This window comes from Arthrobacter sp. OAP107 (assembly GCF_040546765.1).
GTDB lineage: Bacteria > Actinomycetota > Actinomycetes > Actinomycetales > Micrococcaceae > Arthrobacter.
This window is the reverse complement of record NZ_JBEPOK010000001.1, coordinates 1361484-1418585: the sequence shown is the minus strand read 5'-3', so window position 1 is coordinate 1418585 and position 57102 is coordinate 1361484. Positions and strand designations below refer to the sequence as shown.

The 57102-nt window shown below is 68.0% G+C and carries 48 protein-coding genes, 2 tRNA genes and 1 riboswitch (2 of these 51 running past the window's edge); of the genes, 19 read left to right on the top strand and 31 right to left on the bottom strand.

Translation table 11 applies throughout. The features are described from left to right. The 3 genes from ABIE00_RS06640 to ABIE00_RS06630 form a co-directional block, all read right to left on the bottom strand. A protein-coding gene (locus ABIE00_RS06640) for an electron transfer flavoprotein subunit alpha/FixB family protein (protein ID WP_354258278.1) crosses the window boundary here: on the bottom strand, positions 1 to 12 show its 5' portion. The gene continues 942 nt to the left of window position 1, outside the view; only the first 12 of its 954 coding nucleotides appear in the window; it begins with the start codon at positions 10 to 12; its stop codon lies off the left edge, out of view. A gap of 14 nt (positions 13 to 26) precedes the next feature. Further along, a complete protein-coding gene (locus ABIE00_RS06635) occupies positions 27 to 827 on the bottom strand; it encodes an electron transfer flavoprotein subunit beta/FixA family protein (protein ID WP_354263287.1) in 801 nt (266 codons plus the stop codon). Between the two features lie 245 nt (positions 828 to 1072). After that, positions 1073 to 2740, bottom strand: coding sequence for a S1C family serine protease (locus tag ABIE00_RS06630; RefSeq protein ID WP_354258275.1), 1668 nt, complete (start codon positions 2738 to 2740; stop codon positions 1073 to 1075). Positions 2741 to 3042: 302 nt separating this feature from the next. Between ABIE00_RS06630 and ABIE00_RS06625 the strand changes: the two genes are divergently transcribed. From ABIE00_RS06625 to ABIE00_RS06615, 3 genes are all read left to right on the top strand, one after another. Continuing rightward, on the top strand, positions 3043 to 5124 hold the full coding sequence (locus tag ABIE00_RS06625) for a TPM domain-containing protein (protein ID WP_354258272.1): 2082 nt from the start codon (positions 3043 to 3045) through the stop codon (positions 5122 to 5124). Between the two features lie 109 nt (positions 5125 to 5233). After that, positions 5234 to 6025, top strand: coding sequence for a PspA/IM30 family protein (locus tag ABIE00_RS06620; protein ID WP_354258269.1), 792 nt, complete (start codon positions 5234 to 5236; stop codon positions 6023 to 6025). A gap of 99 nt (positions 6026 to 6124) precedes the next feature. Further along, the gene (locus ABIE00_RS06615; protein WP_354258266.1) at positions 6125 to 7549 is read left to right on the top strand and encodes a cryptochrome/photolyase family protein; all 1425 of its coding nucleotides are present in this window, start codon (positions 6125 to 6127) and stop codon (positions 7547 to 7549) included. Positions 7550 to 7553: 4 nt separating this feature from the next. On the opposite strand, the gene ABIE00_RS06610 is transcribed toward ABIE00_RS06615, so the two are convergent. From ABIE00_RS06610 to ABIE00_RS06590, 5 genes are all read right to left on the bottom strand, one after another. Continuing rightward, positions 7554 to 8489, bottom strand: a complete 936-nt coding sequence (locus ABIE00_RS06610) for a cytochrome b/b6 domain-containing protein (protein ID WP_354258263.1) — start codon at positions 8487 to 8489, stop codon at positions 7554 to 7556. A gap of 160 nt (positions 8490 to 8649) precedes the next feature. Then, a tRNA-Met gene (locus ABIE00_RS06605) sits at positions 8650 to 8726 on the bottom strand. A 169-nt stretch (positions 8727 to 8895) separates the two neighbouring features. Then, positions 8896 to 8969: transfer RNA gene (locus ABIE00_RS06600), tRNA-Met, on the bottom strand. Positions 8970 to 9119: 150 nt separating this feature from the next. After that, entirely contained in the window at positions 9120 to 12110 is a 2991-nt protein-coding gene (locus ABIE00_RS06595) for a UPF0182 family membrane protein (RefSeq protein WP_354258260.1), read from the bottom strand. A 123-nt stretch (positions 12111 to 12233) separates the two neighbouring features. Further along, entirely contained in the window at positions 12234 to 13394 is a 1161-nt protein-coding gene (locus ABIE00_RS06590; RefSeq protein WP_354258257.1) for a YlbL family protein, read from the bottom strand. 223 nt (positions 13395 to 13617) lie between these two features. Between ABIE00_RS06590 and ABIE00_RS06585 the strand changes: the two genes are divergently transcribed. Then, a complete protein-coding gene (locus ABIE00_RS06585) occupies positions 13618 to 15060 on the top strand; it encodes a zinc-dependent metalloprotease (RefSeq protein ID WP_354258254.1) in 1443 nt (480 codons plus the stop codon). A 9-nt stretch (positions 15061 to 15069) separates the two neighbouring features. Here ABIE00_RS06585 and ABIE00_RS06580 read toward each other — a convergent pair whose 3' ends face one another. The 3 genes from ABIE00_RS06580 to nudC all read right to left on the bottom strand — a co-directional run bounded on the left by ABIE00_RS06580 (position 15070) and on the right by nudC (position 18932). Next, entirely contained in the window at positions 15070 to 15663 is a 594-nt protein-coding gene (locus ABIE00_RS06580) for a M48 metallopeptidase family protein (RefSeq protein WP_354258251.1), read from the bottom strand. Next, positions 15663 to 17795, bottom strand: coding sequence for an ATP-dependent DNA helicase UvrD2 (locus ABIE00_RS06575; RefSeq protein ID WP_354258248.1), 2133 nt, complete (start codon positions 17793 to 17795; stop codon positions 15663 to 15665). Before ABIE00_RS06575 ends, ABIE00_RS06580 begins: the two co-directional genes overlap by 1 nt. Positions 17796 to 17879: 84 nt before the next feature. Continuing rightward, complete coding sequence (nudC, locus tag ABIE00_RS06570) at positions 17880 to 18932, bottom strand: NAD(+) diphosphatase (RefSeq protein ID WP_354258246.1); 1053 nt, start codon at positions 18930 to 18932, stop codon at positions 17880 to 17882. A gap of 163 nt (positions 18933 to 19095) precedes the next feature. On the opposite strand from nudC, the gene ABIE00_RS06565 reads away from it, so the two are divergent. Further along, positions 19096 to 20460: a phosphotransferase gene (locus tag ABIE00_RS06565; protein ID WP_354258244.1), complete on the top strand. Its 1365-nt coding sequence runs from the start codon at positions 19096 to 19098 to the stop codon at positions 20458 to 20460. Between the two features lie 13 nt (positions 20461 to 20473). Here ABIE00_RS06565 and ABIE00_RS06560 read toward each other — a convergent pair whose 3' ends face one another. The 3 genes from ABIE00_RS06560 to ABIE00_RS06550 all read right to left on the bottom strand — a co-directional run bounded on the left by ABIE00_RS06560 (position 20474) and on the right by ABIE00_RS06550 (position 27824). After that, complete coding sequence (locus tag ABIE00_RS06560) at positions 20474 to 23977, bottom strand: ATP-dependent helicase (RefSeq protein WP_354258241.1); 3504 nt, start codon at positions 23975 to 23977, stop codon at positions 20474 to 20476. Continuing rightward, positions 23974 to 27270, bottom strand: a complete 3297-nt coding sequence (locus tag ABIE00_RS06555; protein WP_354263286.1) for an ATP-dependent helicase — start codon at positions 27268 to 27270, stop codon at positions 23974 to 23976. Before ABIE00_RS06555 ends, ABIE00_RS06560 begins: the two co-directional genes overlap by 4 nt. A gap of 137 nt (positions 27271 to 27407) precedes the next feature. Beyond that, positions 27408 to 27824, bottom strand: a complete 417-nt coding sequence (locus ABIE00_RS06550) for an MGMT family protein (protein WP_354258238.1) — start codon at positions 27822 to 27824, stop codon at positions 27408 to 27410. 143 nt (positions 27825 to 27967) lie between these two features. Here ABIE00_RS06550 and ABIE00_RS06545 point away from each other — a divergent pair, with 143 nt between their 5' ends. The 4 genes from ABIE00_RS06545 to ABIE00_RS06530 all read left to right on the top strand — a co-directional run bounded on the left by ABIE00_RS06545 (position 27968) and on the right by ABIE00_RS06530 (position 31494). Further along, positions 27968 to 28678, top strand: coding sequence for a 3'-5' exonuclease (locus ABIE00_RS06545; protein ID WP_331575785.1), 711 nt, complete (start codon positions 27968 to 27970; stop codon positions 28676 to 28678). A gap of 348 nt (positions 28679 to 29026) precedes the next feature. Further along, positions 29027 to 29977 carry an ABC transporter substrate-binding protein gene (locus tag ABIE00_RS06540; protein WP_354258235.1) on the top strand — a complete coding sequence of 317 codons (951 nt, stop codon included), beginning with the start codon at positions 29027 to 29029 and terminating at the stop codon, positions 29975 to 29977. Between the two features lie 18 nt (positions 29978 to 29995). After that, a complete protein-coding gene (locus tag ABIE00_RS06535; RefSeq protein WP_354258232.1) occupies positions 29996 to 30760 on the top strand; it encodes an amino acid ABC transporter permease in 765 nt (254 codons plus the stop codon). Further along, on the top strand, positions 30757 to 31494 hold the full coding sequence (locus ABIE00_RS06530) for an amino acid ABC transporter ATP-binding protein (protein ID WP_331575779.1): 738 nt from the start codon (positions 30757 to 30759) through the stop codon (positions 31492 to 31494). The genes ABIE00_RS06535 and ABIE00_RS06530 overlap by 4 nt, the downstream gene beginning before the upstream one ends. A gap of 91 nt (positions 31495 to 31585) precedes the next feature. On the opposite strand, the gene hemL is transcribed toward ABIE00_RS06530, so the two are convergent. The 8 genes from hemL to ABIE00_RS06490 form a co-directional block, all read right to left on the bottom strand. Then, positions 31586 to 32917 (bottom strand): glutamate-1-semialdehyde 2,1-aminomutase, encoded by a 1332-nt coding sequence (hemL, locus tag ABIE00_RS06525; protein WP_354258228.1) that lies wholly within the window; start codon positions 32915 to 32917, stop codon positions 31586 to 31588. A gap of 29 nt (positions 32918 to 32946) precedes the next feature. After that, positions 32947 to 34044, bottom strand: a complete 1098-nt coding sequence (locus tag ABIE00_RS06520; RefSeq protein ID WP_502914274.1) for an LLM class flavin-dependent oxidoreductase — start codon at positions 34042 to 34044, stop codon at positions 32947 to 32949. Beyond that, positions 34044 to 35024 carry a porphobilinogen synthase gene (hemB, locus tag ABIE00_RS06515; RefSeq protein ID WP_354258222.1) on the bottom strand — a complete coding sequence of 327 codons (981 nt, stop codon included), beginning with the start codon at positions 35022 to 35024 and terminating at the stop codon, positions 34044 to 34046. The genes ABIE00_RS06520 and hemB overlap by 1 nt, the downstream gene beginning before the upstream one ends. A gap of 42 nt (positions 35025 to 35066) precedes the next feature. Beyond that, positions 35067 to 35924, bottom strand: coding sequence for a uroporphyrinogen-III synthase (locus tag ABIE00_RS06510; RefSeq protein WP_354258219.1), 858 nt, complete (start codon positions 35922 to 35924; stop codon positions 35067 to 35069). A 14-nt stretch (positions 35925 to 35938) separates the two neighbouring features. Further along, positions 35939 to 36937: a hydroxymethylbilane synthase gene (hemC, locus tag ABIE00_RS06505; RefSeq protein ID WP_331575771.1), complete on the bottom strand. Its 999-nt coding sequence runs from the start codon at positions 36935 to 36937 to the stop codon at positions 35939 to 35941. Next, entirely contained in the window at positions 36934 to 38169 is a 1236-nt protein-coding gene (locus ABIE00_RS06500) for a ferrochelatase (RefSeq protein ID WP_354258214.1), read from the bottom strand. The genes hemC and ABIE00_RS06500 overlap by 4 nt, the downstream gene beginning before the upstream one ends. Continuing rightward, complete coding sequence (gene hemQ, locus ABIE00_RS06495) at positions 38166 to 38867, bottom strand: hydrogen peroxide-dependent heme synthase (protein WP_331575767.1); 702 nt, start codon at positions 38865 to 38867, stop codon at positions 38166 to 38168. The genes ABIE00_RS06500 and hemQ overlap by 4 nt, the downstream gene beginning before the upstream one ends. A 74-nt stretch (positions 38868 to 38941) precedes the next feature. Then, positions 38942 to 39106, bottom strand: a complete 165-nt coding sequence (locus tag ABIE00_RS06490; protein WP_354258211.1) for a hypothetical protein — start codon at positions 39104 to 39106, stop codon at positions 38942 to 38944. A gap of 97 nt (positions 39107 to 39203) precedes the next feature. On the opposite strand from ABIE00_RS06490, the gene ABIE00_RS06485 reads away from it, so the two are divergent. Then, positions 39204 to 39785, top strand: coding sequence for a hypothetical protein (locus tag ABIE00_RS06485; protein ID WP_354258209.1), 582 nt, complete (start codon positions 39204 to 39206; stop codon positions 39783 to 39785). A 410-nt stretch (positions 39786 to 40195) separates the two neighbouring features. Here ABIE00_RS06485 and hemG read toward each other — a convergent pair whose 3' ends face one another. Next, on the bottom strand, positions 40196 to 41710 hold the full coding sequence (gene hemG, locus ABIE00_RS06480; protein ID WP_354258206.1) for a protoporphyrinogen oxidase: 1515 nt from the start codon (positions 41708 to 41710) through the stop codon (positions 40196 to 40198). A 6-nt stretch (positions 41711 to 41716) separates the two neighbouring features. Then, positions 41717 to 42811, bottom strand: a complete 1095-nt coding sequence (gene hemE, locus ABIE00_RS06475) for a uroporphyrinogen decarboxylase (RefSeq protein WP_354258203.1) — start codon at positions 42809 to 42811, stop codon at positions 41717 to 41719. Positions 42812 to 42969: 158 nt separating this feature from the next. Between hemE and ABIE00_RS06470 the strand changes: the two genes are divergently transcribed. Both ABIE00_RS06470 and ABIE00_RS06465 read left to right on the top strand, forming a co-directional pair. Further along, positions 42970 to 44322, top strand: coding sequence for a glutamyl-tRNA reductase (locus tag ABIE00_RS06470; RefSeq protein ID WP_354258200.1), 1353 nt, complete (start codon positions 42970 to 42972; stop codon positions 44320 to 44322). Between the two features lie 95 nt (positions 44323 to 44417). Beyond that, positions 44418 to 45104 (top strand): hypothetical protein, encoded by a 687-nt coding sequence (locus ABIE00_RS06465; protein ID WP_354258197.1) that lies wholly within the window; start codon positions 44418 to 44420, stop codon positions 45102 to 45104. A 54-nt stretch (positions 45105 to 45158) separates the two neighbouring features. Here the strand turns inward: ABIE00_RS06465 and moeB are convergent, their stop codons facing one another. Continuing rightward, complete coding sequence (moeB, locus tag ABIE00_RS06460; RefSeq protein WP_354258194.1) at positions 45159 to 46358, bottom strand: molybdopterin-synthase adenylyltransferase MoeB; 1200 nt, start codon at positions 46356 to 46358, stop codon at positions 45159 to 45161. Between the two features lie 84 nt (positions 46359 to 46442). On the opposite strand from moeB, the gene ABIE00_RS06455 reads away from it, so the two are divergent. Genes ABIE00_RS06455 through ABIE00_RS06445 form a run of 3 tightly spaced genes read left to right on the top strand, consistent with a single transcriptional unit; the run spans position 46443 to position 47703 of the window. After that, on the top strand, positions 46443 to 47111 hold the full coding sequence (locus tag ABIE00_RS06455; RefSeq protein WP_354258191.1) for a TetR/AcrR family transcriptional regulator: 669 nt from the start codon (positions 46443 to 46445) through the stop codon (positions 47109 to 47111). 56 nt (positions 47112 to 47167) lie between these two features. Then, positions 47168 to 47392 carry a DUF3107 domain-containing protein gene (locus tag ABIE00_RS06450; protein ID WP_003805104.1) on the top strand — a complete coding sequence of 75 codons (225 nt, stop codon included), beginning with the start codon at positions 47168 to 47170 and terminating at the stop codon, positions 47390 to 47392. An 8-nt stretch (positions 47393 to 47400) separates the two neighbouring features. Next, positions 47401 to 47703, top strand: coding sequence for a hypothetical protein (locus ABIE00_RS06445; RefSeq protein WP_354258188.1), 303 nt, complete (start codon positions 47401 to 47403; stop codon positions 47701 to 47703). Here ABIE00_RS06445 and ABIE00_RS06440 read toward each other — a convergent pair. From ABIE00_RS06440 to thiO, 4 genes are all read right to left on the bottom strand, one after another. Then, positions 47700 to 48371 (bottom strand): 4a-hydroxytetrahydrobiopterin dehydratase, encoded by a 672-nt coding sequence (locus ABIE00_RS06440; protein WP_354258185.1) that lies wholly within the window; start codon positions 48369 to 48371, stop codon positions 47700 to 47702. The two genes, ABIE00_RS06445 and ABIE00_RS06440, sit on opposite strands and share 4 nt — an antisense overlap. Positions 48372 to 48435: 64 nt before the next feature. Beyond that, positions 48436 to 49230 (bottom strand): thiazole synthase, encoded by a 795-nt coding sequence (locus tag ABIE00_RS06435; protein ID WP_354258182.1) that lies wholly within the window; start codon positions 49228 to 49230, stop codon positions 48436 to 48438. Positions 49231 to 49235: 5 nt separating this feature from the next. Next, complete coding sequence (thiS, locus tag ABIE00_RS06430) at positions 49236 to 49472, bottom strand: sulfur carrier protein ThiS (protein WP_003805112.1); 237 nt, start codon at positions 49470 to 49472, stop codon at positions 49236 to 49238. 61 nt (positions 49473 to 49533) lie between these two features. After that, positions 49534 to 50859, bottom strand: coding sequence for a glycine oxidase ThiO (gene thiO / locus ABIE00_RS06425; protein WP_354258179.1), 1326 nt, complete (start codon positions 50857 to 50859; stop codon positions 49534 to 49536). Beyond that, positions 50851 to 50972: riboswitch (TPP riboswitch) on the bottom strand. Its footprint overlaps the gene before it by 9 nt. Before the next feature lie 27 nt (positions 50973 to 50999). Between thiO and thiE the strand changes: the two genes are divergently transcribed. Continuing rightward, positions 51000 to 51701, top strand: coding sequence for a thiamine phosphate synthase (thiE, locus tag ABIE00_RS06420; protein WP_354258176.1), 702 nt, complete (start codon positions 51000 to 51002; stop codon positions 51699 to 51701). A gap of 25 nt (positions 51702 to 51726) precedes the next feature. Here the strand turns inward: thiE and ABIE00_RS06415 are convergent, their stop codons facing one another. Further along, entirely contained in the window at positions 51727 to 52413 is a 687-nt protein-coding gene (locus ABIE00_RS06415; protein ID WP_354258173.1) for a ferritin-like fold-containing protein, read from the bottom strand. A gap of 41 nt (positions 52414 to 52454) precedes the next feature. On the opposite strand from ABIE00_RS06415, the gene ABIE00_RS06410 reads away from it, so the two are divergent. The 3 genes from ABIE00_RS06410 (at position 52455) to ABIE00_RS06400 (ending at position 56829) form a co-directional block, all read left to right on the top strand. Beyond that, positions 52455 to 53972, top strand: coding sequence for an RNB domain-containing ribonuclease (locus ABIE00_RS06410; RefSeq protein WP_354258170.1), 1518 nt, complete (start codon positions 52455 to 52457; stop codon positions 53970 to 53972). Positions 53973 to 54271: 299 nt separating this feature from the next. After that, a complete protein-coding gene (locus ABIE00_RS06405; RefSeq protein ID WP_354258167.1) occupies positions 54272 to 55951 on the top strand; it encodes a DEAD/DEAH box helicase in 1680 nt (559 codons plus the stop codon). 5 nt (positions 55952 to 55956) lie between these two features. Next, positions 55957 to 56829: a DNA-methyltransferase gene (locus ABIE00_RS06400; RefSeq protein WP_354258165.1), complete on the top strand. Its 873-nt coding sequence runs from the start codon at positions 55957 to 55959 to the stop codon at positions 56827 to 56829. A gap of 58 nt (positions 56830 to 56887) precedes the next feature. Here ABIE00_RS06400 and ABIE00_RS06395 read toward each other — a convergent pair whose 3' ends face one another. Next, positions 56888 to 57102, bottom strand: partial view of a PHP domain-containing protein gene (locus ABIE00_RS06395; protein ID WP_354258162.1) — the 3' end only. It continues 631 nt past the right edge of the window; only the last 215 of its 846 coding nucleotides appear in the window; its start codon lies off the right edge, out of view; its stop codon occupies positions 56888 to 56890.

Genomic DNA, 57102 nt, shown 5'->3' with positions numbered 1-57102 from the left:
TACGTTTGCCATGTTGTGGAGTCCTCTTAGAGCAGCTTCTGGGCGGCCAGGAAGTCAACCAGCTTGATGCCGGCGTCGCCTTCGTCCGTGATGATGGTGCCGGCGGTGCGCGGCGGGCGTTCCTCGGCCGCCGTCACGCGGGTCCAGGATCCGGCGTGGCCCACCTGGGAGGAATCGACTCCGATGTCAGCCAGGGAAAGCGTGGTGATGCTCTTGCGCTTGGCCGCGATGATGCCCTTGAAGTTGGGGTAGCGCGGTTCGTTGATCTGGTCGGTCACGGAGACCACTGCGGGCAGCGACGCCTCAACCGTCTCCGAGTGGGTGTCCGCATCGCGGCGCGCCGTGACCCGTCCGCCGTCGACGTCGAGGGAGGAGGCAAAGGTGACCTGCGGAAGCCCCAGGCGCTCGGCGAGCTGTGCGGGCACCAGGGAGGTCTCGCCGTCGGTGGAGGCCATGCCTGTCAGCACCAGGTCCACCGGGGCGTCCGCGCCGAGGTGGCGGACGGCAGCGGCGAGCGCCAGCGAGGTAGCGGCCGCGTCCGAGCCGGCGAGCGCACCATCGGTGAGGTGCACACCCTCGGTGGCGCCGATCTGCAGGGACTTCTTGATGGCGTTCACGGCGCCGGCCGGTCCCATGCTCAAAGCGATTACCTTGTTGCCGGCCTTGGCACCGCCGCGGGCTTCGGCAAGCTGCAGCGCGGCTTCCAGGGCGTACTCATCCAGTTCGGACAGGATGCTCTCGTCGCGGTCCGTGGTGTGGCCCTCGCCGCTGAGGTGCCGGTCGAACTGGGCGTCCGGCACATGCTTGACCAGGACGACGATCTTCAATGTCTCTTCCACTGTATTTACAGCAGCCTTCCGTGCTTGTGGATAGCCAGCCGGGTGAGGTCATGGCCGTGGAACGCCCGGGATACGGGTAGCTCCTAGCTAACCATATTGGGCCCGTCATATGACGTCCCGTTAACGCCTGTGTCAAAGGCCCGGGCTGATGGCAGGGACAACGACGGCGGGCCGCCCCTCTCTGGAACTCAAGAGGTGCGGCCCGCCGTCGTGCTTGGCGCAGTTACTGCGCCCTACTGTTCCGCCGCTGCGCCGAGCGTGACGTCCAGCTGCTGTTCGCGGCCGTTGCGCAGGACCGTGATCTTCACCGAGGAACCGGACGGCTGCTCGCGGACGGCTGCCGTCAGCTGGTTCGGGTCACTGATGGCCAGGTCGTTGAAACGCGTCACCACGTCGCCCACCTTGATCCCCGCCTTGGCCGCCGCCGAGCCCTGCTCCACCGAGGCCACATCGGCTCCCGTGGAGAACCCGGAGGCTGATGCCGCCTTCTCCTTGACGCTTACGCCCAGCTGGCCGTGGGTGGCCTTGCCTTTGTCGATGATCTCCTGGGCCACGCGCCTTGCGTTGTTGATCGGGATGCTGAAGCCCACACCGATGTTGCCCGTTCCGCTGGATGCGGAGCTGCCGCCGGCCGAGGCGATCGCGACGTTGACACCGATCACCTCACCCTTGCTGTTCACCAGGGCACCACCGGAGTTGCCCGGGTTGATCGCCGCGTCCGTCTGGATGACGTTGATGGAGATCGATCCCTGGTTGGCCGAGCTCTGGCCCTGACCCTGGCCCGGAGGAGCGAACTGGAAGCCCTGGTCGCCGCCCTGGGAGCTGTCCGTTCCCTCTTTCGGGGCCGCCGAGGACGCCACGCTGATGGTCCTGTTGAGCGTGGAGACGATGCCGTCCGTCACCGTGCCGGTGAGGCCAAGCGGGGAACCGATGGCCACCGCCGTGTCCCCGACGTTCAGCTTGCTGGAATCACCCAGCGCTGCCGGCGTCAGGCCAGACGGGTTGTCCACCTTGATAACCGCGAGGTCTGACAGCGGGTCGGTGCCAACCACCTTGGCAGTGAGGACGCGGCCGTCGTTCGTGCGGATTTCAATGTCCGCGTTCGCGGTGGCGCCGTCCAGCGTCACTACGTGGGTGTTGGTGAGGATGTGGCCCTGGTCGTCGAGGATGATCCCGGAGCCGGTGCCGCCGTCGCTCCCGCTGGTGGCCTTAATGGTCACTACGCTCGGCGATGCCTTGACGGCCGCGGCCGTGATCTCGTTGACCGAATCCTGGTTGTTGACGATCACCGTCCCGGGCTGGCTGCCGGAACTGACGGCTGGCGCGGTTCCGCCGGCATCGAACAGGTTGCCGGAGCCAACGGTGGCAACGCCGCCGCCCACCAGGCCTGCGGCCAGGATGCTGGCCACCAGCGTGCCGACGCCGAACGTTGCCTTGCGTTTGGGCTGGTTGGTGCGGTTGTCCTGGAAAGCGGAATGGCTGTTGTTTTGCGAGTACTGGGGACCGCTCGGCTGCGCCGCCGGTGCCGACTGCTGCCCGTAGAAGGGTGCGTGCTGGGGGTAAACGGGATGCGGACCGCCGGGACGCTGCTGCTGCGCATGCTCGCGGCCGGCCGCAGGGCTGCCATACGGCTGGCCTTCATCGGCCCGGGCTGCACGGGCCTGCCCTTCATTTGGCTGGCTTGCGTCCTGGGCGGGCCGGTACAGCGGCCGGGTGGGGTTGCTGTCGGAGTCGAGGCGTACCGTCGGGTTCTCGGAACCGCCGGCGGTGCGGTATGCGCTGTCCTGCGGTGCAGGAGGCTGGAGACCCTCGGCGGGCTCAGGCCGAGGGGTCGGATCAACAGGGCGCCCTGAAGGATCTCGGTTCTCAGGTGCTGCGCCCGGTACTGGGTGCTCAGTCATTGGACTTCCTTTCATCCGCGTCTGTATTAACTATGGACGATCGGACTGAAACTAATTCGGACGTTTGCTGGGAGGTTCCTGAATGCCCTCCGAGGGGGCAGTACTGCCACTGTTCAGGACCGCGGTCTTCCGGCGCTTTTCGCTGGCGGCATATTCCCCGCCGTGGACGGTCCCGCTGGTGCACCATAGAATCAAGAAGAATTGCCACAGCGACCTGCGGCTTTACACCCGGCGTGGGGGCGCTGCTGCATTCTGTGACGGCTGTTCGTCCCGAACCAGCCGCGGCGTGCTGAAGGGTTGCCATGCGGTCAATGTTGAAACGTGTTCTCGCCGTGATCGGCCTGACGGCAGTGCTGGCGGCTCCGGCCGCGGCGGCCTGGGCCGAGGATCCGGTAGCCATCCCCTCCGGCCAAAACATCGTCGATGACGCGAATGTCCTCGGCAGCCGCAAGGGCGAAGTTGAGAACTCCATCCAGAAGCTCCTCAAGGACCACAAGTACAACCTGTACGTGGTCACGGTGAAGTCATTCGAAAATCCGGCTGATCCCAAGGCGTGGGGCCAGGCTGTGGCCACCAACAAGGGCATGGGCAGGGCTGACGTAATCCTGGCGATCGCCACCGACCAGGGCAGGTACTACTTCGCCCCCAACACGGCAAGTGCCATTGCGTCGAAGACCGGGAACATTACACAGAACGCGATTGCGGCCAACCTCGGTGGCGGCAAAAGGGACTTTGCGCAGGCCGCCATCGACACCGCGGCTGCCATCGGCGACGCTGCCGGTGGCGGCAGCGGCAATGTCCCCTCCGGCGCCGGTGCGGGCACCGCCGTGCTCGTTGGTGCGGGCGTCGTGGCCGCCGGCGGCGCGGGCACATATCTTTACCTGCGCAACAGGCGCAAGAAGGCCGGCCAGGCGTCCAGCGCAAGCTACGGTCCGCAGGGTGCCGAACTTGATCCCCTGGCCGGGATGAGCATCGAGGACCTGCGCCGGAAGAGCGGCTCCCTGCTGATTGAGGCAGACGACGCGATCAAGTCCAGCGAGCAGGAACTGGGCTTCGCCGAGGCGCAATACGGGGAAGCGGCCGTGGGCAACTTCACCAAGGCGCTCCAGGAGGCGAAGGCCCACATGTCCGAGTCGTTCAAGCTGCAGCAGCAGCTGGACGACCACATCCCGGACACCGAAGAACAGCAGCGCAGCTGGCTCGGCGAAATCATCCGCAGGTCGGAGGCTGCCCTGGCATCGCTGCAGGAACAAAAGGCGGACTTCGACTCGCTGCGCGAACTCGAGAAGAATGCGCCCCAGGCCCTGGCGGCAGTGGACGCCAGCGCCGCGGAAGCGGACGCAAAGATCGCCCGCGCCGACCAGACCCTGGCGGAACTTCGCGGAAAGTACGCGGACAGCGCCCTCGCCCAAATAACGGACAACATCACGCAGGCCAAGGAGCGGCTGGCCTTCGTGCAGAACGCCAGCGCCACAGCCCGTGAAAAGCTCGCTGCCGGAGAGGGCAGCCTCGCCGCCGTGGCCGTCCGGGCATCGGAGGAGAGCCTGCACCAGACGAACGTGCTGCTGGATGCAATCTCCAAGGTGGCCGGCAGCCTGGACTCGGCCCGCCAGGGACTGGAGTCCGCTGTTGTGGACACGTCCCAGGACCTTGCCCAGGCACGCGCCATGATCCAGTCCGGCGCCCACCCGGAGCTTGATGGGCCCGTGGCCGGAGTCGAAGCGGCCCTCGCCCGTGTCAAGAGCGAAATGCAGAGCGGCAAGATCGACCCCATCGCGACCCTGGAGCGCGTCGAGTCGGCGCACCAGGCCCTCGATCAGGCCCTCGGCGGCATCCGGGACCAGCAGGAGCAGGCGCGCCGGGCGCAGGCTTCGCTGCAGCAGACCATCATGTCCGCCCAGGCGCAGATCAGTGCCACGTCGGATTACATCACCGCCCGCCGCGGCGGCGTGGGCACCGAGGCCCGGACGCGCCTGGCGGAGGCCCAGCGCAACCTCGATTACGCCCTGTCCATCTCGCGCAACGACCCCGTAACCGCCCTGACCTACGCACAGCAGGCGCATGCCCTGGCAGCGCAGGCCGCCCAGCTGGCCCAGTCCGACGTCGACAGCTTCGGCTACGCCAACCAGGGATATGGCCAGGGCTACGGCCGCGGCGGCATGTTTGGTGGCGGCGGAGGGGGCGGCCTGGGCGGTGCCATCCTCGGCGGCATCCTCATCAACTCCATCCTCAACGGCGGCAGCGGCGGCGGTTGGGGAGGTGGCCACAGCGACGGCGGAGGCTGGGGTGACGGCGGCGGCTGGGGCGGCGATTCCGGCGGCGGCTTCGGCGGAGGGGACTTCGGTGGGGGTGACTTCGGCGGCGGAGACTCTGGCAGTTTCTGACCGGCACAGACTAAGCCCCGGCCCGTGCAACCGGGCCGGCCGGTAAAAACGGTACACAACTGTTCACTGAACTCAGTGGCACATTCGGAGCAGGACGAAAGGTAACACCATGAAGCAGTCCATTTTCGGCCGCATGGCGCAGCTGGCGAAGGCAAACATCAATTCGCTCCTGGACCAGGCCGAGGATCCGCAGAAAATGCTGGATCAGATGGTCCGGGACTACACCAACAACATTGCCGAGGCCGAGTCCGCGGTGGCCCAGACCATCGGAAACCTGCGCATGCTCCAGGACGACTACAACGAGGACATCAAGAACGCGCAGGACTGGGGCAACAAGGCCCTGGCCGCGTCCCGCAAGGCTGATGAGTTCCGCAGCGCCGGCAACGCGGCCGACGCCCAGAAGTTCGACAATCTTGCCAAGGTGGCCCTGCAACGCCAGATGTCGTCGGAGAACGAGGCAAAGGCCGCTGAGCCGAATATCGCCTCCCAGACCGAGGTGGTGGACCGGCTCAAGACCGGGCTGGACCAGATGAAGGGCAAGCTGAACCAGCTGACCAGCAAGCGCAACGAACTCGTGGCCCGTTCGAAGACGGCCGCCGCCCAGTCGCAGGTCCATGATGCGCTCAAGAGCATCGATTTCATGGACCCCACCAGCGAGGTGGGCCGCTTCGAAGAAAAGATCCGGCGCGAAGAGGCCAAGGTCCGCGGCCAGCAGGAACTTGCCGCTTCGAGCCTCGACGCCCAGTTCAACCAGCTCGAGGACCTCGGCGAGCAGACCGAGATCGAGGCCCGGCTTGCCGCGCTGAAGTCAGGCAACGCCAAGCCCGCCATCGGGGCCGGTGACACGGCTTCGTCGGCGTCGCATTCCACGGTGGATGAGGCGGATTTCGACAAGCTGTAGGCACGTACTGAACCTGAGTCGCCGTCAGCTTCACCGGCAGAGGCCGGGATCCACCGGGATCCCGACCTCCGCCGTCCCCGGTCCGTGTAGCGTGAAACCATGGCTTCCACCATTGTCTGGCTCCGGGACGACCTCCGGCTCGACGACAACCCCGCCCTCGCCGCAGCAGCTGCGTTGCCGGATCCGCTAACCGTCGTCTACATCCTCGACGAGGACTCCCCCGGCATCCGCCCGCTGGGCGCCGCAGCCAGGTGGTGGCTCCACCGATCATTGTCCGCCCTCGCCTCGAGCCTCGAAGCACACGGGTCGCGGCTGCTGTTGCGCCGCGGAGCCGCCGCTCCGCTCATCGAGGAGCTGGCCGCTGAGACCGGTGCGGAGAGGTTGTTCTGGAACCGGCGGTACGGCCAGCCGGAGCGGACCATCGACGCCGGCATCAAGGAGTGGGCGGCCGGACAGGGCATCGAGGCCACCAGCTTCCAGGCGAACCTGCTGTTCGAGCCCTGGACTGTGCGAACAGGCTCGGGCGGACCGTACAAGGTCTTCACGCCGTTCTGGCGCTCCTGCCTAGCCGGTGCAGAACCGCGGCTTCCCGCCGATCCCCCGGACCGGTTCCCAGAGCCCGCAGCAGCAACCGCGGGGCGGCCACCGGCCGGTGACCGGCTGGACAGCTGGCGGCTCCTTCCCCGGCGGCCGGACTGGAGCGGCGGCCTCGCAGCGACCTGGACTCCGGGCGAGGACGGCGCCCACGATCGGCTGGACGATTTCCTGGACGGTCCCGTGGAAGATTACGGCAGGGGCCGTGACTTGCCCGGTGTCGAGGGCACCAGCCGCCTCTCGCCGCACCTGCGCTTCGGCGAGATCAGTCCTTTCCGCGTATGGCATTCCCTCCGGGAACGCTTCCCGCGACACGCACCGGCCGGCGTCGGGATTTTCCGGAGCGAACTGGGCTGGCGCGAATTCTGCTGGCAGCTGCTTTTCGAAAATCCGGATCTGCCCACCCAAAACTACCGCCGGGAGTTTGACCACTTTGCCTGGCAAACGCCGTCGGACGCCGAACTGGAGGCCTGGCAACAGGGGCGTACCGGCTACCCGCTCGTGGACGCCGGCATGCGGCAACTGTGGCAGACCGGCTGGATGCACAACAGGGTCCGCATGGCTGCGGCGTCATTCCTGGTGAAAAACATGCTTGCCGACTGGCGGGTGGGCGAGGCCTGGTTCTGGGACACCCTCGTCGACGCCGACGCGGCCAACAACCCGGCCAACTGGCAGTGGGTGGCGGGCTCAGGCGCGGACGCCTCCCCTTACTTCCGGATCTTCAATCCGGTGACGCAGAGCAGGAAGTTCGACGCCGGGGGCAGTTACCTTCGCGGCTACGTCCCGGAACTGGCGGACCTGGATGACCGCGCCGTGCATGAGCCGTGGAAGAATCCGTCAGCGGCTCCCGGTTACCCGGAGCCTCTGGTGGGCCTGCAGGAGTCCAGGGAACGGGCGCTGGACACCTACCAGCGGCTCAAGGAGGAGTGAGAAGCTACCGGTTGGTGACCTTGCCCATGAGCGATGCGATGGGCCGCAGGAACAGCGGCCGGGCCAGGAACCAGGCTCCCACCATGACCGCGACCGATGCGACGCAGAACCAGAAGCCGACCCAGCTCACGTCATCGCTCCCGCCGTACATGTGGTTGAGGTTCCGGAGCGCGCCCGTGGCCAGAACCAGGAACACGTGCACCACGATGAAGGCCACGAAGTAGATCATCACCGGGAAATGCACTGCGCGGGCGGCCTCGATGGGGAAGGCCTTGTTCAGCCCGGCCGCCTTTTTGGGCCACGCGGCGGACATCCGCAGGCCGGTGATGAAGGCCAGCGGAGCAGCGATGAACACCGTGGCGAAGTAGGCCAGCAGCTGCAGGGCGTTGTAGTTCACCCAGCCGTCCTCCGTGGGCCAGTTCAGCGACGCGTACTGCAGGGCGGCCGAGACGGCGTTGGGGAAAACATCCCACGACGTAGGGACGATCCGGGTCCACTGACCGGTTGCGAAGAGCAGGATCACAAAGACCAGCCCGTTCAGGATCCACAGCGCATCGAGGGTGAGGTGGAACCAGAGATCGAGGCTGATCTTGGTGGGCGCCGTCCTGGTTTTGATGAACCCCTTGTTGTTCCGGGTCCAGTAGCCTGCGGGGCGGGTGGTGGTGCGGACCTGCCACCCCGAACGGATGATAAGCAGCAGGAAGAACGCGTTCAGGAAGTGCTGCCACGCCAGCCAGGCCGGGAAGCCGACGGGGGCGCCGGCAGGAAGCTCCGAGTGCCCCGGGTAAGAAGCCAGGAAGGACTGTACGCCGGAGAGGCCCGTGGCCCACTTTGCGAGCAGAACCACCAGCACTGCAGCCACGAGGACCGCCGGCACCGTCCAGTAGAGCCTGGACCGCTTGCCTTTCGCAGTGCCGGTTTTGTTCTTCGTTGTGGACATCGAAACTACATTCCTCTCGAGGATGGCTTGGTCGGGCATCTGCCCCGCAGAAACGCTCGGGCCCTGCGAAAGAGAATACTAGGAACAGCCAATACGTGAACAAAAGCTACCGGGAAAGCAAGAGGCCCCGACCGGTATGTCACCGGTCGGGGCCTCTTCATGGTTGCGGGGACAGGATTTGAACCTGTGACCTCTGGGTTATGAGCCCAGCGAGCTACCGAACTGCTCCACCCCGCGTCGCTTGATCAACTGTACCCTACTTTTGCGGCGGCTTTGACCACGGCCTTTTGCGGCGGCTTGGACCACGGCCGCTTGGTCCGTGCCGCTAAGCCCATCGCGCAGTCGGCCGTCAGCCGGACAGCAAAAAACCCGGACCACCATGCGGTGATCCGGGTTTTTTCTTCAGTTGCGGGGACAGGATTTGAACCTGTGACCTCTGGGTTATGAGCCCAGCGAGCTACCGAACTGCTCCACCCCGCGTCGCAAGAACTACTCTACCGGCCGGTGAACAGGAGGCCAAATCCAAACGACGTGATCTGCGTCTCCAGCAGGCCAAGGCTCTCTCCTACGGAAAAGGCCGGCCCTCCCCTTCGCCGGGAGGGCCGGCCTTTCAGTCGATCAGGCTGCCGATCAGCCGCTGGGTGTCGGCGTCGGTGTCGCGGATGGCGACGTCGGGGTGCTGGCAGTTCCGGTGCTGCCCAGCTTCGCCTCCGCGTCGAGAGCCTTCTGCAGCGCGGCGGACAGCTTCTTCTGCTGCTCGCCGTACGCCGCGAAGTCACCCTTGGCCAGCGCAGCCTGGCCTGCCTTGATGGCCGCGTTCGCCTCATCCAGGGCAGCCTTCAGTGCTGCCTTGGCATCCTCCGAACCCGTGGACGGCGGTGTCGTCCCGCCGCCCGGTGTCGTCGGTGTCTTGCCGTTGTTCGGCGAGTCCCCGGCCTGGGCCCCGGACCGGCCGCCAAACAGCTGGTTGAGGGCCTCGTCCAGGGTGGGCGCGAAGCCGATCTTGTCACCGAAGGCCACGAGCACCCGCTGCAGGGTCGGGTAGGAGGTCTCACCTGTGGACTTGAGGTAGACGGGCTGTATGTAGAGCATGCCGCGGGCCGCGGGAAGTGTCAGCAGGTTGCCGTTGAGCACATCCGACGCGCCCTGCCGCAGCAGGTTCAGGGCCTGCGAGACCGCGGGATCCGAGTTGAACTTGTTCTGTGCCTGGCCGGGGCCGGGCACCTGGGCTTCGGGCGGGACCTGCAGGAGCCGCAGCTGCCCGTAGCTCTCGGACTTCACGCCCTTCTTCGAGCCCGCGTCGGAATCAGCTGCGAGGAAGCCGTACAGGACGTTGCGCGCGTTGTTGTTGACCACCTGCGGAATATAGGACGAGGTCAGCTGGAACGCCGGTGTCTTCTGGTCCGGCATCTGCAGCGACATGTAGAACGGCGGCTGCTTGACCTCCTGCGACACGGTGGGATCGTTCGGAACGCTCCACGCGTCGTCGTTCTTGTAGAAGCTCACCGGATCCGTCACGTGGTAGCGGCCCAGCAGCTCACGCTGGACCTTGAACAGGTCCTCCGGGTAGCGGACGTGGCTCATAACAGCGGCGGACATCTCCGAGTAGGGCTTCAGGGTGGAAGGGAACACCTTCTGCCAGGCCTTCAGGAGGGGATCCTGGTCATCCCACGCGTACAGTGTCACGGAACCGTCGTAGGCGTCCACGGTGGCCTTGACCGAGTTGCGGATGTAGTTGACTGAGCTGTTGGGCAGCGCCACGTTGCGGCCGGCCGTGGTCTGTGAATCCGTGGTGGCGTCGGAGAGCTGTTCCTGCTGCGAGTACGGGTAGTACTGGCTGGTGGTGTAGCCGTCCACGATCCACTTGACCCGGCCGTCAACCACGGCGGGGTAGGCGTTGCCGTCCACCGTCAGGTAAGGAGCAACCTTCTGCACGCGTTCCCGCGGGTTGCGTTCGTACAGGATCTGGGAGGCCTCGTTCACGCCGTCGGACAGCAGCAGGTCCGAGGACTGGAACTTGATCGAGTAGAGAACCTTGTTGAAGAAGCTGCCGACGTTCGGGCCGCCGTTTCCGGTGAACGTGTACTGCGTTTCGCCGCCCTCCTTGGAGGCCGGGCGGTCCTGTTCGCGGTGCGGCGCGCCTTCCGGAGCACCCACAATCGAGTATTCCGGGGAATCCTCGCCGAAGTAGATGCGCGGTTCGTAGGTCTGGTCATTGCCGAGAACGCCGGTGGACGGGATGCCGGACTGCAGGAACTCCGGCTTTCCGTCAACCGTGAACTTGTTGCCCTTCGCGGCAACAACACCGTAGCCGTGGGTGTAGACGACGTGGCGGTTCAGCCAGGACTGCTGGTCGGCGGCGAGGCCGTCCGGGTTCAGCTCGCGCACCGCGATGACGGTGTCCTGCATCTTGCCATCCACCATGTACCGGTCCACGTTGAGTGCCTTGGGGAACTGGTAGTAAGGGCGGAACTGCTCAAGCTGCGAGAAGGCGTCCGAGATCAGGTTCGGGTCCAGGAGCCGGATGTTGGCCGTGGTCTGCGCGTCCGGGGCCAGGGCGCCGGCTGTCGTGGTGGTGGTGGCGTTGTACCGCTCCACCTTCACCTGGTCCAGGCCGTAGGCCGCCCGGGTCATGCCGATGTTGCGCTCGATGTACTTCCGTTCCAGGGTCTGCTCGGACGGGCGGACCTGGAACTGCTGGATGACCCACGGGTAGACGCCGCCGGCCAGGATGGAGGTGATGATCAGCATGGCCGTGCCGATTACCGGGAGCCGCCACTTGCCGATGACGGCAGCGACGATGAAGAGGATGGCGACGAGGGCCGCCGCGACGGCCAGGATCGCCTTGGTCGGGATGACGGCGTTGACATCGGTGTACAGCGCGCCGGCCCAGCGTCCGCCGCTGTTCTGCAGTGCGGAGTAGCGGTCTAGCCAGAAGTTGATGCCCAGCAGGATCAGGAAGGAGGCACCGGTAACGGCGAGGTGGATCTGCGCCGCGCGGCTGGTGAAGATGCCGCGTTCCATGATCCTGATGCTGCCGTACAGGTAGTGCGTGAGGATGCCCGCGATGCCGGCCACGATCGCCACGCTGATCAGGAAACCGGTGACGAAGCCCAGGAACGGCAGCGTCATCAGGTAGAAGCCGATGTCGAGTCCGAACTCCGGATCGTTCTGGCCGAAGGACTCCTGGTTGAAGAACAGCATGACCTTCTGCCACTGGCTGGAGGCCGCGCTGCCGGCGAAGAGCCCGAACAGCACGGGCAGCCCGATCATGACCACGCGCCGCACGGGTTCCAGCTGCGCCTGGTAGCGGTTGAGGTTGTCCCGGATTTCCGAGTCCGGCGCATAGACGGGCCGGGCGTGGTAAGCGATCCGGATCGCGTAAAACACGGCCGCGAACATGAGGAGGAAGCCGGCGGCGAAAATGCCGATCCTCGCCAGGTTCTCAGTCAGGAACACCTCGAAGTAGCCAAGCTGCTGGTACCACAGGACGTCCGTCCACACGTTGGCGAAGAAGATGAACCCGACAACAACCAGCGCAACGACGATGAGCGTGGGCGTCAATGCACCGCGCCTTGTCTGGAGTTTTCCGGGCGGGGTGGGGCTGGCAGGACGGGACAAACTCGTACCTCATAGCTGTGTCAGTTGCTGGTCTTGATCTTAAGTTTTCAGTGGCGGGCCTGCAGGGCACCGGCTCTCAATTAGTGCCACGAGCGGACCGGAGCCTTAGTTCCTCGATTTAGTCTAGTTGTTGGTGCAGCCCGGAAGTCCCGAGGTGTCGGCGCCCGTGGCGGCCAGCTCCACGGCGGACTTTGCCTCGTCCAGGTTTTCCACCTTGACCACCTGCAGCCCGTCCGGAATATGCCCAACGACCTCTGTGCAGTTCGCCGCCGGGGCCAGGAACATGGTGGCGCCGTCGGCCCGGGCACCGTGCATCTTCACCGCGATGCCCCCGATCGGGCCCACCACACCGTCGGGGCTGATGGTGCCCGTCCCGGCGATGTGTTTTCCGCCGGTGAGGTCCCCGGGCGTCAGGGTGTCCATGATTCCCAGGGCGAACATCATTCCGGCGCTCGGGCCGCCCACCTTGTCCAGGGAGATCTTCACGTCGAACGGGAAAGTGAAGCGGTACTGCAGCAGGACGCCCAGGATGTACCGTCCGGACGGGTTCTTCGCCGGTGTCACCGTTTCGGTCACCTGCTTGCCGTCCCGGTTTACGACGACGACGGCGGGCTTTCCCTTTCCGGCGGCCAGTTCGTCCTGGATCACCTCAAGTGACGTGACGGGTTTGGCGTTGATGGAGGTGAAGACGTCACCCTTCTGCAATTTGCCCTGCGCGGCCGAGCCCTCGGACAGGTCCGCCACTTCGAGCTTCTGGGTGTAGGCGATGTCGAGCCCCTTCAGGGCCGCCGCCACGGCGTTCTCCTGTGACGTGGCCATGGCCACGGCGCTCTCCTGCTGCGATTCCTCCTTGGTGACGCCTGTCGGGAAGATCAGTTCCTCGGGGTACACCGCCTTGGAGCCGTCAAGCCAGGCCGAGAACGCCTCAAAGACGCTCACGGGACCGTTGGGGCCGCCGTCGACGTAGACGGTGGTGAGGTCGAGGTTTCCCTTGGCCGGGAACGTCTCGCGGCCGGAAACGCTGATCACGGGCTTCGTATTCTCCGTGCCGAGTGTGTTGAACGTGGGCCCGGGTGATTCCACCACATACGGGACGGGCAGGACGGCGGCCGTCACGCCGAGCCCGAGCGCCAGAAGCCCGGACAGTGTCATCGCGGAGATGCGGGGATCCCGGCCCCGGCCATGCCGCCACCGGCGGGCGTCCCCGGTTCCGTCGGGATCTCCGCCACCGGCGGCGGGCGCCGGGGACTCCTCTGCGGGCTGGCCGCCCTTGGTTATCGTCACTGAAGGACCTCTCCGCACCGCGTCGTTCAGCGCTGCACCGCGGCCGCAGCCCGGCGGAGGGCCGGGGCGCAGCCTACATACGTTCCGGCTTCTAACACTACGCGTCCCGGCCTGCCCTTAGGTCTTTGCCTACAGCGAACGTCCCGGCTTTCGGCAGACAGCCACTCCCGCACAGGGGTAGCGTGAAAGTTGATTAATAGTCACACCGACGATCGGCGGGATCATGACCTCCAATCCACTCAATCCGTCCAACGGCGACGAAAATCCCAAGGATCCGCTGGCGGAGATGCTGCAGAACCTCATGGGCGGCAAGGGCCTGGGTGACATTGACCCCGCAGAACTGGCCAAAGCCGCCGGGCTGCCGAACGATCCCAACCTGCTGGCCCAGATGTTCTCCCAGGTGCAGGCCATGATGAGCGCGCCCTCGGAGGGCCCCGTCAACTGGAAGCTCGCCCATGACAACGCCCGCCGCGTGGCCGCCGGCAGCGCCGACCCCTCGGTCACGTCCACGCAGTCACGCGAAGTGGATGAGGCGTTGCGGCTCGCCGAACTGTGGCTGGACCAGGTCACGGACCTGCCTGCCACCGGCCTCATCGGCAAGGCGTGGTCCCGCGCCGAATGGGTGGAGGAGACACTCGGCACCTGGAAGCGGCTCACGGAACCGGTGGCCAACAGCGTGGCCAACGCCCTCTCCGCCGCCATGACGGAGCAGATGCCGGAGGAGATGAAGTCCATGATGGGCGGCGCCTCCTCCATGCTGCAGAACGTGGGCGGCGCCATCTTCGGGATGCAGCTGGGCCAGGCCATTGGAGCACTCTCCACCGACGTGGTCAGCTCCACTGACATCGGCGTTCCGCTGGCCGATCTGGAGATGGCGCTTCTGCCCGGCAACGTGGCCAAGTTCGGCGAGGGTCTCAGCCTTCCCGAAAACGACATCCGGCTCTTCCTCGCAGTCCGCGAGGCCGCCCACGCCCGCCTCTTCGTCCAGGTTCCGTGGCTGCGCGGGCACCTGCTCGGCGCCATCGAGGCCTACGCCCGCGGCATCCACATCGACACCTCGCGGATCGAGGAGCTGGCCCGGGACCTGGACCCCAGCAACCCGGAGGGAATCCAGGAGGCCCTGTCGCAGGGCGTCTTCATGCCGCAGCGCACGCCCGAACAGGACCAGGCACTGCAGAAGCTGGAGACCGCGCTGGCCCTCGTCGAGGGGTGGGTGGACGAACTCACCGCGGCCGCCACGGAGAAGGTGCTCCCCTCCGCTGCAGCGCTCCGCGAAACGGTCCGCCGCCGCCGCGCCACTGGAGGCCCGGCGGAACACGCGTTCGCTTCCCTCGTGGGGCTGGAGCTGCGGCCCCGCCGCCTCCGGGAAGCCGCCACGCTCTGGGCATCGCTGAAGGCCGAGCGCGGCATCGACGGCCGCGACGCCATCTGGAAGCATCCCGACCTACTCCCGACCGCCGAAGATCTTGACGACCCCAAGGGATTCAGCGAACGCCGCAAGCTCGCCGAGGCCAGTGACAGCGAAGTGGACGACGCCCTCCAGAAGCTGCTGAACGGCGGCTTCGACAGCCCGGCTGCAAGCGACGGCGACGCCGAAGCAAAGGACGGCGGCGACGCTGGCCAAAAGGCCGACGGCGACGACGAGGGCGGGGCCCCGAAGGGCTGAGCCGGGGCTTTAGAGGCCCGGTTCTGCGGCGCCGGCGGGGAGGCCGCGCGAGGCGGCAAACGACACGCCCTCCAGGAAGGCCTTGGCGCGTTCCGTCTCGGGGTATGCCTCCAGCAGTTTCCAGAACGCCGCGTTGTGTCCGGCCACCAGCAGGTGCGCCAGTTCATGCAGCAGCACGTAGTCGATGACCCACTGCGGCATGGGCCGGAGCTTGTCCGAAAGCCGGATGGACCCGTCGGCGGGGGTGGCTGAACCCCAGCGGGAGTTTTGGTTGCTGACCCACCGGACCGACGTCGGGGCTGACCTGCCGCCGAGGTACCTGGCCGAGAGCTGCGCAGCGTGCGCGGCCAGGGCCGCGTCCGAGGAAGGCCGCCGTCCCGTGCCGCTGGAACGCTTCTCCCCCTGGGTCCGCAGCTTCTCCAGCATCCGGTGAACCCAGTCCGCTTCCTGTGCCCTGCTGAAGTGGGCGGGGATGGCGACGACGGCGGTGCCGTTCTCCCAGAATGCCGCCACTGTACGGCGCCGGCGGGCGGAGCGGCGGACCTCCACGGGCGCGCCGTCGTGCGTGGTCAGGGGCGTCGTGGTATCCAGTCTTCCGGGCATTACAGCGAGCTGCTTTCCGTCAGGACTGCGAGGACCGCCTCGCCGTACCGCTCCAGTTTGGACGGGCCAACGCCGGCGAGCCCGGCCAGTTCCTCGAGTGAGGACGGCCGGGCTTCGGCGATGGCGGTGAGGGTTGCATCCGTGAAAACCACGAATGCGGGGACGTCGGCGGAATGCGCGACCTCCTTGCGCCATTCGCGGAGGGCGTTGAATGTCTGCTCTTCGTAGCTGGGCGGGCACTGGCTGCACCGGCCGACCTTGCGCTCGGCTCCGCTGGCCAGCATGCTCCCGCAGACCCGGCAGGATGCGGGGGCGGCCGCCTTCCGGCGCGGCGCGGTTCCCCTCCCCCGGGCAGCCGAGCTGGCCACCGAGTCCGGGCGCAGTCCGTCGAGGAAGCGGGACGGCTTCCGGTTGGCGCGCCCGCCCGGGGTCCTGGCAGTGGACCAGGAGAGGGAAAGGTGCTCGCGGGCACGCGTGATGCCGACGTACAGCAGCCGGCGCTCCTCGTCCACCGCGGCAGGATCATCTGCAAAGGAGATGGGCATGAGGCCTTCGCTCAGCCCCACTAGGAAGACCGCGTCCCATTCAAGGCCCTTCGCAGCGTGCAGGGACGCCAGCGTAACCCCCTGGACGGTGGGTGCATGCTGGGCAACGGAGCGCTCCTGAAGCTCGTTAACAAAGTCAGCCAGGCCGAACTGGGGTCCGCGGTTCTGCGCAAGCTCGTCCGCCAGGGCCACCAGCGCAGCCAGCGATTCCCAGCGTTCCCGCAGGGCGCCGCCGCTGTGCGGGGCGGTGTCGGTGTAGCCAAGCGACGCGACGATGTCGCGCACCAGCTGCCCCAGTGGCTGGGGATCGGACTCGGCCACGGCACGCGTGGCTGCCCGGAGCTGAAGGATCGCGTCGCGGACCTCTTTCCGTGCAAAGAACCGCTCGCCGCCGCGCAGCTGGTAGCCGATCCCGGCCGAGGCCAGAGCCTGCTCGTACGCCTCCGACTGGCCGTTGGTGCGGAACAGGACAGCGATTTCACTCGCCTGCACGCCGTCGTCGAGGAGTGTGCGGATCTTGGCGGCGACCGTTGCAGCCTCGGCTTCGTCGTCCGTGCATTCTGTGAATTGCGGCTCGGGTCCCGGGTTCCGCTGGGCGACGAGCTTCAGCGGCGCAGCCCATGCCGCGTCGGCCGCCGGACCGCCGCTTCGGCGTGAAGCAAGCAGATCGTTGGCCAGTTTGACCACCTGCGGCGTGGAACGGTAGTCCCGGACCAGCTTGACCACGTTCGCGTCGGGATACTGGGCCTTGAAGCCAAGAAGGTGCTTCGGGGACGCACCCGTGAACGAGTAAATAGTCTGGCTGGCGTCACCCACGACGCACAGTTCATTGCGCCCGCCAAGCCAGAGCTCTAGGAGGCGCTGCTGCAGCGGGGAAACGTCCTGGTATTCGTCCACCACGAAGTGCCGGTACTGTTCCCGGACCGTCGCCGCCACCTTCGGGTCTTCCTGCAGAATGCCCACGGTAATCAGCAGGACATCCTCGAAGTCGATGACGTTGCGGTCCGTCTTGACGTCTTCGTAGGCTTGGAAAACCCGGGCCACAGCCGTGAGGTCAAAGCCTCCCGGAGCGCCCCTGTCCTGTGCGTTTTCAAGGTAGTTGGCGGGCGTGAGCATGGACACCTTCGCCCACTCGATTTCCGACGCCAGGTCCCTGATGGAGGCGCGGTCGGTGCTCAGCCGGAGCCGGCGGGCGGCCTCTGCGATCATCTGCGCCTTGTGGTCCAGCAGGTTGGGCAGCGCACCGCCCACCGCCTGGGGCCAGAAGAACTGCAGCTGCCGCAGCGCGGCCGCGTGGAAGGTCCTGGCCTGGACGTTTCCGACACCCAGGTCCCGGAGCCGGCTGCGCATTTCCGCTGCCGCACGTGCCGTGAACGTTACTGCCAGCAGCCGCTGCGGGCTGTACACCCCTGAGTGCACGCCGTAGGCGATCCTGTGCGTGATGGCTCGGGTCTTGCCGGTGCCGGCACCGGCAAGCACGCAGAGCGGGCCGGTCAGGGTGGTGGCCACTTCCCGCTGCTCCGCGTCGAGGCCGCCAAGGATCCGGTCCTCCAGGGAGGCATTGCCATCAGGATTTTCTGTCGTCACTTCTTGCTGCTTGCTTTAGGGATGGATGGGCTGCTCCGCCATGGAGGCTTTGAGGAAAGTGTGTTTTGCCGGGCTCCGCGTCGGTCAGTCGTCGGCCGGACGGTCCTGGATCACGCCGCCGTACCAGTGCTCAATGAGGGACCTGGCGATGGAGAGCCTGGTGGAGATGACGATTTCACCGCTGAGCACGGCTTCCTGGACTTCCTCCCGGCTGAACCAGCGCGCCCTGGTGACCTCGACGCCGTCGGGCTTTGCTTCGGTGTCGTCGGTGACGGCGGTAAAGCCGAGCATGAGGGACGCCGGAAACGGCCACGACTGGGAGCCAAGGTACTGGCACGCCTTGACCCGCACGCCCACTTCTTCCTGGATTTCCCGGACCACGGCCTGTTCCAGGGATTCCCCGGGCTCAACGAATCCGGCCAGTGTGGAGTAGTTCTTTGCGTCCAGCGGACCGCCGCCGCCCAGCAGGACACGGCCGTCCGGCCCAACCACCGTGACGATGATGGCTGGGTCCGTGCGCGGGTAGTGTTCGGAGTTGTCGGCCGGGCACCGCCGGACCCATCCCCCGGCTTCGACGTTGGTGACGGTGCCGCACCGGGGACAGTGGGTGTGGGTGGCGTGCCAGTTGGCAATGGCACTGGCCTCAACGAACAGCGCAGTATGCGTCGGATCCAGTTGCGCGGCGACGTCCCGGAAGCCCTCCCAGGTGGCTCCCGCGGGCAGGCCGGCCGGACCGGGCTCCACCGGCTCCGGCAGGATGAAGAGCAGGACGCCGGTGCCTGCCGGAAGGTCCTCGGAGCCGAGGGCGGCGCCGAGATAGATGATGTGCGCCGGGCCCGACGCGGAACTCTCGAGCCGGTCGAGCAGCGGCCCGGCCTCTGCCAGGACGAGCGCGTCCCGGTGGACCAGCGCGTGCCGTCCGGACAGGAGCATGGCCTTGGCGGTTCCCGCCGCCAGCAGCTCCGGAATGAGGCCGGGCCTCATCCGTTCAACCGACCCCCTGTTGACCATGGCGGGCCGAACCGGCAGCACGGTGTCGAAGAGATGGTTGGCCGGCAGTTCGCCGGCCGGGAGCTGATTTTCCGGGATGGCGCCCGCCGCTTGACCGACCGGCACTGCGGCCTCCGCATGACTCATGTATCCACCGTACTGACTCGCAGTGACAATTTACATTTCGGGAGGGTGCCGGCAGGCCCGGAATGAGAGTCGTCACTTGCCTCCCGGCAGCATATTTAGGCCGATCTCGAGACTCGCCGCGACACATCATTGTCTTGGACGCCGCTCAATCTACCGTGGAACCGTGAGAAGAGAACCAATCGAACTGGCAGCTGTGGCCACCGCGGCAGTCCCCGGACTGAGCCCGACTGCCGTGAGCTCTGCCCCGGATGACCCGGCGGACTTTGACTCGGCTCTCCTTCTGGATGCCGAGGGCAAACGCTGGCGCGTCCGCTCACCCCGGCACGCGGAAGCCAGCACCCGGCTGGAGACCGAATTCCTGGTACTGCGCGCCTTCGCACCCGGTATCCGGGCCGAACTGCCGTTTCTCATGCCCACCGTGGCCGGCACTGTCCGGCAGCAGAACCTGACCACCTTCGTGTACTCGCACCTGCATGGCGCCACGCGCACCGTTGAGGAGCTGACGGCCGGCCCGCAGGAGCTGGCGAAGGAGATCGGCACGGCGCTGGCGGCCATTCACGACCTGCCCCGCGCGCTGGTCAGCAACGCCGACCTGCCCAGCTACACCCCCAACGAATTTCGCCAGCGCCGGCTCAACGAACTCGACATGGCCGCGACCACAGGCAAGATCCCGGCCCTCCTGCTCCGCCGCTGGGAACATGCCATGGAAGACGTCTCACTGTGGCGTTTCAACCCCTGCGTGGTCCACGGTGACCTGCACGAAGACAATCTGCTGGTTGAGGACAACCGTGTTACGGCCGTCACCGGCTGGACGGATCTGCGCATCGGCGACCCCGCCGACGACCTCGCGTGGCTCGTGGCATCCAACGAGCACGACTTCGTCGACGCTGTGGTCAAGCACTACACCGCGAAGCGCCGCGACGTTCCGGACACCCACCTGCTGCGCCGCGCCGCGCTCTCGGCGGAATTTGCCCTGGCCCAGTACCTCGTCAAGGGCATCGCGGCAGCCGACGACGACATGATCGCAGAGGCCGAAGGCATGCTGTCCACGCTCGCCGACGACATTGCCGAATACGGCGGCCAGCCCATCAGCGTCGAACCGCTGCCCCCGGCCAAGCCCGATACCCCGCCAACCGGCCAGGCACCGGCCGCACCCGGCCTGGTCGACGCCCCGGCGGCCACCGACATGTCCGAGGCCATGCCGGCCGTCCACGTCACGCCCATACCGGTTGACGCCAGGCCGCTCCCGGTGGAAGTGACGCCTATCCCGGTCGAGGTGACACCCGTCCCGGCCGACACGGAGGACACCGGCGAGAACGCGGACCGGCCGTCAGACCAGGACACGCCGCAGACCGCGTTGAAGGAGAACGCACGGGAGGATGAGGCGGCACCGGGTGCCGGCGAATCTGACACTGCTGAAGCGGCCGGGACCAACGACGCGGCACAGGGAGATGCGCCGGCCCCGAAGTCCCCGGATGCCGACACCTCCACTGTCGCCCTCACGGTGGTTGAGGCCAAGACGACCTAACTGGCGAGGTTCCCTACCCCGCAAGCGCGGCGGCCACGATCCCTTCGAGCTCGGCGCCTGACGCGAGGTCGTGCGGGCGCACCACATGGTTGTCCGCGACGTAGAAGAAGGCAGCCCGGACCTCCTCCAGCGGCACGCCCTTGAGCCGGGCCCAGGCCAGCCGGTAGACGGCCAGCTGGACGCTCTTGGTCTTCAGCTGCCCCGCCGACGGACGGCGGCCGGTCTTCCAGTCCACGAGGTCCCAGCCGCCGTCGGCGTCCCGGAACACTGCGTCGATGCGGCCACGCACAACGACGTCGCCGATCCGGGTCTCCACGGGGACCTCCACGTAGGCCGGCGATCTGTGTGCCCAGCGGGAGTCCTTGAAGGTAGCGACCATGTCGTCAAGGCCGTAGGCCTCATCGATGTGGTTGTCGGAGCCGGGCGCTTCGCCGAGATCCAGCATTCCCGCCGTTCCGAAATATTCTTCGACCCAGGCATGGAAGGCCGTGCCCTTGCGCGCGGACATGCCGGGCTCCCTCGGCACGGGCCTCCTGAGCCGCTGCACCACGGCTTCGGCGTCCTCCCCCAGGTCCACCAGGGTGGATGCCGAGATATGCCCGGGCAGATGCACGTCGCGGCTCCGGGCCCGCCTGGCACGGCGTTCCAGAAGGAGGGCAGCCTCGCGTTCCCAGCCTGCCGCCTGGGGGCGGAGACCCTGGCCCGCCGGGAGTCCCTGCCCGCCCGCCTCAAGGGCGGCGATCTCGGTGAGCAGCCGCTCCGCGGCACGGTCCATGGCCGCCCGCCGTCCCGGCACCAGCCGGAGCCGGTTGCCGCTGCGGGGGTCCACCGGACCTTCCAGCGGGTCATACGGCCAGGCCGCCACCTCCAGCTCCCGGGTCAGCGGACTTTCCTGCGGCAACGATTCCTCATCGACGGAACCAGGGTGGATCTCAGCAGTTTCCCCTTCGGCCAGGGGCGCCAGCTCGGCAAGGAACGGCGACATCTCCGCCATCCCGCCGCGCCCGCCCACCCACGCTCCGCTGGAAACCCAGAGCACGTGCTTGGCGCGGGTGTAGGCAACGTAGGCCAGTCGCCGTTCCTCAGCCTCGCCGTGGGCCTGGACGTCCCCCTTGAAGACCTTCTCGGCGTCGAGCCACCCCTTTTGGTCCGGCTGGTCCAGGTCCCACTGCGGAAGATCGGCACGGTCGCCGCGGAGGGGCCAGGGCAGGGCAGCGGCACCGCTGCTCCATCTGGAGTCGCGGCTGCTGGGAAACGCGCCCGCGTTCAGGCCCGGCACGAACACGACGTCCCATTCCAGACCCTTCGAGGCGTGTACCGTCAGCAGCTGCACGGCCTCGTGGTTGACGTCCGGGGGCGGCACGTCCAGGCCGCCCTCCTCCGATGCTGCCGCTTCCAGCCAAGAAAGAAAGGCCAGGACGTCTACCCGGTGCGAGGTCTGCAGGAACCCGGCGGCCGCATCCTGGAAAGCATCCAGGTTCCGCCGTGCCTGGTGGATGCTGAATCCGGGCCTCGCGGCAACCTCGATGTCCAGCAGCATGGTCCGTTCCACCTCGCCCAGCAGGGTGGTCAGGTCTTCGCCCATCAGCGTCCGGAGCTGCCGCAGCTCCGTGCCCAGTCGCTGCAGCCGCTCCCGGGCAGGAGCCGTCAGGCTGCGGCCATGGGCGGACGTCCACCCCTCGCTGGGGAGCCAGTCCAGGGCCTCGACGAGGCTGGCGGCGTCGGTGATGTCCCCCTCGATGACGACGTCGGCGCCTTCCGGATCCCCGTCGACCGACGGATCGTTCGCACCCGGATCGTCGTTCACGCCCATGCCGCGCCCGTCACTGACCATGCCGCGGCGACGGGCCAGAAACGCGGACCAGTCCCGGAACGCCATGAGGTCGGCAGGGCCGATTCTCCACCGTGCGCCGGCCAGGAGCCGCATCAGCGAGTCGGACCGGCCTGGATCCGCCAGAACCTGCAGAGTGGCGACCAAGTCCACAATTTCGGGCGTGTCCAGCAGCCCTCCGAGGCCCACAATTTCGTAGGGGATGCCTGTGGCCTCGAACTCCTTGCGGAGGCATTCCATCTGCGCCCGCCTGCGGCACAGCACGGCCATGGCAGGCTGGACGCGCACTTCCGCGGAGGAACCGTCAAAGTCAGTGGCCCGGAACCTTAGGAGATCCTTGGCGATCGCCGCCGCTTCGTCTTCATCGGTGGCAAAACGGCCAATCACCACCCGGCCCTGCACGGCGGCCGGACTCGGCTGCAGCGCGGGCACCTCCACGGCCGCGCTGGAGGAACGCTGCCCCGCGGGTCCGGCCTGCGCCGCGGCGGCGCTCAGCGGAGCGGAGATGAGGTTGGCGGCGGCCAGGATGTTGCGGCCGTTCCGCCAGGCAGTGGTCAGGTATGAAACGGGGGCGGGACGCCGGGACGCCGGTCCTGACTGGCTGTCCGCCACGCAGACCGGAAACTCATTGACAAAGTGGAACAGCTGTCCGGCCGACGCGCCGCGGAAGCCGTAGATGGACTGGTTCGGATCACCGACGGCCGTGACGGCGTGGCCATCCCCGAAAAGTCTGGAGAACAGCACCAGCTGGGCGTGTGAGGTGTCCTGGAATTCGTCCAGCAGCACCACCTTGTAGCGCTGGCGCTCCATCTCTGCGGCCAGCGGCACCTCCTGTGCTACGCGTGCCGCGAGCGCCACGAGGTCACCGAAGTCCAGGGCTCCGCGTGCCCGTTTGGCTTCCGCGTACCGCCCCACGAGCTCTGCCACGCTGGCCCGTGTGCGGAGCATGGCGCCAAGTTCGCCGGCGGCTTGCGTGGGGTTCTTCTTGGCCCCGGCCACGTACGGCAGGGCTTCGAATTCGGCGAGCCGCTGCATTAGCCAGCCCTGTACGCCGTCGGGGTCCTGCAGGTGTTCCGCGCACTCCCCCGCGAGCTGGATGACGGCTTTGACGAGTGTGGACTTGGCCACCCTGAAATGCGAGTACTCGCCGTCGAAAGCCTCGACCACCTCACTGGCCAGCTGCCATGCCTGTGCCCCGCCCAGCAGCACGACGTCCCGCTCGATCCCGAGCCGCAGGCCGTAGTCGGAAACGATGCCGCTGGCAAACGAGTGGTACGTGGAGACCTTGGGCTCCAGGGCGTCGGCGCTGAGCAGCGCACCTGCCCCAGCACCACCGGGGCTAGCAGCACCGGAGTTGCCAGTACCGCCGGCGCCGCCAGTGGCCGTCCGCTGCAGCGCAGTGAGCTTGGCACGGATGCGGCTGGCCAATTCACCGGCGGCCTTTCTGGTGAACGTGACACCCAGGACTTCCTCCGGCTTGACCCAGCCGTTCGCGACGAGCCAGACGACACGGTCGGCCATGGTGGCCGTCTTCCCTGAGCCCGCGCCGGCGATGACCAGCCGGGGCGCAAGCGGCGAAGAGATGATGGCCGACTGTTCCGCCGTCGGCAGGTTTTTCTCGCCCAGCAGGACGGACAACTCTTCGGGACTGAATCTGGGCTCGGGCAGCCCTGCCGTCCGGCTCATTCGGTAACCTGCTTTCCCCGCGAACACAGCGGACATACCTCCGGCAGCCGGCAGCCGAGGCCGCCGTAACCGGCCTTGGCGGGATCGTGCCTTGCCTCGAATTCGTGGCCGGACATCACAGCGGCTGCGTCGTTCACCATTTCGATCGCCCAGTTGTCCCCCGGGTCCAGCGGCTCCTGGTGCTGGATCCCCGGAGTCTTGGTGGTTGTGCCCAGCTGGGCAAGCACCGCCCCGCCGGGCTGCGCCCCGGCGCCGGGAGTTTCGGCGTCGGAAGCTTCGGCGGGGCCAAAGCCCCCGGCGAGCACGGCCGCCTGGTAGGCGCCTAGCTGCGGGTGCCTGCCCAGTTCGGCCTTGCCCGGCTGCCGTTTGCCCGTCTTGAGGTCTACGATGACCAGCCGGCCCTCGGCGTCGATCTCCAGCCGGTCCACCTGTCCGCGCAGGACGGCTGACCGGGGACCCTCATCGGTGGGAACGTCGCTGCGGGAAACGGCGGCGGGCTCGGGCAGGATCACTTCGAAGTCCTGTTCGACGCCCGCCAGGCGCCGGCCTTCACTGCGCATGACCAGGACGTACTGCGCCAGTTTCCGGACCATCGCTTCGGCCCTGCGGAAGTCCAGTTTCCCTTCCCAGTTGTCCTTCATGCCCAGGGCCGGCCAGCGCCGGACCAGTTCGGCGAGGTATTCCGCGCCGCTGGCATCGGGAAGGTCCTGGGCGATGGCGTGCACCAGGGTGCCGAGGCTGCGCGCGAAATCCGTTGCCGCTTCGCCGCCGGCGGCCTGGATGAACCAGTCCAGAGGAGATTTCTGCACCGACTCCACCTTCGACGGCGAAACGTAGACGGTGCCGCCCGGAGGCACAACGCGGTCCACGGACGTCAGCGGGGCCAGCCCCCACCAGGTGTCCGGATGGGCTCCCGGAACAGGAGGCTCTGCCGTGGCAAGGCGGGCCAGGACACGCACGGCCTCATCCGCCTCGGCGGCCAGCCTGCCGTCGAGCTGGGCGTACTGGCGGAGTTCCGCCACGAGCGCACGCAGCGTCAGCGGCCGTTCCACCGGCGTGTAGCCTCGGCCGTCCTGGCCAGGCAGCAACGGCGCGACGTAATCCAGGAACGAGGACGGCTGTTCATCCTCGGAAGACACGGCGGTGCACAGCAGCACCTCCTTGGCCCGGGACACCGCTGTGGAAAAACTGCGGAGTTCGTCGTAGCGGATCTCCCGCAGCCGGCTCAACGGGCCAAGCTGGAGGGCATACTCCACGCCGTGTTCGACGGCGTCCGCGAACAGTGTGCTGCCCAGCAGCTCGCCGCGGAGCCGGGTGTTGGGCCAGACGCCTTCCTGCAGGCCGGCGACAATGACGAACGGCCATTCCCGGCCTGCGGCGCTGGCAGGCGTCATGAGCTCCACGGCGTCGTCAACCTGGGCCCGCGCCGCCAGGGTGTCCATGGGCAGTTCCTGGTTCAGCAGGTACTCCAGGAACTGTTCGGGGCCGGATCCGGGCATCTGGTCCACGTAGCGTTCGGCCGTGTGGAACAGCGCCATCATGGCGTCCAGGTCCCGGTCCGCCCGTGCCCCGACGAGTCCGCCGGCAAGGGCAGCGGCCGTCCACGCCGCCGCGAGCCCGGTGGAGTGCCAGAGGGCCCACAGCACTGTCTCGGCGTTGGACCCGGGTTCGCCGACGGCTTTCCGCCCGGCCTGGATCATCCGGGCCACCCTGCGGGCCGACCGGGCTTCGATGCCCAGGGTGCCCAGCCCGCCGGGCCCCAAAAGCGCCTCCACGAGCAGGGAATCGCTGGAGCGTCCGCCGCCGCCCAGCAGTTCCTCCCGCCGCAGCGACTGGCGGAGCCGGCGCAGTTCGAGGGACGTCGCCCCGCCGATCCGGGACGTCAGCAGCGACACGGCCGATTCGGGCGTGAGGACCGCAGGGTCCAGGGCCACCGCATAGGCGTCGAGCAGCGGACGGACGGCAACCTCGTCGCGCACGGCGGACTCAGCCACCGGAATCCGCACCGGAATCCCCTGGCCGGAGAGGTAGCGCTGCAGCTGGCTCAGCTGGCCGCCGTTCCGGACAATGACGGCGATGTCCTCGAGCGGGCGCCCGTCCCTGAGATGCGCCTCGAGGATTCTTTGGGCGACGTACCGCAACTCATGGACGGCCGAGGGCAGAAGGTGGGCCTCCACCGCGCCGCCTGCCGGCCGGGCGGTGTCACCCGAAGCGGCATCAGCCGACGCAGCGTCGCCGGGGTTCCCGGCATTGTCAGCAGCGACGGCGGAGCCAACCGGGTCCAGACGGCGGGCGAGCTGCCCACCGGACCGGAGGGAGATCCGGTCGGCAACCCCCAGCCAGGCCTGGGCCACGGCCGGCTGATGCCGGTGGGCATGGGACAGCGGCTTCTCGACGACCGTCCGCTCCTCGCCGCCCAGCAGGCCCGGGAGCTCTGCCACGAGATCCGGCCGCGCTCCACGGAATCCCTGCACCACCGTGTCCGGCGCGGACGTCACGTAGACATCTTTGCCGGCGGCCACATCGGCCAGGAGTTCGAAGACGGCCGGGTTGGCCTCCTGAATGTCGTCCACAAGAACCAGCTGGAGCCGGTCCCGTTCCGCCGCCAGGAAGTCCGGGAAATCCTGGAAGAGCTGGCGGGCTGCGGTGATGATGCCCGCGGGATCGAAGGCCTCGGGCATGCGCAAATCCAGGACGTCGCGGTACTCGGCATACAGCGCAGCGGCCGCAGTCCAGTCCGGCCGTCCGCAGGCACGGCCCAGGCCGGCGAGGTCCTCGGCGGTGCGGCCCGTCTCCGTAATCCGGTCGAAGAGCTGGCGGACCTCGTGCCGGAACCCGCGCGTGGGCAGCGCCGCCGTGAGGTCATCGGGCCAGGGCAGCCCGAGGCCGGGCAGGGCGTGGCCCTCCAGCAGTTCCTTGATGATGAGGTCCTGCTCCGGGCCGGAGAGGAGCCTCGGAGCCTTCGACAGCGGCAGGAGCCCCTCTGCCTTGGCACGGCGGATGAGGTCAAACGCATAGGCTGCCCAGGTGCGCGCCGGCGTGGTGCTCAGGCTCCGGTTCAGCCTGGCCGTGAACCGGTCACGCAGAGTGTCGGCCGCAAGCCGTCCGGGGGCGAGAATGAGGATCCGTTCGGGGTCCACCCCGTCCGCCTCAACCCGGCGGATGGCCGCCTCGATGAGCACGGTGGATTTTCCGGTGCCGGGCGCTCCGGGAACCAGCACGGGGCCGGATCCCCGGGGCACTTCGACGGCGGCCAACTGGTCCGCCGTGAGGACCGGAACACGGGAGTGCACCTGGCGCGGGGGCAGCAAACGAAGACCGGTGGACGGGAACGGGGCGGCGGAGGAAGAGTCCGAGTGGTCCCGTTCCGAAGGGAGTGCGGATGCCGGATGGACTGGCGCCGGGTCGGCGGTCTGATCGAGTGTTGCGGTCACACGGACATTCCATCATCCGGCACTGACAATTTTCGCAGCGACGCTTCCAGCCGCTCGGCGATCACGTCCAGGGCGTCGAAATCGGCGTCGGAGGGGGCCCACCGCGCAGCGGTCAGATCCACCCGCCACCGCCCCTCGCCTATCCGGGCATACCTGCGATAGTCGCCGCGCAGGGGCGTGCCCTCCTGCAGGTAGTAGTTGAGGGCCTCGGACTCGTGGCCGTCGGGGGCCAGTCCGCTGGCCCGCAGCACACGCCACCACGGAACGCCGCTGCCGTAATGGCTGAGCACGGACCCGACCTGCCGCGGACCCCCGGCCCCAAGAAGTTCAGCGACGTCCCCGTAGGCCACCGCCGAGCCGGCCGGGATAAGGTCGACCACCGCCAAAACCGCCTCCACGTACTCCGCCCGCATGTCCCCAGACTATCGGCGGCACGCCGCGTCGGCCGTCAGGACGGGCGCCGTGTGCGTCTTCCCACACCATGTCTTCCCACACCATGCCGGACACGCGCCGGGCAAGCACCGTTACTGTCGGTGCCTCCGGGTAATTTGGAGCCATGAGCACTTGGAACACTCTCCCCCGGGCCGCGTTCGATCTCGAAACCACGGGACGCAACTCCCGCGCCGCACGGATCGTCACGGCTTCCATCACCCTGGTGGACAGCTCCGGGAACGTGGTTCGGGAGCATGAATGGCTGGCTGATCCGGGGGTTGAGATTCCGGCGGAGGCAAGCGATGTGCACGGGATCACCACCGAACACGCCCGCAGCCATGGCCGGCCTGCGGCCGAGGTCACCAGGGAAGTCGCTGCCGTGCTCCAGGGGCTCTTCGACGACGGCGTTCCCGTGATCGCGTTCAACGCCAGCTACGACTTCACCGTCCTGGCCGCCGAATCGGCCCGCTACGGCGTGCCGCAGCTGAGCCGGTTCCCCGTCCTGGACCCCTACATCATGAACAAGCAGGTGGACCGGTACCGCAAGGGCAAGAGGACGCTGACCGCCCTGTGTGAGGAATACGGCGTGGAACTGGAAAACGCCCACACGTCGGCCGCGGACGCACTGGCAACACTCCGCATGCTTGACGCCATGGCCGGCAAGTTCCCTAAACTGAGCATGCCGGCCGGCCAGCTGCACCAGCTTCAGGTGGACTGGGCCGTCAGCCAGGCCGCCGACTTCCAGCAGTACCTCCGCAAGACCAAGCCCGCCGCCGTCATCGAAGGTGACTGGCCGGTGCTGCCTCCTGAGGATGCCAGCCGCGGGGGCTTCTGAGAACGCGGCTTCTGAGAACGCGGCTTCTGACCTGAGCCGCTCCTGGCTGGTCCGCCCCCAAACTGGTGCGACGCATTTCACAAAACCGGCCCGCCCATCCAACGGCCCGGTTGCGCCTTGCTGATTCTGTAACAGCAACTTCTCTCATTCCCATTGGCCCACCAGGGTCAGGAATGCCGCATTATATTCGGTAAAAGCCGCTGGATCCCGCTCGTTACGCCACCTAACGGCCAGGTTAAGGGCAAGTGAGACAATTAAGTTTTGCGGGCGCGCCCTCTGCACCGCCGGATCCCGGCCAAAGACGGCTTGACTGCCCGCCCCCGTTTCTTCCAATGAAAGTGATGCGCGATGAAAATCAAAGCCTTGAAGTGGCTGACCACGGTTCCCGTGGCCGTAGTCATGGCCGTATCCCTGGCTGCCTGCGGTGGAGGCACCGCTGCTCCCAGTGGCTCGTCGACTGATGCCCTCGCCGGCAGCGACCAGCAGACGCTGGACAAGTACACCACCAAGGACGTCACCCCCCTGGACAAGATCGACAAGTCCAAGCTCGGCCTGATCACTCCGGGCGTCCTCAAGGTCGGCACCCTGTCCGACGCCCCGCCCAACATCTTCATCGACAAGGATGGAAACTTCACGGGCTACGACAACGAACTCCTGAAGGCCATGGCGGCCAAGCTCGGCCTCAAGGTGGAGTTCGCATCGACCAAGTTCCAGAGCCTCCTGGCCCAGGTGAAGAACAGGCAGTTCGACGTCGGGTCCTCCTCCATCTCCACCACGGACGCCCGCCGCGAGACCGTGGCCTTCACCAACGGTTACGACTTCGGCTACATGGCCATCGTGACCAAGGATGATGCGAAGGTGAAGACCTTCGACGACCTGAAGCAGGGTGTACGCATCGGCGTCGTCCAGGGCACCGTCCAGGACGACTTCGTCACCAACACACTGAAGCTCGAGCCGGTCCGCTTCCCGGACTACAACACCGTCTACGCAAACGTGAAGAGCGGCCAGATCGACGCCTGGGTTGCTCCCTCGCAGCAGGCCGAGGGCCAGGTCAAGTCGGGCGACGGCACGAAGATCGCCGAGAAGAAGGTCAACACCCAGAACTTCACGGCATACGCAGTGGCCAAGGACAACCAGCCCCTCAATGACGCGCTCAACGCGGCGCTCGACGCCGTGATCGCCGACGGAACCTGGACCAAGCTCACCAGCCACTGGTACACGGACCGTCCGACCATCAAAGAGCAGACTCCTGAGGGCTGGAAGCCGGGCAGCAAGGCCGTCCAGGTCCCCACGAAGTAACCAACTGACAGGCGCCACATGGATTATCTGAACAGGCTCGCCGAGACCTTCCTCGACTGGAAGGCCATCGCCGAGGTACTCCCGGCCATGTTCTCGGTCGGACTGCCCAACACCCTCGTCCTCGCAATCGTCTCGGGCATCATTGGCTGCGTGGCCGGCATGGTGCTGGCCCTGATGGGCATCTCGCGTAATCCTGTGGCGCGGTGGGCCGCCCGGGTGTACACGGACGTGTTCCGTGGACTCCCGGCGGTTCTCACCATCCTCGTCATCGGCCTCGGCTTCGGCCCGATCTTCCGCGAGCTGACCGGGGTCACCAGCCCGTACCCCATGGGCATCGCCGCACTCTCGCTCATGTCCAGCGCCTACATCGGGGAGATTTTCCGCTCCGGCATCCAGAGCGTGGACAAGGGCCAGCTTGAGGCCGCCCGGGCCTTGGGCTTCGGCTATGGCCCCTCGCTGCGGATGGTCGTGGTGCCGCAGGGCATCCGCCGGGTGCTCCCGGCACTGGTGAACCAGTTCATCGCGCTGATCAAGGAGTCCTCGCTGGTCTTCACCCTGGGACTGCTGGCCTCCGAGCGGGAGCTGTTCCAGATCGGCCAGGACGCCGCCGCCCGCAGCGGCAACCTGTCCGGCTACGTCGCGGCCGCCGTGTTCTACCTCGCGATGACAGTCCCGCTGACGCACCTGGTCAACTGGATCGACGCGCGCCTGCGCACCGGCCGGCCACAGAAGATGGAACCGGACGAGGCTGCGGCCGTCGTCGGGAAGGGAGCCCACTCATGAGCAAGTTCACGTCAGGCTCTCTCGAGGCGAAAAACGTCCACCTCGCCTTCGGGCACAACAAGGTCCTCCGCGGCATCGACCTCAGCGTCCCGGCCGGCACAACCGCGTCGGTGATTGGCCCGTCCGGTTCCGGCAAGTCGACCCTGCTGCGGGTGATGAACCGTCTGATCGAACCGGACGCAGGGGACATCCTCCTGGACGGCAAGTCGGTCCTGAAGGAAAACCCCGATGAGCTGCGGCGCAGGATCGGCATGGTGTTCCAGCAGTTCAACCTCTTCCCGCACAAGAGCGTCGGCGAAAACGTGGCGTTCGCCCTGCGCAAGCTGCGGAAGCTGCCCAAGGAGCAGGCGCGTGAAGAGGCCCTGAACCAGCTCGACCTCGTCGGGCTCAAGCACAAGGCCGACGTCCGCCCAGCCACCCTTTCCGGCGGCCAGCAGCAGCGGGTGGCGATCGCCCGTGCGCTCGCCATGAAGCCGGAAGTCATGTTCTTCGACGAGGCCACCTCCGCCCTCGACCCCGAGCTCGTCAAGGGTGTCCTGGCGTTAATGGCGGACCTCGCGAAGGGCGGCATGACCATGGTGGTGGTGACACACGAAATGGGCTTCTCACGCAACGTCTCGGACACCGTGACGTTTATGGACGGCGGCGTGGTGGTGGAGTCGGGCCCGCCCGGGCAGGTCTTTGAAAACCCCCGGACCGAACGGCTGCAGGGCTTCCTCTCGGACGTCCTCTAGAGGCCGCCCGGAACACCGGAACAGCAAAAAACTCTGGCACCCGCCGCGGCGGGTGCCAGAGTTTTTTTGTCAGGGAAAGCCCGACGGCGGTTTAGGCCTTTGCTGCGGCGGCCGCTTCCGCGGCGGCTGGCAGTGCGTCGAAGATACGGTTCATCGCGGCGTCGTCGTGCGCCGCGGACAGGAACCAGGCCTCGAAGACGGACGGCGGGAGGTAGACGCCCGAGTCCAGCATGGAGTGGAAGAAGGGCGCGTAGCGGAACGACTCCTGCTTGAGTGCGTCGCTGTAGTTGTGGACGCCGTGCTCGGACGTGCCGAAGGCCACCGAGAACAGGTTGCCGGCGCGCTGGATGGAGTGGTCCACGCCGGCCGCATCCAGGGCGGAGGACAGGGCGCCGGACAGTTCCAGCGACCGCGCGTCCACGAACGAGTACACGTCCCGGGTGGCGTGTGTCAGGGTGGCGACGCCGGCTGCCATGGCCACCGGGTTACCGGACAGGGTGCCGGCCTGGTAGACGGGACCAAGCGGCGCGAGGTGGTCCATGACGTCGGCGCGGCCGCCGAGTGCCGCCGTCGGCATGCCGCCGCCGATTACCTTGCCGAACGTCAGCAGGTCCGGGGTCCACTGCTCCACGGCGTCCGCGGCGCCGCCGGTGAGCCCCCAGTAACCCGAGTAGCCGGTGCGGAAGCCGGTCAGGACCTCGTCGACGATCAGCAGGGCGCCGTGGGCTGCAGTGATCCGCGAAAGGCCGGCATTGAAGCCTTCGCCGGGCGTGACCACTCCCATGTTGGCGGGCGCCGCCTCGGTGATGACAGCGGCGATGTTGGGCCCGTGCTCGGCGAAAGCGGCCTCAACGGCGCCGAGGTCGTTGTAGGGCAGCACCAGGGTCTCGGCAGCGGTGGCCGCCGTGACGCCGGCCGAACCAGGCAGGGCCAGGGTGGCAACGCCGGAGCCCGCCGAGGCGAGCAGCCCGTCAAGGTGCCCGTGGTAGCAGCCGGCGAACTTGATGACCAGGTTGCGGCCGGTGAAGCCCCGTGCCAGCCGGATCGCCGTCATGGTGGCTTCGGTTCCGGTGGACACCATGCGGAGCCGTTCGACGGCGGAAACGCGTTCCTTGACGATGGCCGCGAGGTTGGCCTCGTCGGGGGTGGAGGCTCCGAAGGAGAGGCCGCGGTCCACGGCAGCGTGCACGGCCTCGAGGACCGCCGGGTGGGCGTGCCCCAGCAGGGCCGGTCCCCAGGAGCAGACCAAGTCAACGTAGTCGTTGCCGTCGGCGTCGGTCAGGTACGGGCCCTTGGCCGCCACCATGAAGCGGGGCGTGCCGCCGACGGAACCGAAGGCCCGGACCGGGGAATTCACGCCGCCGGGCATCAGCTGGCGGGCGCGGTCAAAAAGTTCCTCGTTGCGAGGGGTACTGGAAGTCATGGTTCCCATTCTTTCAGTCTGCGGGAGTGTCACCGGACAGTGTCGCCGGTCAGGAGCCCGGCCACCCGCGGTGCCACCACGGTGCCGAAGAGTTCAATGCAGCGCATCATGGAGTCGTGCGGCAGCGTGCCGTTGCTGTATTTCAGGTCGAAGCGGTCCACCCCGAGATTCCGCTTGAGCAGCGCAATCTTCTGCGCAACCGTTTCAGGTGAGCCGACGTACAGGGCGCCCTCGGGCCCGCACATGGCGTCGAATTCCCGGCGGTTTCCCGGGCCCCATCCCCGCTCGGCGCCGATCCTGTTCCGCTGGGCAAGCCAGTGCGGAAACAGCTCCTCGCGGGCAGCCTCGTCGGTCTCGGCGATGTGGCCGGGCGAATGGGTGGCGATCTGCTGCATGGGCTGGCCGTACTTGGCCATCGCCTCGCGGTACAGGCCCACCAGCGGGGCGAACGAACGGGGCTGGCCCCCGATGATGGCAAAGATGATCGGGTAGCCGTACTGCGCGCACCGCAGGACGGACTCCGGGGTGCCGCCCACGCCGATCCAGGCCGGCAGCAGGTGATGCTCCAGCGGCGGGTAGACGCTCAGCCCGGCCAGCGAAGGCCGCGTGCGTCCCTCCCAGTGCACGGGCTTTTGCGCCCGCACCCTGTCGAAGAGCTCGAGCTTCTCCTCGAACAGCACCTCGTAGTCCGCCAGGTCCAGGCCGAACAGCGGAAACGACTCGATGAATGAACCGCGCCCCAGCATCACCTCGGCGCGGCCGCCCGACAGCGCGTCCACAGTGGAGAAGCGCTGGAACACGCGGATGGGATCGTCGGAACTGAGCACGGTGACCGCCGAGCCGAGCCGGATGCTGGTGGTCCTGGCCGCGGCGGCCGCCAGGAACACCTCGGGCGCGGACACCGCGAAGTCGCGGCGGTGGTGCTCCCCCACCCCGAAGGCATGAAGGCCGACGGCGTCGGCCAGGACCGCCTGGTCCAGCAGCTCCCGCAGCACCCGGGCATGCGGTTTTGGCTCACCGGTCCCGTCCACGCCGACGTCGCCGAACGTGTTCAGGCCCAGCAGGATCTGCGCCGGACCCACCGGAGCGGTGGGTCCGGCGGGCGGGCCCTCGGCCGACGTGGACATCATGATTCCTTGAGCCAGCCGGCGATTTCGCTGGCCCAGTACGTGAGGACCAGGTTGGCCCCCGCGCGGCGGATACCGAGGACCGACTCCGTGATGGCAGCCCGCCGGTCGATCCAGCCGTTGGCGGCGGCGGCCTCGATCATGGCGTACTCGCCGGAGATCTGGTAGGCGGCAACCGGAACGGGGCTCATGTCGGCCACGTCGGCCAGGATGTCGAGGTAGCTCATGGCCGGTTTGACCATCACCATGTCCGCTCCCTCGGCAAGGTCCAGTTCCACCTCCTGGATGGCCTCGCGGCGGTTGGCCGCGTCCATCTGGTAGGTCCTGCGGTCGCCCTTCAGCTGCGAGTCCACTGCTTCCCGGAATGGGCCGTAGAACGCCGAGGCGTACTTCGCGGCGTAGGCCACCACGGCGGTGTTCACGTGGCCGGCCTCTTCCAGGGCCTGGCGGATCACGCCGATCTGGCCGTCCATCATTCCGGACGGGCCCAGCACGTGGGCGCCGGCGTCGGCCTGGGCCACCGCCATCTTCGCGTAGATCTCCAGCGTGGCGTCGTTGTCCACATAGCCGTCGCTGTCGAGGACCCCGCAGTGGCCGTGGTCGGTGAATTCGTCGAGGCAGACGTCACTCATCACCACGAGGCTGTCCCCCACCTCCGCGCGGACGTCCCGGATGGCCTTGTTCAGCACCCCGTCCGGGTCCAGGGATGCCGTTCCCTCGGCGTCGCGGGTCTCCGGGATACCGAACAGCATGATGCCGCCGACGCCCAGTTCCACGGCTTCGGCCGCCGCCCGCTTGAGGGTGTCCGTGGTGTGCTGCACGACGCCCGGCATGGAGACGATCGGGTTGGGTTCCGAGAGCCCCTCGCGGATGAACGCCGGAAGGATCAGGTCTGCCGGGGCGAGCCGGTACTCAGCCGTGAGCCTGCGCATGGCAGGGGTGGTGCGGAGCCGCCGGGGGCGGTGGTGCGGAAAGCTCATGTCCTGTCCTTAACTGTGGGCCTGATGTTGATGGGTGGATGTTTAGGGGGCAAGCGCCAGGATGACGGCGGCGGCGAGCCCTTCCGGCGTGGCCTCCCGGGCAGTGGCCGCCACCGCGAGCCCCAGGGCGTCCGCCTCGGCCGCCGTGGCCGGACCGATGGCCACGAGACGGCAGGAGCGGAGGGGCGACAGCGTTGCGCTAATGCGCCGCACGGCGCTGGGTGAGGCGGCGACGACGGCGGCCAGCGTGCCGGCGTCGACCTCGGCTTTCGCTTCGGCAGGCGTCAGCAACGGCAGCGCAGCGCTGCCAGCGCCAACGCTGCGACGGAGGCGCCGCGCCGGCTCGGCCGGGAAGTCCACCGTGCAGTAGGCCACCACGGTGCGGACCCGGGCGCCCTTCGCCTCCAGTCCGCGGGAGAGCGCAGGGGCGGCGATGTCGGCCTGCGGGATCAGCACCTCGGCGGGACCGCCCGGCCATCCGCTGACGATCCCGGCCGCCGAGTGGTCATGCTGCGGTTCGAAATGCACGTCGATCCCGGCTGCCTGGAGCGCCCTGCGGCTGGCGGGGCCAACCGCAGCTACCCGGATGCCGGGCGGAAGCCAGTCGCACAGTTTCACGCCGCGCTCTGCCGCTTTTTCCTGCAACACGAGGACGGTGGTGGCGCTGCTGACCACCAGCCACTCAAAGCGGCCCGCACCGAGCGCGTCAAAGGCGTCGTCCAGCGCAGCCTGGTCCGGGGCGCGTTCGGTGGCCGTCAGGGGCAGCAGCAGGGGAACGGCGCCGGCCTGCCGCAGCGCCTCCGCCAGGGGCCCGGACCGGTCGGGGCTTCGCGTCACCAGGACGCGGCACCCTTCCAGCGGGCGTCCGCCCGCCGGGTACTCCCCGCTCGTGGTTCCCATACGGCCGGCTGCGGTCAGGACGCCGTCAGGTCCGCGATGTCCGCAGCCCCCGCTGCCAGCAGGACCTCTGCCAGTTCGATTCCGAGCAGAGTGGCGCCCACTTCGGTGAGTCCGTCCGTGGCACGTTTGTCCCGCACCGAGGCGGTGCCGTCGACGGCACACACCACGGCTTCCAGGTGGAGCATGCTGCCCTTGCGGTACGCGTAGGCGCCCACGGGGGCGGCGCAGCCTGCCTCGAGCCGGGCCAGCAGCGCACGTTCAGCCGTGACCGCAAGCCGGGTATCGGCGTCGTCAAGGGCGGCCAGCGCCTGTGCGAGCACGCCCTGGGACCCCTCGGTGGAGCCGGCACGGCGGGGCGCCTCGGCGGTACGGCATTCGATGGCCAGCGATCCCTGCCCGGCCGCCGGGAGCATGATGTCCGTCTCCAGGTATTCGGTGACGGTGTCGAGGCGGCCGATGCGCTCCAGTCCGGCGGCGGCGAGGATGACGGCGTCGAGGTCGCACGACTTCCCGTCAACCACCGCGTCTGTGGCGTTTCCCGGCAGGCCGGGGACCCGGCCCAGACGGGTGTCCACGTTGCCGCGGATGTCCACGATGTCCAGGTCGGGGCGGACGGCGCGCAGCTGCGCTGCCCGGCGGGGAGAGCCGGTGCCCACGCGGGCGCCCTTGGGCAGGTCTGCCAGTTTGAGGCCGTCCCGGGCGCAGAGGACGTCGCGGACGTCCACCCGGGGCGGGGTCGCGGCCAGCGCCAGGCCCGGGGCGGAACCCGTGGGCAGGTCCTTCAAAGAGTGGACGGCGACGTCGCACTCGTTGCGCAGGAGCGCGTCGCGCAGCGCGGCGACGAAGACACCGGTGCCGCCCATCTGGGACAGCGAGCCGGTGAGGACGTCGCCGTCGGTCCTGACATGGACGAGTTCGACGTCGAAACCCCCGACGGCGGCCAGCCGGTCGGCGGTCTGCTGCGTCTGGGTCAGTGCGAGCTTGCTCGCCCTGGTGCCGATCCGTACCGTCACTTCGCGTCCTGCCCGGCGGCCGGGTAGGGGTCATGCCCCTGGCCGACGGTGGTGTCCGCGCCGGCAATGGTCGGCTTCTCGCCGCGGAAGTTTTCGCAGCAGCCCGGCCGGCAAACGTCGTACCAGGGGCCGAGGCCGGTGACGGCCTGGCGGTCGGCGACGTTGTTGGCCACGGTGCGTTCGCAGATCAGCTCCACGAGCCCCTCGACGAAACGGCGGTGCGTCCCCGGCGTGGGCACGCGTGTGGCGGCAAGGCCCAGCTCCTGGCAGGTCTGCAGCGCTTCGGTGTCGAGATCCCAGACGACCTCCATATGGTCGCTGACGAAGCCCAGGGGCACGATCACGATGCCGGCGACGCCCTGCTTGGCGAGGTCCCCGATGGCGTCGTTGATGTCCGGCTCGAGCCACGGGATGTGCGGGGCGCCGGAGCGGGACTGGTAGACGAGGGACCACGGGGCGGACAGGCCGGAATCGGCTTCCACCCGGCGCATGATCTCCGCGCCGTTGGCGAGGTGCTGTGCAACATAGGCGGAATCCTCCGCGAACTCGCGGGGCTCATCCGCGGATCGTCCGGCGGCCACGGCATCCCGGGTGGGGATGGAGTGGGTGGCGAAGAGGACGTGGATGGGGGCGTCAGGCTTGCCGGCGGCGGCCAGCTGCGCGCGCACCTCGGCGACTCCCTCGGCGGTCCCGGCAATGAAGGGTTCCACGAAGCCGGGGTGGTCGAAGTACTGGCGGACCTTGTCCACTTCCAGCCTGCCGTCGAGCCCGGTCTCGGTCAGGGCCATGCCAATGTCCTCACGGTACTGGCGGCAGCTGGAGTAACAGGAGTACGCGCTGGTGGTGAGCATCAGCAGCCGGCGGTGGCCGGCGTCGTACGCGTCCTGGAGCGTCTGCGGGATATACGGGTCCCAGTTCCGGTTACCCCACAGCACGGGCAACCCGATGCCCCGGGCCGCCAGTTCAGCTTCGAGGGCTGCCTTCAGCTCGCGGTTCTGCTGGTTGATGGGGCTGATGCCGCCGTTGGCGCGGTAGTGGTGGGAAACCTCTTCGAGGCGCTCATCGGGGATGCCCCGGCCGCGGGTGACGTTGCGGAGGAACGGGATGACGTCGTCCTGGCCTTCGGGGCCGCCGAACGAGGCGAGGAGGATGCCGTCGTATTCCTTGGGGGCCATCCGGCCGGCCTCGGTGACGGGGTTCACGGCGCCTTCCTGGGGATCCAGCGGGCTCATGCCAGGACCTCGGCGATCTCGCCGGATGTGATGCGCCGGCCGGTGTAGAACGGGATTTCCTCGCGGACGTGGTTGCGCGCTTCGGTGGAGCGCAGGTGGCGCATCAGGTCCACGAGGTCCACGAGCTCGGGTGCCTCCAGGCCGAGGATCCATTCCCAGTCACCGAGGGCAAACGAGGACACGGTGTTGGAAATGACCTGCGGGAAGTCGCGGCCCAGCAGGCCGTGGTCGCGCAGCATCTTGCCGCGCTCGTTGTCCGGCAGCAGGTACCACTCGTAGGAGCGGACGAACGGGTAGACGCACAGCCATTCGGCCGGCTCGACACCGCGGGAGAACGCGGGGGTGTGGTTCTTGGCGAACTCAGCTTCGCGGTGGACGCCCATGGCCGACCATACGAGTTCGGTCCCCGCGAACAGCTTGCTGCGGCGGATGTCACGGATGGCCTGCTGCAGGGCCTCGGGCTTGGGTCCGTGGAGCCAGACCATGACGTCGGCGTCGGCGCGCATGGCGGAAACGTCGTAGCTTCCGCGGTGGGTCACCCCTCCCTCGGCCAGGCGCGCCACCAGGGCGTCGAAGTCCTCGGCAGCATCGGCGCTGCGGAGGACCTCGGCGGAGCGCTTGAAAACGGTCCAGAGGGTGAAGAACTGCTCGGCTGATTCTTCGGTTTTAGTGACAGATTCGGCAGGAGTGTGGCTCATGGTTACTATCCTGCCCCTTCCATGCGGCCTAAGTCGAAAAACTCAACTTCTACATCGCGTAGAAGTGGTTTATTTCACAGCGACCGCCGAATCCGGACTGCCGCTACGCCTGCCGCGCCGGCAAGCGCCAGCAGCCCTGCTCCCCACCACACCTGTGGCTCAATGGTGCCGCTCCGCGAAACGCCCATGACGGCGCTTTCGGCCGGTCCGCGCGTGAAAGGCGAGCTGATGGTGGCCATGTTGTTAGGTCCAGAGAGCTGCGCCGAACCCCAAACCCCGCCGGCAACGCCCGCGGCCGACCGGCCGCGCAGGCCGGCTCCGCCTGACAGGCCTGCAATGTCCGCGAACTGGGTGGCGTCCGCGGAGGGGGTTTCCGTGGTCGCTGCGCTGTCTGCCGGGCCGCCGGCGGCCGGCGCCCCGGACGCAGCAGTTCCGGTCGCGGCGCTTCCCGGGGCCGTGCCGGCAGGCGAGCTTCCCGTGCCGGCAGGCGTGCTGCCGGTGCCGGCTGAGGGCCCGGACCAGCCGCCGGTTCCTGCCGCCGTTCCCGGCGAGGCCGTTCCCGGCGAGGACGGGGCTGCCGGGTTCGCCGACCGGGTCGGGGCAGGCGCCGAACTTCCGGACGAGCTTGGCGCCGGTGCGGGCGATGGCGGGGCGGGCGATGACGGGGCGGGAGTGGTCGGTAGCGGCACCGGAACGGAGGGGACCGGCGAGGTCGGAACGGGAACCGACGGGACCGGAACAGAAGGCGAAGGCACGGGAACAGCAGGCGTCGGGCCGGCTGAGATGGTCACTGAGGGATCCGGCGTCGGAATCGGGACCACGGGTGCCAGCGACGGCGGCACCGAGGGTGAGGGCTGGTCAGAGGGCCGGGGTTCCCTGGACCTGCGATCGCCCGTGCTGCGATCCCCCGGGCTGTGATCGTTCGAGCTGTGGTCGTTGGACCTGTGGTCGTTGGACAGGGCGGCCGCCGCCCAGGCCTCAAGGCCGGCGGCGTCGACGGTGGCGCTGAGCCCCGTCCCGGCAGTGCCGGACTGCCCCGAATCCCCCAGCAGGTCGGATGCAGGAAGTTCGGACACAGCAGCGTTGGATGCAGGCACACCTGCGGACAAGACCAGTACCGCTCCGAACGCAGCTGCTGCGGTGCCGCGCCGAAGACCCCCATGGAAACCAGTCAGCGAACGAAAACCATCGGACTTCTGATTGACCATAGTCATCGACCCTAAACACATTTTCGCGCAGGGGAAAACTTGCGGGCAGGCCAGCCAGCGGGTATCGCGGGCGGCAAGGGAACCTGTCTGCGGGACGACCTGCAGCCAGGCGCGGCCGCGCTACGCCAGGAAGGCGGCGAGCTGCTTTTTCGTGTCGGCCACCACAGCCGCCAGCCCATTGCCGGCCAGCCAGCCGCCCACCATCAGCAGCCCGTCAATGCCCGCGCAGACCTGCCGCACTTCGGCAACCCGCTGGCGGTGCCCCACCGCGGCAAACGGCAGGGCTCCGGCCCAGCTGACAACGTCCCAGTCCACCAGCGCCTCCCGTGTGACGGGAACGGTCAGCAGCGCTGACGCATCCTGCAAAGCCATGTCAAGCAATTCCTCGTCCGACGCCGATTCCGGCCCCGGCCCGGCCCCGGCCGCAGCGGGGGATCCACCCTCGCTGCGCCCATAGGAGAGCCGCAGCACGTGCCTGCCGCGTCCGGCCGCGTCCGCCACCCAGTCCCATTTGCCGGTGGCGTGGGTGAGGGCCTTCGCCCGGATTCCCTCCGTTTGCGGTGCCACCAGGATGCCGGTGCCGCGCGGCCGCCGGTCCAGCGCCGGAAGATCAACAACGAGTGTCACAAGCTTGACCAGGGGCCCGGGTCCGGGCTGATGCCCGGCCAGGGCGGGGACCGCTTCCTCCAGGAGCCGTACCGCGGCCGGCCCGTCCAGGGCGACCACCAGGACGTCAGCCGGAAAGCTTCCCTCCCCCGCCGACACCTCCCAGCCGTGCGGTGTGCGCGCAACGGCGGTGGCCGCCGTACCCGCCAGCAGCTGCACGCCGCGTGCCCGGAGGTCCGCCACCAGCTCCGTAACGAGGGTGTGCATGCCGCCCCTCAGGCCGGCGACCGCGGAGCCCGCCTTGGCGGGTTTGCCTTGGGCCTGCGCGCCCTGCGTTGGCGGGGACTGTGTCTGGGACCTCTGCGCTTGCGCGGCCTGGGTTCCTGCCCCCGTGCGCTGGGCTGCCACAGCGGCCGCCAGCGAGCCGTGCCGGGCGATGCTTGCACGCAGCCCCGGGGCGACCATATCGACGTCGAGCAGTCCGGGATCGGCCGAATGCACGCCGCCCACCACGGGTTCCACCAGCCGTTCCAGGACGCGGCGCCCCATCCGGACCCGCACCAGCGCGGAGACGCTGGAAACCTCGGCGGTGGTCCCTACTGAGGGGGGCAGCAGTTTATCCAGCGACGCGCGCAGCGAGCCGGCCAGGCCCAGCGAGCGCCGGACCTCCGGATCCCAGGGATTGGCCGGGATCCCCAGCACGCCGGTCTTGGGAAGTTCGCGCGGTCCGCCCGGCAGCTGCACCCAGGCGCCGCCGGGCCGCGGGGCAACGATATGTCCGCCCAGCCCCAGTTCGGCCGCCAGGTCGGCCACCGCCGTGGAACGGGTGGCGAACGACTCGGCGCCGCTATCCAGGGTCAGCCCGGCGACGTCGTGCCGGCCAACGCAGCCGCCCCATGCGTCGGCAGCTTCCAGCACAGTGGTGTTGAGCCGCGCCCGCGCCAGTTCCCGGGCGGCCAGGAGCCCGGAGATGCCGCCGCCAACCACCAGCGCCGTGCGTCCGGGAGCAGGCTGACTGCCCGCAGCCACGGCCCTTTACTCCGAAGAGATGGAGTGGATGAGTTCGACGACGCGCGTCAGGACGTCCGGGTCCGTTTCCGGCGGCACGCCGTGGCCAAGGTTCAGGACGTGGCCAGGAGCTGCCGCGCCCGATGCGATGACCTCGCGGACGTGCGCCTCAAGGACCTCCCACGGGGCGGACAGCAGCGCCGGATCAATGTTGCCCTGCAGCGCGACGGTGCCGCCCAGCCGGCGGTTGGCCTCCTCCAGGGGCAGCCGGTAGTCCACGCCGACGACGTCCACGCCGACGTCGCGCATGGCGACAAGAAGTTCGGAGGTGCCGGTACCGAAGTGGACCAGCGGCGCGCCAAGGTCGCGGACGTGGTCCAGGGCGCGGGATGAGGCTGCGGCGACGAAGCGGGTGTAGTCCGCCAGGCCGAGTGAACCGGCCCACGAGTCAAACAGCTGGCCGGCCGAGGCACCGGCCTCCAGCTGGGCGCGCAGGAACAGGCCTGAGGCGTCGGCGGCCCAGTTGGCCAGCGCCGTCCAGGTCTCCGGGTCGGCGTGCATCATGGTGCGCGGACCAAGGTGGTCGCGGGAGGGCCGGCCCTCCACCATGTAGGCGGCCAGTGTGAAGGGTGCACCGGCGAAGCCGATCAGCGGGGTCTTGCCGAGCTGGTCCACTGTCAACCGGACCGCTTCCCGGATGGGTTCCAGGGACTCCTCGGTGAGGCGGGGCAGGGCCGCGACGTCAGCGGCGGTCCGCACGGGCTTGTCCAGGACCGGACCTACACCGGGCACGATGTCGACGCCGACGCCGGCCAGTTTCAGCGGAATGACAATGTCGGAGAAGAAGATGCCAGCATCAACATCGTGCCGGCGTACCGGCTGCAGGGTGATTTCCGAGGCAAGTTCGGGCCGCAGGCAGGAGTCCAGCATGGCAACGCCCTCGCGCACCTTCAGGTACTCAGGCAGGGAGCGCCCCGCCTGGCGCATGAACCACACCGGGCGGCGGCTGGGCTTGCCGCCGCGGTACGCCGTGATGAGCGGAGAGTCTGCAGTGCGTCCGTCGCGAAGCGGGTGGCCTGCGTCGAGTCCGGTGCCGGCGGGGGTTAAGGCGCTAGAAGTCATGCCTTTGATTGTGCCCAAGTTCGCCCCTAAAAGATAACGACAGCTTGTCATCCCGCGGCAGCCGCTCCGGCGGGTGGCAAGAATCACAGGCACCGAAAGCCCCTATCCGTTTGAAGGGTTGTTCTACGCCGGTGCGAAAAAGCTATGATTGTCCTGCTGTGGTTCTTTTCTCATTGGTGGCTACACACGCCGACATCGACCTCGAAACCGTTGCTCAGCTGAGCAACGGTTCTTCTGGCATTGCCACGTCCGCCCTCGCCGGTTCGCCGGCGGTCAAGGGCGCCGTTGTCCTTGCCACCTGCAACCGCTACGAAATCTACGGCGAGGCGCCGCACGCCGACGACGTGGAGGCCGCACGCGCTGCACTTGTGGGCCAGATCAGCGAATCGAGCGGGCTCAGCGAGCAGCTGGTGTCCCGGTCCTTCAGCACGAACACCGGCCCCGAGGTCACCAAGCACCTTTTCGCCGTAAGCGCCGGGCTGGACTCGGCGGTGGTTGGCGAACGTGAAATCGCCGGGCAGGTGCGCCGGGCCCTGATCACCGCCCAGCATGAAGGCACGGCCAGCGCCGGGCTGGTCCGCCTGTTCCAGGCAGCCTCCAAGACGGCCAAGGACGTCGGCGCGCAGACAGCGCTCGGCTCCCGCGGCCTGTCCATCGTCTCGGTGGCACTCGACCTCGCCACCGACCTTTCGGAAGAGACCGACTGGTCGAAGAAGAAGGTGGTGGTGTTCGGCACCGGCGCCTACGCCGGCGCCACCATGGCCCTCCTTCGCGAACGCGGCTGCCGCGACATCTCGGTGTTCTCCTCGTCGGGACGCGCGGCCACCTTCGTGGCAACGCGGGGCGGGACCGCCCTCGACGGCGACTCCCTGCACGCCGCCGTCGCCGGCGCCGATGTCATGATCGGCTGCAGCGGCTCGGACACGAGGGTCGAAGCCGACGAGCTCGCCCAGGTCCGCGCCGGGTCCACACAGCCGCTGATCGCCATCGACCTGGCGCTCACCCACGATTTTGATCCCGCCGTCGGAGAGCTCGACGGCGTGGAGCTGCTGACGCTGGAGTCCGTGCGGCTCGCAGCGCCCCAGGAACAGGCGGAGTCCCTCGCCCAGGCCAGCACCATGGTCTCCGGCGCCGCCCAGGCGTTTGAACAGGAACGCGAGGCGCGGTCCGTGGACTCGGCCATTGTGGCCCTCCGCCGCCACACCATGAACGTGCTCGACGCGGAGATGGAAAAGGTGCGGGCCCGCCACGGCTGCACCGCCGCTGCCGAAGAGGTGGAGTTTGCGCTGCGCCGCATGGTGAAGCAGCTGCTCCATGTGCCCACGGTGCGTGCCCGCGAGCTGGCATCCAACGGCCAGCAGGACGACTACGTAGCTGCCCTGGAAACCCTGTACGGCATCACGGTGGAGCAGCCGGCTGCCGCTTCCAAGTCCGAATGCCCCGTGGACTACAGCGGCCTCGCCGCAGAGAACCTGCCGCAGGAAGACGAGGCACGCAGGAACTCCGCGTAGCCTGCTATGTTCTGACAAACAGGACCCCATAGGCTTTCCATAGGCTCCCCGAGCAGCATTGACGTTGCCCGTGAAATCCATATTGGGGAGCAGTCATGAATTTTCCTTCACCGGCGCCTGCCATCGCGCCTCTGAGCCGGCGGCAATTCGCACTTCTGTTGGGAGGCGGAGCACTTCTGCTGGTGGGCGGCGGGACCTACGGCATTGTGTCCCGCAGCAGACCCGGCGGCGGAGCCGGGCTTTCCACGGCCTTCGGCACACTGTCACTCGTCGACGCCGGACGCCTGGCCAGGCTTGATGCACAGGGCCAGCCTGCTGCCACGCCGCTCGCCTCGGCGATATCTCAGCTCACGGACGGAACGCGGCGGGCCGACGCAGCCGGCCAGCCCGGAATCCAGCGCATATCCAGCCGGCGGGGCAGCACAGTGGATGACCACCACAGCGACCCCCTCCTGGACTCCGACTGGCCGCAGCCTGGCAATTTCACCTGGGGTGACGTCGTCGTGCTCGAAGTGGCGCTCACCAATGTCCGGCCCGAGCCGGTCCTGTTCAGCCCGGGGCAGCTGCGCCTCAAGCTGCTTCCTTCCGGCATCACAGTGGCCCCGCAGGACGCCGACCGTGGCCCCGGCACGATTGCCGCCGGAGCCACCGAACGGGTCTGGATCAGCTACCTCGCACCGCACGATTCCGTCGCGATGGAGATCGAGTACACAGGACTCGAGGATGACGCCGCCCGGGCCCTCGCCCTGCCGCTGTTGACGGTTACCCAGTCGCGGTCATGAGCTCCCGCGATGAGGCCGGGGATCCCAGCACCGGGCCGGGAGCCGCTGCCGGGATCAGTAGACGGGTTTCTGCGGCTCCACGTCCCTGACCCACGCGAGGATGCCGCCGTCGAGATGGCTCACGCGCTGGTAGCCGGCCTTCCGGGCGGCGGCCAGCACGGCTGCGGACCGTGTCCCGGCCTTGCAGTGGAACACGATGTCCTTGTCCTGGGGCAGCTCGCCCCACGCCTCGCCGGACAGGATGCGGCCCTGCGGGATCAGCACGGAGCCGTCGATCCGGACGATGTCGTACTCCCCCGATTCACGCACGTCCACGAGGTCGAAGTCCTTCAGCCCCGCCTGCCGCGAGGCCAGCATCGTTGCCAGCTGCGTGGCCGTCACGGTGTGCTCGGTGTCGGTTGTCTCGGCCGGGGCGATGCCGCAGAAGGCCTCGTAGTCGGTGAGCTCGGTGATCCGCGGGGCGTCGGGGTCCTTGGACACCCGGATCTCGCGCCAGCTGCCGCCCAGGGCGTCGTACAGGGCCACCCGGCCCAGCAGGGAACGTCCGACGCCGGTAATCAGTTTGACGGCCTCCGTCACCATGAGCGATCCGACCGCAGCGCACAGCATGCCGAACACGCCGCCCTCCCCGCACGACGGCACGGAACCTGCCGGCGGCGCTTCCGGATACAAGTCCCGGTAGGTGGGCCCGTGCTGCTCCCAGAAGACGCTGACCTGGCCGTCGAAACGGAAGATCGATCCCCACACGTACGGCTTGCCGAGGATGGCGGCGGCGTCGTTGACCAGGTAGCGCGTGGCGAAGTTGTCCGCACCGTCCAGGATGAGGTCGTAGCCGGCGAAGAGCTCCAACGCGTTGGAGGCGTCAAGCCTGACGTTGTGCAGCCGGACGTCCACCAGCGGGTTCAGCTCCGCTATGGTGTCCCGGGCGGATTCGATCTTGGGACGGCCGACGTCGTGGACTCCGTGGATGACCTGCCGCTGCAGGTTGCTCAGGTCCACGGCGTCGTCGTCGATGATCCCGATGGTTCCCACGCCTGCGGCGGCGAGGTAAAGCAGCGCCGGAGCGCCCAGGCCCCCCGCGCCGATGACCAGCACACGGGCGTTCTTCAGCCGCCTTTGGCCGAGGGCCCCGATTTCGGGAATGATGAGGTGCCGGGAATACCGCTCCACCTCTTCGGTGGAAAGGCCGGGCGCGGGATCTACCAGGGGGCCCGGGTGCGTGCGGACTGTATTTGCGGTGGACGGAGAAGCCATACTTCAATGTATGCCTGAAGATACCGCGCGGTCATATTACCCCCGGGTAAAGTGAAGTTAACTGCAAAGGAAAGAAGGCCAACAGTGGTTCATCATGCACCGGTTGATCGAACTCAGGCCGCGCAATCCAATGCCGGCCAGGCCCGCTCCGCCGGCCAGCGCTCCGCCAGGCTGCCGCGCGACGAGCGCCGGGCCCAGCTGCTGGCCGCAGCCCAGGAGGTTTTTGTCGCCAACGGCTACCACGGCGCCGCCATGGACGAGATCGCCGAGACGGCCCATGTCAGCAAGCCCGTGCTGTACCAGCACTTCCCGTCGAAGCGTGAACTGTACCTAGCGCTGCTGGACAGCCACCTCGAGGCACTGACCGAGCTCATGCTCGGAGCCATGAACTCCACCACGGACAACAAGGAACGCGTGCAGGCCGTGATGCGCGCCTACTTCCGCTTCATTGACAGCGACGACCAGGCGCACCGGCTCGTGTTCGAGTCCGACCTGATCAACGACGCCGATGTCAGCTCGCGTCTGGAGACATTCAACAAGACGTTCGCCGAGGCCATTGCGCGGATCATCGCCGAGGACACCAAGCTGCCCCTGCTGGAAGCCCAGCTCCTGGGACGCGGGCTGGCGGGCATGGCCCAGGTCAGTGCCCGCTACTGGCTCGAGACAGACGGCAACCTCGACCTCGATGTGGCCAGCGACCTGATTTACCGTTTAGCTTGGCGCGGAATCTCTCGCTTCCCCAAAGAGACCTAGACTACAACTGAAACTACCTTTGAAATTTCAACCTTGACTGGCTGGGAGGCCTTGCTGTGGAAGTAAAGATCGGCATTCAGAACGTCGGCCGTGAAATTGTGCTGGAATCGGCTCAGGATGCTGACGCCGTGGCCAAAGTAGTGGCCGAGGCCATCGCCAAGGGCAGCGAGCTCCGCCTGAACGACGAGAAGGGCCGCCAGATCATCATCCCGGCCAACGTCCTGGGTTACGTCGAAATCGGCGCAGAGGAAGTGCGCCGGGTCGGCTTCGGCGCACTGTAGGCCGGGCCGTGCTGTCCCTCGTCATCGTGCTCCTGGTGACTGCCGCTGCCGGCTTCATCATCTGGGCCAATGACCGCCGCCACACCAGGTACGGCGTCCTCCTGCCGGCGGGCACCGCCGCTGCGGTGGGTATGCTGGCATGGATCATCTGCATCTGGGCGGGGCTGGGCTACCAGCCGGGCCTGACGTGGCTGCCGTGGGTCCTTCCCATGGCAGCGGGGACGGCTGCCGCCCTGGCGGTGGCGGTCTCCCTTGGCCGTGCGCGGGCCAAACAGGACACGCAGCGGCTGACGGCAGCGCTTAAGATCTAGGACCCGCCGACGTCGGGCTCATGGCCTTCCTCGGTGCACAGGCACAGCCGGTTCCCCTGGGCATCAGTGACCACCACCCAATTGGGTGCGTGGTCACTGTTCATTAAGGCCCCGGTTGCGGCCGTCTTCTCCAGGGCGGGCGCCGATTCGGCCTTCGAGCGGTGGACGTCCAAATGCAGGCGGTTGTCATTGGGGGTTGCGGTCTCCTGGAACCACACCCCGGGACCCCGGCCGTACGGGTCCACCAGGTCCCCGAACCTGCCCTTCCGGTAACCGAGCGCCACGCGCCAGACCTCGGAAATCTCCGCGGCATCGGCGGTGTCGACGCCGATGTCCACCGTCCGGTACAGGCCGGGCTGGGCCTCGGCCCCGGCCGACGCGGCCGCGCTGACCGAGGCGGCGGCCCCGGTATCCCGTGTGGTCACCTCGCCCCCGACGTCGTGGGAACTGAACCGGATGAACACCCGGTTGTAGCGCCAGTCCAGGTCCGGGTGGTGGTCCATGTCCTCTGCCACACGCCCGACGGCGGCAATCAGCTCCAGCGCGGCGGCCGCCGTCGGCGTCTTATAGACGGTGACCAGGCCGCCCTGCCGGTAACGCCAGTCGGGAAGGCCCGCGAGCGCTTCGTCGATCTGGGGTCGGGTGAGGATGTCTTCCCTGGCGGCCACGGTGCATTTCCTATGTGGGAACTGTTGAGCCTGCCGCCGCCGGGCCGCCAGGGATTTGCCGGGCTTAGAGGAACTCGGCCCGGCCCTCCATGGCCGACGAGGCCAGGGCATGCTCACGGCGCGGGATCCGCCCGGCCGCACGCGCCAGCCTACCGGCGGCGACGGCATGTTTGAAGGCCCCGGCCATGAGTGCGGGGTTCTGCGCGCGCGTGACAGCCGTGGCCAGCAGCACGGCGTCGCAGCCCAGCTCCATGGCCAGTGCCGCGTCCGATGCTGTGCCGATCCCGGCGTCCAGGACCACGGGAACGGAGGCCCGCGACACGATCAGCTCGATGTTGTGCGGATTGAGGATGCCCAGGCCCGTGCCGATTGGTGCTCCCAGCGGCATGACGGCCGAGGCTCCCAGATTTTCGAGCCGCAGTGCCAGGACGGGATCGTCGTTGGTGTAGGCGAAGACCTTGAAGCCGCGGTTGACCAGCTGCTCCGTGGCGTCCACGAGCTCCACGGCGTCAGGCAGCAGCGTGTGCTCATCCGCGATGACCTCGAGCTTGACCCAGTCGGTCTCCAGCGCCTCACGGGCCAGCTCGGCCGTCATGACCGCGTCCCGCGCCGTGAAGCAGCCGGCGGTGTTGGGGAGCACGCGGATGTTGTGGTCCACCAGCAGCTGGAAGAGCGAGCCCGTTTCGGCCGGCGAGTAGCGCCGCATCGCAACTGTGGTCAGCTGGGTGCCGGAGGCGACCAGCGCTGAGCCGAGACCGTCCAGGCTCGGGGCGCCGCCGGTGCCCATGATGAGCCGCGAGGTCAGTTCCACCCCGTCAATGACCAGGCTGTCTGCTGTTTCAATCAATGTTTCTGCCATCGTGCTCATCCTCCTTGGACTGCCGTGACCAGTTCGATCTCGTCGCCCTCGGCGAGGGCGGTGCTGTGCCACTGGCTGCGCGGCACGACCGCTGCATTGCGCGCCACCGCCACTCCCAGTCGCTGGCCGTCGGCGGCCTGTCCGTTGGCGGACAGGCGGCGCCCCGTGACCTGGCTGACAAGCGAGGTGACCGAGGCGCCCTCGCCTACTTCCTGTTCGATACCGTTCAGAGTGATGTTCATGCTGGTTCCTTGTTCGGGTCAAATGTGACGCGGGTCATGACGGAGATTCGCTGGGCAGCCATCACCCAGGGGCAGGGCTGAGTCCAGCGGCGGCCTGCAGCGCGGCGGATTTCGCCGGGCCGGACTTCGCCGGGCCGGATTCACCCTTGTCCTGGAGCCCGGGGGAAAACCGGCCCGGACGGAACGCGGACCAGCGCGGGTCGCGGGTGCCGTCCATGAGCTGGCGGCAGATCACTGCTGCCGCCGGGGTCAGCAGGACGCCGTGGCGGAAGAACCCGGTGGCGATGATGAGGCCGGCCACGTCCGTCCCGGGTTCCTGCCCGGGATCCTGCGCCGCCCCGGGCCCGCCGGGCAGCCGGCCGAGCAGCGGCGCGTTGTCCGGTGTGCCCGGCCGCGCCCGGGCCGTGGCTTCGAGGAGCTCGAGCTCGGCGACGGCCGGCACCAGGACCTGGGCGTCGCGCAGCAGCTGGTAGACACCGCCGGCGCTCGTGCCCGGTACGCCGTCCTCGCGCTGGGTGGCGCCCACCACCACCGTGCCGTCCTGGCGCGGCACGATGTAGACGGGCACGCCCCGCACCATGCCGCGGACTGTCGCGGTGAGCAGGGGCTGCAGGTGTGCGGGCACCTTGAGGCGAAGGATGTCGCCGTAGACCGGGCGCAGCGGCAACTGCAGGCCTGCGGGCAGGTCTTGCAGCTGCGCCGCGCCCAGGCCGTTGGCCACCACCGTCTCGGCGGCTCTGACAGTGCCGCCGCCGGCAAGCCGTACTCCGCCGACCCGGCCGCCGTCCCAGAGCAGGCCGGCGGCAGGCTCCCGCACCGCGTATCCGTCCACCGCCGCGATCTCCTGGCCATGACCGGCCAGCCCGGCTGCAATCGCCCGGACCAGCCTGCGCGGATCCACCTGGTGGTCCGCCGGGATGTCCAGGGCGCAGGAGATTCCGGGGCTGAGCAGCGGCTCCCTGGAACGAGCCTCCCGGATGGTCAGCGGTTCGACAACCAGGCCGTGGGTCCGCTGCACGTCCCGCAGGTCCATCAGGGCCCGGCGGTCGGCGGGATCGGCACCCACCGCAAGGGTCGGCGTCGTCAGGTACCCGGCATCCTCGCCGGCGGTGAGCGTGCCGGCAAACTCCGGCCATCTGGCGGAGGACTCCAGCATCAGCTCCAGGAGCCCTTCCTCCTGGTAATGCAGTTCGCTGACCGGGGCCAGCATGCCGGCCGCGGCCCAGCTTGCGCCGCTGCCCGGGGCTTCGTCGATGAGCACCACGGAACGGCCGGAGCGCCGTGCCTCCCAGGCGATCCCGTGGCCTACAACGCCGCCGCCGATGACGGCCACATCCGCCTCAAGACAAATGGCGGCACGTTTTGGGCCGCTGGTTTCAGGATTCATGCAATTCCTTCCCTACGCCGGTACTAACCGGATCAGGTCAAGCGGTCGGCTCTGACGCCCTCTCAGCCCTGCGCCTTTTATGACAGCAGTAACGGGCTCCCGCGGTACCTGCCCAGTTTAGAGGAACTAAGGTGGTTGCCATGACCCAGCACTCTGCCCACACCGCCGCCCGCCTGTACCTCTGCACCGACGCCCGCAAGGAGCGCGGGGACTTTGCGGACTTCGTGGACGCGGCGTTTGCCGGCGGCGTGGACATCATCCAGCTGCGGGATAAGAGCATCGAGGCGGCCGAGGAACTCGAACTGCTGGAGATCGTCCATGCCGCCGCCCGCAGGCACGGCCGGCTGTGGGCCGTGAACGACCGCGCCGATATCGCGTCCATCGCCGGCGCACCGGTGTTCCACATTGGCCAGAAGGACCTGCCGCTCCGCGCCGCCCGGAAGCTGCTGCACGATGCCACCGTCATCGGACTGTCCACCCACAGCACGGAGCAGGTGGACGCCGCCATCGCCGCGGCTCACGGGCGCAGCGGCCTGGACTATTTCTGTGTAGGCCCGCTGTGGGCCACCCCCACGAAGCCCGGGCGGGCCGCCGTCGGGCTCGATTTGGTGCGCTACGCCGCGGAGGCTGTCCGCAGCGCGAATGAGGAACGGGTGGGCGGCCTGCTGCTGCCCTGGTTCGCGATCGGCGGGATCGACCGCACGAACGTGGAGCAGGTCCTGGCGGCAGGAGCCAGCCGGATCGTCGTCGTCCGCGCCATCACCGAGGCCCCAGACCCCTCGGCCGCCGCGGCCGAACTGCTCGACGCCCTGGATGCAACGGCGCCGGCCGCCGTCTCCTAAGCCGCCGTCTCGTGCGGAGAAACCGCTACCCGCTGAGGCCCAGCTGGACCATCCGCCGGGAATGGTTCTCCGCGACTTCGGCGGTGATGCCCCGCATCAGCTCGCGCGCGGTGGCGTCCGTGGCGGCCGGTTCCGCCTCGACGAACAGCTCGCTCAGAAAGGCGTGTTCGTGGCCCACGCGCTGGGCCTGTGTGATCGCTTCGCCCAGGAGCCGGCGGCCCCACAGCGCGAGCCGGGACGCAAGCCGGGGGTCGTCGGCCAGTGCTCCCTTGAGCCGGTCCCGGAGTACGGCCGTGGCTTCTTCCGACGACTGGATCTGCTGGATGAGGTCGCGCGTTCCGGGATCCACGAACCGGGCCACCGCCTGGTAGAAATCGGCGGAAACGGTGTCCACCACATAGGCCTTCATCAATGATTCGTACCAGTCTGCCGGACGGGTCCGTTCGTGGAAGTGGTCCACAGCCGACTGGAACGGCAGCATCGCATTTTCGACGTCGACGCCCATCTCCGCCAGCTTGGCGCTCACCAGTTCATAATGCTGGAATTCGACGACCGCAATCCTGCCGATCACGGCCCGGTCGTGCAGCGTGGGTGAGTAGCGGGCGTCAGAGGAGAGCCGCTCGAACGCGGACAATTCGCCATATGCCATCACGCCGAACAGATCTGCGACGAATCGGTCGTAGCGAGCGGTGTCAGCCGAGGATGTGCCCATAATCCAAGACTAACGGCGCAATTCGGGCTAACCTGATTTTCGTGTCACATCATCGTCTGTCGCCCAGCGTCCACGAGCAGACCAATGCGCTCGCGGACGCCCTGAGCGCTCTACGGACGGAGCTGGAGCTTCCCGGGGACTTCCCCGAGGATGTGCTCAAGGAAGCAGAAGCCGCCGTGGCGGACCGGCAGTTTCCGGACCTGGACCTGACCGGAGTGGACTTCCTGACCATCGATCCGCCGTCGTCCACCGACCTGGACCAGGCACTGTTCATCGAACGCCACGGTGAGGGCTACCGGATCCTCTACGCCATTGCCGACGTTCCGTCCTTCGTGCAGCCGGGCGGCGCGCTCGACGCCGAGACCCGCCGCCGGGGGCAGACGTTCTACGCTCCGGACGGCCGGATTCCGCTGCATCCGGAGGTGATCAGCGAGAACGCCGGCAGCCTGCTGGCCGGGCAGCTGTGCTCCGCCTTTGTCTGGGAGTTCGAACTCGACGCCGCCGCCGAGGTGGTGTCCGTGCTGGTGCGCCGGGCCGCCGTGCGCAGCCGGGCCAAGCTCGACTACAAAGGCGTCCAGGCGGACCTGGATGCCGGCACCGCCCCGCCCATGCTGCAGCTGCTGCGGGAGGTGGGGCGCAAGCGCGTGGACCTTGAGCGGGCCCGCGGCGGTGCCAGCCTGAACATGCCGGAACAGGAGATTGTCCAGCTGCCCGACGGCGGCTACCGGATCGTGGCGGTCCCCCAGCTGCCGGTAGAGGACTGGAACGCCCAGATTTCGCTCATGACCGGGATGGCCGCCGCTTCGCTGATGCTCAACGGCAAGGTAGGGATCCTGCGCACCATGCCGGCCCCGGATGAACGCTCGCTCAGCCACTTCAAGCGCCAGACAGCCGCGCTGGGCAAGCCGTGGGACGGGCAGGAAAGCTACGGCGAGTACCTGCGCACCCTCGACCCCACCGACCACGGCCAACTGGCCATCCTCCATTCGGCCGGCATGCTCTTCCGCGGAGCCGCGTACACGCATTTCGACGGAACCGTCCCGGAGGACGCCGTCCAGTCAGCCATCGGCACCGCGTACGCGCACACCACCGCACCGCTGCGCCGGCTCGTGGACCGGTTCGTCCTGGTCATCTGCGAGGCCCTGAGCAACAACAGGCCGGTGCCTGCCTGGGCGCGCGAGGCGCTCCCCTCGCTGCCCGAAATCATGGCGTACTCCGACCAGCTGGCGGCAAGGATGGAACGCCTTGCCCTGGACACCGTCGAAGCCGCGCTGCTGATCAACCACATCGGACAGGAGTTCGATGCCGTGGTGATCTCCGGGTCAAAGCCGGCCAAAAACGGCAACGGCGCAGGCAACGGAAACGGGAATGGCAACAACGGTAAAGGTCTGAACGGCAGGGGAAGCAACGGGTCCGGCCCCTCCGGCGTGGTCCAGATCGCCGAACCGGCCGTGACGGCCAGGTGTGCGGGCGAAATGGAGCCCGGCACCAGGGTCCGCGTCCGGCTGATCTCCTCGGACATCGCCACCAGGGAGGTCCACCTCGAGCTCGTCGGCTGATCCGCTTCTGCGTCGCCAGGGGCCCTGCGGCGGCGTGAGTCAAGGAAAACACGGGTTTGCCAGTAGACTGGGTGGGTAGTAATGGATGCCCGGTCGTTGATTTCCTCGATTTGAATTCAACAAGCCCGCCCCTACGCGATCTTGAGTACCACCCGCCGGTCCCCAGTGCCGGCAATTAGATAGCCCGCGATCGGCTTCCACTGGAATTGCTTGCGCGCCTGAGCGTGCTCCGGAACGGCCCCGTGCCCGCCCCGTTGAGCAGGCGGCGCCAACGCCTAAATGAATAAGGAAACTCCCCTGTGAGTGAATTGCATACCCACCAGCTTCTCTCCGACGACACCGGCACCGAGACCATCGAGCCGGAAGAGACCATCATCTCGGACGAGAAGCCGCACGAAATAGCCGAAAAGTCGTTCGCCGACTTTGACGTCCGCGCCGACATCGTCGAATCGCTGGCCGACGCCGGCATCACGCACCCCTTCCCCATCCAGGCCATGACGCTGCCCGTCGCGCTGTCCGGCCATGACATCATCGGCCAGGCCAAGACCGGCACCGGAAAGACCCTCGGCTTCGGCATCCCCGTGCTGCAGCGCGTGGTGGGCCGGGACGATGCCGGGTTCGACAAGCTGCCCTCCCCCGGCGCGCCGCAGGCCATGGTGATCGTTCCCACCCGCGAACTTGCCGTCCAGGTGGCCAACGACCTGCAGACCGCATCCCGCAAGCGCAACGTCCGCATCGCCACGATTTACGGCGGCCGCGCCTACGAGCCGCAGATCGACGCGCTCCAGAAGGGCGTGGAAGTGGTTGTCGGCACGCCCGGCCGCCTTATCGACCTCTTCAAGCAGCGCCACCTGGTGCTCAAGAACGTCAAGATCGTCGTCCTGGACGAGGCCGACGAAATGCTGGACCTCGGCTTCCTGCCCGACGTCGAGACCCTCATCGCCGGCACCCCCGCCGTCCGCCAGACGCTGCTGTTCTCGGCCACCATGCCCGGCCCGGTCATCGCGATGGCCCGCCGGTACATGACCCAGCCCACCCACATCCGCGCCGCCGATCCCGACGACGAAGGCCTGACCAAGCGCGACATCCGCCAGCTCATCTACCGCGCGCACAGCATGGACAAGACCGAAGTGGTCTCCCGCATCCTGCAGGCCCGCGGCCGCGGCCGGACCATCATCTTCACCAAGACCAAGCGCACCGCAGCCAAGGTCGCTGAGGAACTGGTGGACCGCGGCTTCGCCGCGGCTGCCATCCACGGCGACCTCGGGCAGGGCGCCCGCGAGCAGGCCCTCCGCGCCTTCCGCAACAACAAGGTGGACGTCCTGGTGGCCACAGACGTCGCGGCCCGCGGCATCGACGTCGACGACGTCACGCACGTCATCAACTACCAGTGCGTGGAGGACGAGAAGATCTACCTGCACCGCGTGGGCCGCACCGGCCGCGCCGGCAACAAGGGCACTGCCGTGACGTTCGTGGACTGGGACGACATGCCGCGCTGGGGCCTCATCAACAAGGCGCTGGGTCTGAGCGTTCCGGAGCCGGTCGAAACGTACTCCTCCTCGCCGCACCTCTACAGCGACCTGGACATCCCGGAAGGCACCAAGGGCCGGCTGCCGCGCAGCAAGCGCACCCTCGCCGGCGTCGACGCCGAGGTCCTGGAGGACCTGGGCGAGACCGGCAAGAAGAACAGCCGCTCTGGCGGCCGGGACTCCGGCCGCCCCGGCAGCAGGGATGGCGGCAGCAGGGAAGGCAGCCGCCGCGGCGGTGACGCCGGCAAGCGTTCAGGCGAGCGCCGCCGTCGTGCATCAGAGTCCGGCGCGGACGCCGGAACCGGTCCCGCTGCCACCGCGACCGTTGAAGGGGAGCAGCCGGCGCGCCCGCGCCGGAACCGCACCCGCACCCGCCGCCGCAACGGCGAAGTGGTCTCCGGCAGCGAATCCGCTGCAACCGGATCGCAGCCCGGCACCGAGGCCCCATAGCCTCAATGACTGAAACTGTCTGGGCGCCGGACGGCAGCAACCTGGTGGTGCACGCGGATAACGCGGACTTCCTCCCCACGCTGCCGGACGGCGCCTTCACACTCATTTACGTGGACCCGCCCTTCAACACCGGCCGGGCACAGCAGCGCCAGGAAACAAAGATGGTGCTGAACGCCGACGGCGACGGCGACCGGGTGGGCTTCAAGGGCCGCTCCTACGACACGATCAAGGGCGCCCTGCACCGCTACGACGACGCCTTCAGCGACTACTGGTCCTTCCTCGAGCCGCGCCTCGTGGAGGCCTGGCGGCTCCTGGCCGACGACGGCACCCTGTACCTGCACCTGGACTACCGCGAGGTGCACTACGCCAAGGTGATGCTGGATGCCATCTTTGGCCGTGAGTGCTTCCTCAACGAGATCATCTGGGCCTACGACTACGGTGCGCGCGCCAAGAACCGCTGGCCCACCAAGCACGACAACATCCTTGTCTACGTCAAGAACCCGGCCAGGTACCACTTCAACAGCGCCGAGGTGGACCGGGAGCCCTACATGGCCCCGGGGCTTGTGACTCCGGCTAAGCGTGAGCTGGGGAAGCTGCCCACGGACGTCTGGTGGCACACCATCGTCTCCCCCACGGGCAAGGAAAAGACCGGCTACCCCACGCAGAAGCCGGAGGGGCTGGTGCGCCGGGTGGTGGCGGCGTCCAGCCGCCAAGGTGACTGGTGCCTCGACTTCTTCGCCGGTTCCGGCACGCTCGGTGCGGTGGCGGCCAAGCTGGGACGCAGGTTCGTCTGCGTGGACCAGAACCAGCCGGCCATCGACGTCATGGCCAAACGGCTCGGGGCGCACGCCGAAATCGCGTCCTACCCGCCCAACTAGCTTGCAGTTGTTGTCGTTTTGGGGCCCCAAAACGACAACAAATGCCAGTCAGCTGGGTTTAACGGACGACGGCGGTGCCCGTGCCCAGCTCCTCGATCCGCTCGAACACGTCCGGCGCGGTCAGGTTCTCGCCCAGCCGGTTGGGCTTGCCCAGGCCGTGGTAATCGGAGGACCCGGTCACCAGGAGCCCGTGCCGGGCGGCCAGCTTCCGCAGGAATTCCCGGCCCTCCTCCGGATTGTCCCGGTGGTTGACCTCCAGCCCGGCCAGGCCGG

Excerpts from the sequence above, each read along its gene's own strand:
- ABIE00_RS06630 (WP_354258275.1), bottom strand. The coding sequence starts at position 2,740 with ATGACTGAGCACCCAGTACCGGGCGCAGCACCTGAGAACCGAGATCCT.
- ABIE00_RS06625 (WP_354258272.1), top strand. The coding sequence starts at position 3,043 with ATGCGGTCAATGTTGAAACGTGTTCTCGCCGTGATCGGCCTGACGGCA.
- ABIE00_RS06620 (WP_354258269.1), top strand. The coding sequence starts at position 5,234 with ATGAAGCAGTCCATTTTCGGCCGCATGGCGCAGCTGGCGAAGGCAAAC.
- ABIE00_RS06615 (WP_354258266.1), top strand. The coding sequence starts at position 6,125 with ATGGCTTCCACCATTGTCTGGCTCCGGGACGACCTCCGGCTCGACGAC.
- ABIE00_RS06610 (WP_354258263.1), bottom strand. The coding sequence starts at position 8,489 with ATGTCCACAACGAAGAACAAAACCGGCACTGCGAAAGGCAAGCGGTCC.
- ABIE00_RS06585 (WP_354258254.1), top strand. The coding sequence starts at position 13,618 with ATGACCTCCAATCCACTCAATCCGTCCAACGGCGACGAAAATCCCAAG.
- ABIE00_RS06580 (WP_354258251.1), bottom strand. The coding sequence starts at position 15,663 with ATGCCCGGAAGACTGGATACCACGACGCCCCTGACCACGCACGACGGC.
- nudC (WP_354258246.1), bottom strand. The coding sequence starts at position 18,932 with ATGAGTCATGCGGAGGCCGCAGTGCCGGTCGGTCAAGCGGCGGGCGCC.
- ABIE00_RS06560 (WP_354258241.1), bottom strand. The coding sequence starts at position 23,977 with ATGAGCCGGACGGCAGGGCTGCCCGAGCCCAGATTCAGTCCCGAAGAG.
- ABIE00_RS06550 (WP_354258238.1), bottom strand. The coding sequence starts at position 27,824 with ATGCGGGCGGAGTACGTGGAGGCGGTTTTGGCGGTGGTCGACCTTATC.
- ABIE00_RS06545 (WP_331575785.1), top strand. The coding sequence starts at position 27,968 with ATGAGCACTTGGAACACTCTCCCCCGGGCCGCGTTCGATCTCGAAACC.
- ABIE00_RS06540 (WP_354258235.1), top strand. The coding sequence starts at position 29,027 with ATGAAAATCAAAGCCTTGAAGTGGCTGACCACGGTTCCCGTGGCCGTA.
- ABIE00_RS06535 (WP_354258232.1), top strand. The coding sequence starts at position 29,996 with ATGGATTATCTGAACAGGCTCGCCGAGACCTTCCTCGACTGGAAGGCC.
- ABIE00_RS06530 (WP_331575779.1), top strand. The coding sequence starts at position 30,757 with ATGAGCAAGTTCACGTCAGGCTCTCTCGAGGCGAAAAACGTCCACCTC.
- hemL (WP_354258228.1), bottom strand. The coding sequence starts at position 32,917 with ATGACTTCCAGTACCCCTCGCAACGAGGAACTTTTTGACCGCGCCCGC.
- ABIE00_RS06520 (WP_502914274.1), bottom strand. The coding sequence starts at position 34,044 with ATGTCCACGTCGGCCGAGGGCCCGCCCGCCGGACCCACCGCTCCGGTG.
- hemB (WP_354258222.1), bottom strand. The coding sequence starts at position 35,024 with ATGAGCTTTCCGCACCACCGCCCCCGGCGGCTCCGCACCACCCCTGCC.
- ABIE00_RS06510 (WP_354258219.1), bottom strand. The coding sequence starts at position 35,924 with ATGGGAACCACGAGCGGGGAGTACCCGGCGGGCGGACGCCCGCTGGAA.
- ABIE00_RS06500 (WP_354258214.1), bottom strand. The coding sequence starts at position 38,169 with ATGAGCCCGCTGGATCCCCAGGAAGGCGCCGTGAACCCCGTCACCGAG.
- hemQ (WP_331575767.1), bottom strand. The coding sequence starts at position 38,867 with ATGAGCCACACTCCTGCCGAATCTGTCACTAAAACCGAAGAATCAGCC.
- ABIE00_RS06490 (WP_354258211.1), bottom strand. The coding sequence starts at position 39,106 with ATGGCCACCATCAGCTCGCCTTTCACGCGCGGACCGGCCGAAAGCGCC.
- ABIE00_RS06485 (WP_354258209.1), top strand. The coding sequence starts at position 39,204 with ATGTCCGCGAACTGGGTGGCGTCCGCGGAGGGGGTTTCCGTGGTCGCT.
- hemE (WP_354258203.1), bottom strand. The coding sequence starts at position 42,811 with ATGACTTCTAGCGCCTTAACCCCCGCCGGCACCGGACTCGACGCAGGC.
- ABIE00_RS06465 (WP_354258197.1), top strand. The coding sequence starts at position 44,418 with ATGAATTTTCCTTCACCGGCGCCTGCCATCGCGCCTCTGAGCCGGCGG.
- moeB (WP_354258194.1), bottom strand. The coding sequence starts at position 46,358 with ATGGCTTCTCCGTCCACCGCAAATACAGTCCGCACGCACCCGGGCCCC.
- ABIE00_RS06435 (WP_354258182.1), bottom strand. The coding sequence starts at position 49,230 with ATGGCAGAAACATTGATTGAAACAGCAGACAGCCTGGTCATTGACGGG.
- thiS (WP_003805112.1), bottom strand. The coding sequence starts at position 49,472 with ATGAACATCACTCTGAACGGTATCGAACAGGAAGTAGGCGAGGGCGCC.
- thiO (WP_354258179.1), bottom strand. The coding sequence starts at position 50,859 with ATGAATCCTGAAACCAGCGGCCCAAAACGTGCCGCCATTTGTCTTGAG.
- thiE (WP_354258176.1), top strand. The coding sequence starts at position 51,000 with ATGACCCAGCACTCTGCCCACACCGCCGCCCGCCTGTACCTCTGCACC.
- ABIE00_RS06415 (WP_354258173.1), bottom strand. The coding sequence starts at position 52,413 with ATGGGCACATCCTCGGCTGACACCGCTCGCTACGACCGATTCGTCGCA.
- ABIE00_RS06400 (WP_354258165.1), top strand. The coding sequence starts at position 55,957 with ATGACTGAAACTGTCTGGGCGCCGGACGGCAGCAACCTGGTGGTGCAC.